This window comes from Streptomyces sp. NPDC048603 (assembly GCF_043199475.1).
Classification (GTDB): Bacteria; Actinomycetota; Actinomycetes; order Streptomycetales; family Streptomycetaceae; genus Streptomyces.
On the sequence record NZ_JBICVY010000002.1, the window covers coordinates 510,596 to 568,266 of the forward strand.

Below are 57,671 nucleotides of genomic sequence, written 5' to 3' on the forward strand. Positions count from 1 at the left end.
TCGCCGCCGGCGCCGACCCACTGCAGGGCAGTCAGCGCCCGCTGGCCGTCGCCCGCGCCTGGAAGGAACTGACCGAGGCGGTGGGCTACCCCGAACCGGCCGCGCCTGATGGCGGAAGCCCGCTGTCGGTCGCCGATCTGGCCCCCGGGCCGGCTCCCGGGCCGGAAACAGGACAATAGTTTACGGTCGGCAACTACCCGTGGTCCGATGGTGGTTCGCGGTGCCGGTCCGCGCTACAGTGATATCGGAACATGTTTTGAAATCGATGGGAGAGCGATGAGCGCGATCGATCCCGCTGAGGCGAAGGGGCGGTCCACGCCGTCGTCCGACCCCGGTTCCGGAGCGGAACCGGGCGTCATGAAACGGCTGTTACGCCCGTACGTGTGGAGTTTCGCGACCGTCGTGATCCTGCAGGTGATCGGTGCTCTCGCGGGCCTGGCGCCGCTGCTTGCCGTCGTGGAACTGGGCCGCACCCTGCTCAAGCCGGGCCCCGTCGACCGCGACCACGTGTGGTTCGTCGTCACCGCGGGCGCGATCGGCCTGTCCGTCCGGCTGGTGTTCACGGCCGCGTCGTCGGGGATCGGACACGTCCTCGACGGGAAGGTCCAGCTGGCCTTCCGCCGGCAGCTCGCCGACCGGCTCGGCCGGGTGCCGATCGGCTGGTTCTCCCGCCGCCGGACCGGCGAACTGGCCAAGGTGGTGGGGGAGGACGTGAGCGCGGTCCACCCCTTCATCGCCCACACCCCCGGTGAGCTCGTCTCCGCCTTCGTGGTCCCGCTGGCCTCCCTGATCTACCTGTTCACCATCGACTGGCTGCTCACCCTGATCACGCTGGTGCCGGTGGTGATGGCCATGGCCCTGGTGCCCCTGCTGATGACGCCGACCCGGACCCGTGAGCAGGAGGAGTTCGACGCGGCCATGGGCAAGATCGCCGGCTCCGTCATCGAGTTCGTCCAGGGCATCGCGGTGGTCAAGGCCTTCGGCGGAGGCGGCCGCGCCCACCGCAAGTTCATCACCTCCGCGGACGAGTTCGTCGCCACCTTCCGCCAGTGGGTGCACGGCCTCTCCAGGATCGCCGCGGGCATGCAGCTCGTCCTGTCGCCGCCGTTCGTCCTGCTGGTCGTCCTGATCGGCGGCACCTCCCGGATCACCGGCGGCGACCTCGCCCCGGCCGACCTGCTGCCCTTCCTGCTGCTCGGCCTCGGCCTGACCGCCCCCGTGGCGGCCCTCGGCCACGGCTTCGACGAGATGCAGGCCGCCGGCCGCGCCGTCGGCCGGATCCGCGAGGTGCTCGAGGTGCAGTCCCTCCCCGAGCCCGCGCACCCCGCCGCCCCGCGGGGCCACCGGGTCGAACTGCGGGACGTCCGCTTCGGCTACGAGGCCGACCGCGAGGTGCTGAAGGGCATCGACCTGGTGCTGGAACCCGGCACGGTCACCGCGGTCGTGGGCCCGTCCGGAAGCGGAAAGTCCACCCTGGTCCAGCTGCTGCCCCGGTTCTTCGACCCGACCCAGGGCTCGGTCACCCTCGGCGGCGTCGACCTGCGCGAGCTCGGCAGCCAGGAGCTCTACAAGTCGGTCTCCTTCGTCTTCCAGGACGTACGCCTGCTGCGCGCGTCCGTCGCCGACAACATCGCCCTGGCGGTGCCGCACGCCGACCGCGAGGACGTGGAGCGCGCCGCCCGCCTGGCCAACATCCACGAACGGATCCTCGAACTGCCCCGCGGCTACGACTCGGTGATCGGCGAGGACTCCGGACTCTCCGGCGGCGAGGCACAGCGGATCTCGCTCGCCCGCGCCCTCCTCGCCGAGACCCCCGTGCTGGTGCTCGACGAGGCGACCGCCTTCGCCGACCCGCAGACCGAACAGGCCGTGCGCCGGGCCCTGGCGGGCCTGGGAGGCGACCGGACCACCCTGGTCATCGCCCACCGCCTGGAGACGATCGCCGACGCCGACACCGTCGTGATGCTCGACGACGGCTCGATCGTCGAACGGGGCAGGCCCTCCGAACTGCTCGCGCGGGGCGGCCGGTTCGCCGCGTTCTGGCAGGCACAGCGAGCGGCGGCCACGGAAGAGGCCGACCTTCACGGCGGCGTACTGCAAGGAGACGAGCTCCGATGATCCGCATGCTGCTGAGCGTGCTGGGACGCGAATACGCCCAGCCGTTACGTCGCACCGTGGCCCTGATGACGGCGACCGCGATCGCCGAGGGCCTGTCCTACGCACTCCTCGTCCCCGTGCTGCGGGAACTCTTCGGCAGCACCCCCGACGACGCCTGGCCCTGGCTGATCGCCTTCGGCGGCGCGTTCGCCCTCTACGCGGCGCTGCGCTACCTCAGCGACCTCTCCGGGTTCCACGTCGGCGCCCGGCTGCTGACCGGCCTGTACCACCGGCTCGGCGACCACATGGCCCGCCTCCCCATCGGCTGGTACACCGCCGGCCGCCTCGGCGAGGTGTCCGTCCTCGCCAGCCGCGGCGTCCTGCAGGCCATGAGCGTGATCGCACACCTGCTGGCACCGTTCGTCTCCGCCAGCGTGACACCGCTGACGATCGTCGTCGTGATGCTCGCCTTCAACTGGCAGCTGGGCCTGGCCGCGCTGGTCGCCGTACCGGTCGTGGCCGCCATCCAGAAGTGGACCGGACGCCTCACCGCAGCCAACGACGCCGAGCGTTCCCTGCGCGACGAGGAGGCCACCGGGCGGGTCATCGAATACCTCCAGGTCCAGCCGGTCCTGCGGGCCGGCGGCCGCACCGCCGAACGCTTCGGGCTGCTCGACGACTCGCTCAAGGCCGTCGAGCGCACCTCCCGCCGGTCCACCCTCTCGGCACTGCCCGGCGCCGTGGGCCTGGGGCTCACCGTGCAGGCGATGTTCACCGGGCTGCTGGTCCTGGGAGCCTACCTCGCCCTCGAAGGGGACGTCGGCGTCGCCGAGGTCCTCACCATCCTGGTGCTGGCCGCCCGCTCGGCCGACCCGCTGCTCTCCCTCACGGACATCAGCGGCAAGCTCCGCGGCGCACGCGCCGTCCTCGCCAAGCTCGACGCGGTGCTGCGCACCGAGCCGCTGCCGGAGCCCGACCGGCCGGTCCGTCCCGAACGCCACGACCTGGAGCTCGACGGAGTCACCTTCCGGCACGGCGACCGCACGGTGTTCGAGGGCGCCTCCCTCACGGTGCCCCAGGGACAGCGGCTCGCCGTCGTCGGACCCTCCGGCGCGGGCAAGAGCACCCTGCTCCAGCTCATCGCCCGGTTCTACGACGTGGACGCCGGCGCGGTGCGGCTGGGCGGTGTGGACGTACGCGCCGTCGACACCGAGGTGCTGATGTCGCAGATCGCCATCGTCTTCCAGGACGTGTACCTCTTCGACGGCACCATCGAGGAGAACGTACGCCTGGGCCGCCCGGACGCCACCGAGGCCGAGGTCCGCGCCGCGGCCACCGCGGCCCGCCTGGACGAGGTCATCGAGCGGCTGCCCGACGGCTGGGCGGCCAACGTCGGCGAGGGCGGCACCCTCCTCTCCGGCGGTGAACGCCAGCGCGTCTCCATCGCACGGGCCCTGCTGAAGGACGCGCCCGTCGTCCTGCTCGACGAGGTCACCTCCGCCCTGGACCCGGTGAGCGAAGCAGCCGTCCACGAGGGCATCGAACGCCTCATGGCGGGCCGCACCGTGGTGATGGTCGCCCACCGCATGCGCACCGTCCAGCGCGCCGACCGGGTCGTCTTCCTCGACGGCGGACGGGTCGTGGAGGAAGGCAGCCACGACGAACTGCTCGGCCGCGGCGGCCGCTACGCCGACTTCTGGAACATCGCCATGGCACCGGCAGCGAGGGAGCGGTAGCCGAGATGTCCGTCGATCCCGTACTGCAGGACACGCGCGCCGGAGCGTTCCGGCGGCACGCCCCGCGACCGTACGCCCGGGCCCGGGTGCTGCTGTTCCCGCACGGCGGCGGCAGCGCCAGCCACTACCGGCCGTGGGCCGCGGCGGCACCCTGGGACATCGAGTTCCTCGCCGTCCAGTACCCGGGCCGGGAGGACCGGTACTCCGAAGCGGTGCCGGCCGACCTCCAGGGCCTCGCCGCCGCCCTGGCGGAAGACCTGCCGGCCGGCGGGCCGTCCCTGCCGACCGTCCTGTTCGGGCACAGCATGGGGGCCCTCGCCGCCTACGAGTTCGCCCGCCGGCTCGCGGCGGCGGGCGAACCGCCCGCGCACCTGGTCGTGTCCGGCCATCCCGCACCCGAACTGACCCGGCCCGGCCGGGTCCATCTCGGCAGCGACGAGGAACTGGTCGGGGAACTGCGCCGGACCGGAGCGACCCACGGCGACCTCCTCGACAACGCCCCGCTCATCCAGGCGTTCCTGCCGGTCATCAGGGGCGATTACCGGCTGAGCGAAACCTACCGCCCCGTGCCGGGAAACCTGCTGAACATTCCGGTCACCGTGCTGTACGGCGACCGGGATCCCGAAATCCATCCGTGGGAGGCCGAAGGCTGGCGCGACACCACCACCGGATCCTGTGAATTCCGGACCTTCAGCGGCGGACACTTCTACCTGGAGGAACACCGCGCCCCGGTCGTCGAACTCCTCACGGCAAGCGCGCGCACGGCCTCCGAAGCGTCCGCCGCCCCCTGGCCCTCCGCCCCCTGACCACCACTCCCCGGGCGGTTCACCCCGGGCGGACGACCCCCGGCCGCCCCTCCCGAACCGCCCGCCCCGACGGTCCGAACCCCCCTGACGGTCCGTCGGAGAAACCGCCGCCGCCGCGTCGACGACGCGACCGGCGGCGGTTTTTCCGCATCCACGGCCGTGCAAAACCCATATCCCCAGAGGTGAATTGCACATTGTGGCGCCAAGACGGTGATCGTTACGGTGATAAACCGGTTCGGACCGTTTCGGTTACAGGGGGTTGCCATGTGCGGAATTGCCGGCTGGGTCTCGTTCGACACCGACCTCACGCGCCGGGGCGACGTGCTCGACGCGATGACGGAGACGATGGCCTGCCGCGGCCCGGACGGCCGCGGCACGTACCTCCGCACCCACGTCGGACTGGGACACCGGCGCCTCGCCATCATCGACCTGCCCGGCGGAACCCAGCCCATGAGCGTGAGCACGCCCGCCGGCGACATCACCCTGGTGTACTCCGGCGAGGCCTACAACTTCCGCGAGCTCCGCGACCGCCTCGCCGCGCGCGGCCATTCCTTCCGGACCGACAGCGACACCGAGGTGGTGCTCCACAGCTACCTCGAGTGGGGCGAGGGCATGGTCGACCACCTCGACGGCATGTACGCGTTCGCGGTCTGGGACGAGCGCGAGCAGAAGCTGCTCCTCGTCCGCGACCGCATGGGCATCAAGCCGCTCTTCTACCACCCGACCCCGGACGGCGTGCTGTTCGGCTCCGAACCCAAGGCGATCCTGGCGAACCCCCTGGTGCGCAAGGCCGTCGACACCGCCGGGCTGCGGGAGCTGTTCGCGCAGACCAAGACCCCGGGCTGGGCCCTGTGGAAGGGCATGCACGAGATGCTGCCCGGCACGCTGATCACCGTGGACCGGAGCGGCCTGAGGCAGCGGACCTACTGGCGCCTGCGGGCCGCCGAGCACACGGACGGCCTCGACGACACCGTGGCACGGGTGCGGGAGATGCTCACCGGCATCGTCGACCGGCAGCTGATCTCGGACGTGCCGCAGTGCGTGCTGCTCTCCGGCGGGCTGGACTCCAGCGCCATCACCGGCCTCGCCGCCGAGCGGCTGGCCCTGCGCGGCGAGCGGGTCCGCACCTTCTCCGTCGACTTCGCCGGCCAGGAGGAGAACTTCGTCCCCGACGAGATGCGCGAGACCCCCGACTCGCCGTTCGTCCGCGACGTCGCCGCGCACGTCGGGTCCGCCCACCACGACGTGGTGCTCAACCCGGCCGACCTGTCGGACCCCGGGGTACGGCGCGCCACCGTCGGCGCCCGCGACATCCCCAACGGCTTCGGCGACCTCGACAGCTCGCTCTACCTCCTGTTCAAGGCGATCCGGGAACGCTCGACGGTGGCCCTGTCGGGCGAATCGGCCGACGAGGTCTTCGGCGGGTACCCCTGGTTCCACGTCGAGGCGCTGACCCGCGCCGCCACCTTCCCGTGGATGGCCGTGATCCCCCCGCTGAGCCTCGCCGCACGCACGGACCACATCGAGCCCGGACTGCGGACGCGCCTCGACGTCGCGGCGTACACCGCCGACCAGTACGCGACGGCGCTCGCCGAGGTCGACCACCTCGACGGCGAGTCCGAAACCGACCGGCGCATGCGCTCCGTGTTCCATCTCCACCTGACCCGCTTCGTCCGCAACATGCTCGACCGCAAGGACCGCCTGTCGATGGCCGTCGGCCTGGAGGTGCGCGTCCCGTTCTGCAACCACGAACTCGTCGAGTACGTGTACAACACCCCGTGGTCGATGAAGACCTACGACGGCCGGGAGAAGAGCCTGTTGCGCGGGGCGGCCGCCCACGTGCTGCCGCGCTCGGTGGTGGAGCGGGTCAAGAGCCCCTACCCGTCCCCGCAGAACCCCGAGTACGCGGCGCACCTCCAGCAGCAGGTGAAGGAGCTGCTCGCCGAGCCGGACGCGCCCGTGTTCGCCCTCGTCGACCGCGCCTGGTCGCAAGCGGTCGTGGGGCAGGACCCGGCCGGCATGACCACCGGCGTCCGCGCCGGCCTGGAACGCGTCCTGGACCTCCACACCTGGCTGGACCTGCACAACCCCGAACTCCTGCTGGACTGACCGCGGGTCGCCGGTCGGGTCCCGCTCAGCCGGGCGGGATGTTCTTGTTGTGGTGGAAGGCGTTGTCGGGGTCGTACTTGGCCTTGACCTCCGCGAGCCGCCGGTAGGTCCCGTCGCCGTAGGCCTCCCGCACACGGCCGGCGCCGTCGTCGGAGTCGAGGAAGTTGACGTAGACGCCGCCGGCCGCGTGCGGCCGGAGGGCCCGCAGGAATCGCCGCGCCCAGGCGGTCTCGGCGGCGGCGACCCTGCCGGACTCCTCGGGGAGCCACGCCGCGTCGATGACGATGTGGTGGGCGACGTCGCGGCCGGCGTAGGCGGTGGCGTCGCGGGGGACCCGGGCGACGGCGCCGCCCAGGTGGAACACGGCCGCGTAGGACCGGGGCGAGCGGGCGGCACAGGCGTGCTCGGCGATGACGGTGATGGCGTCGTCGGAGAGGCCGGCCAGGTCCGTGGCCTTCCAGTGGTAGTGCCACCCGTGGCGGACGGTGTCGTCGAGAGCACCCTGGAACGCGGCGTACGGGGTGGGGGCGAGCAGGTCCACGAGGGGCCTGCCGAACCGGCGCAGTGCCCGCACCGCACGTTCGCCGGCCTCGACGGTGCCGCTGTGGCAGCAGGCGACGGCGACCGCGGGGCGCCCGTGCAGGTGCTCCGGGACGGCCGGCAGGGGCGGGACCGTGCCGAGCCGGACGACGCTGCCCAGCTCGTCGGGAGCCCGCGCGGCGAAGTCCCGGTAGAAGCGCAGCACCTCGGTGGTCTCCTCGGCCGCCCAGAAGACGGGTCCGGCCAGCACGGCCGGGCCCACGGGGTGCAGGGCGAACCGGAACGAGGTGACCACGCCGAAGTTGCCGCCGCCGCCCCGCAGGGCCCAGAACAGGTCCGGGTGTTCGTCGGCGGACGCCCGGACGATGCCGCCCTCGGCGGTCACGACCTCCGCTTCCAGGAGGTTGTCCACGGCGAGCCCGTGTCCGCGCATGAGGAAGCCGAGGCCACCGCCGAGGGTGAGCCCGGCGACACCGGTGTGGCTCACGATGCCGCCGGTGGTGGCCAGGCCGTGGGCCTGCGTGGCGCGGTCGACATCGCCCCACAGGGCACCGCCCTGTACGCGGGCCCTGCGGCCGGCGGGGTCGACCGACACGCCCCGCATCGCCGAGAGGTCGATGACGATCCCGTCGTCGCACACCGCCGTGCCGGCCACGTTGTGACCGCCGCCCCGGACGGCGATCTCCAGGTCGTGCTCGCGGGCGAACCGCACGGCCGCCGCCGCGTCGGCGGTGTCGCCGCAGCGGGCGATCAGCCGTGGGTGACGGTCGACAGCGCCGTTCCACACGGCGCGGGCGGTGTCGTACTCGCTGTGGCCGGCGGTGATCAGCCGGCCCCGGAAGCCGTCGATCTGCATCACGGTCGCCTCCTCGCCCGGGTGGCCGGCCCGCTCGGCGGCCGGCGGTCGTTTCCCCCGAGGACTCCACCGCACCACCGAAGGCCGCCGCCGTGAAGTCAGGAATCTGGACTTCACCGTTCCTCGAGGCTGAGCGGGAGTGGGTCCTGTTGCCAGGGCTCGTGCTCAGCCGAACGCCCCGAACGGTGTTGGGCGTTCTGGTTGCCCGCGTTCGCGCCGCGTCCGGCAAGCACGGATCGTGTCCGTGGTCCGGGGATGCGGGGGCGGGTTCCCTCGCGCCCGGGGGTGGCCGGTCGGGCCTGGGCGGTCCGATGCCCGCAACGATCGCCCTGGTGGTGGCGGGGCGGTGCCGTCCGTCGCCGGATCGGGTGTCCCTGGGCGCGTCGTCCGATCGCCACGGCGGCCGCGTCGTGGCGTGTGGTGTGCCTGTTCTGGCTGGTCAGGGGCTTCTGCCAGTGCTGGGCGCCCCACCGGGAGGTGTAGGCCGGGTCGACGGCGATGATCGTGATGCCGGTCCGGTCGGCCATGGAGGTCAGACGGGCGCGCAGGCGTGCGGTGGGCATACCGGAGATCAGCTGCCGGAAGCGCTTCTTGCGGCCGTGTTTCTCGCGGGTCTTCTCCACGGTGAAGTCGAGGTCTTCGATGGCGATGGCCTTGACACCGCACGTCTTGGCCCAGGTCAGCAGGCGGGTCAGGGCGTGGCGGATCTGGGCGTCGCGATGCCCGGCGGGGCCGGCGAGGTCGAAGGGGAAGCGGCGGGGGCTGCCGATGGGGTTGCCGTGGGTGTCCAGCCGCCAGGCGGCGAGGTGGTCGGCGTTGGTGTCGACGCCGACCACACCTTCGGCGAGGGCGGCGGCCAGCGGGATGGTCTTGGCGGGCGGGATCTGCCAGAGGGCGGTGAGGTACCAGCGGTCGCGGGCCGTGTCGTGGTGGATGCGGTAGGCAACCGCACGGTTGGCCTGCACACGGTCGGCCCACTCACTGCCCCGGTGCCGGAACCGCAGGCGTCCGGTGAGGACGTACCGGCCGTGCGGGGCGTTGGCGTGTCCGGCGAGCGGGGCAGTGAGCTTGATGCTGACTTCGCCGTCGGGGCCGACGCGGATGGTCTCGTTGCCGTACCTCTTGCCGGACTCGCCGTCCGCGGCGAGGAACCACCGCTCGGCCTGCCACCGCTGCCGCCACTCGGCCTCGCTCAGCCCGGCCTGCTGGAGGTTGTGGCGGGCGCGGGCGAGCTTCCTCCCGCCGCGCGCGACGTGCACGGTTCCGCCGTCACGGTCGGCCCGCGCCTGTTCCAGCCGGCTCTCGAGTACGTGCAGGCGGCGCTTCTTGGCGTGCCACTCCTGCCGGGTGCGGTAACCGCCCAGGGCCCGTTTGGAACCCTTCGCCCCCAGCGGCAGCGACAGCCGGTGTGTGAGGGTGCGCACCCCTGCTTCGAGGCTCTGGATGTGGGCGAGCTGCCCTCGGCGGGCCAGTGCCCACTGATCGTGCGTGGCCTTGGTGATGCTGCCCGCCCAGCGCGAGGAGGACTCGCCGGTCAGGGCCTGCTTGCGGGCCGCCCACGTCCGGGGGGAGTGCTCCAGCCCTTCCCGGCAGCGCATCGCCAGGTCGCCACACCAACGAGCACCTCCCGCAAAGGTCACGCATTCGAACGAAGAACTCCCGTTCCTCTTGCCCCAGCCCTCCCCCACTCATCGATGCCAAGGCGTCCTCAAACGCTGTCAATCGCCAAGAGTTCCCCCCCTGTGCCAGGAGCGCGACACTGGTCCTGTGCGGAGTTACGGCCAGTACTGTCCCATCGCCCGTGGCGCGGAGATCTTCGCCGAGCGCTGGACCCCGCTGATCATCCGCAACCTCTACCTGGGCTGCGGAAGCTTCGGCGAGATCCTGGAAGGCGCGCCGGGGCTTTCCCGCACCCTGCTCTCGCAGCGCCTCAAACAGCTCGAACGGCTCGGGATCGTCGACGCGTCGCCGAAACCGGACGGGCACGGGCGCCACTACGAGCTCACGCCCGCGGGCCAGGACCTGTTCAAGGTGTGCGTATCGCTCGGCGAGTGGGGTGCCGCCTGGCTCGAGATCGCCCCGGAGCACCTCGATCCCTTCGTGGCCCTGTGGTCGATGTGCAACGCGCTCCGCCGGGACCGGCTCCCGGACCGGCGCGTGGTCGTCCGGTTCGACTTCACCGGCCGCCCGCACCGCGAGCGCTACTGGCTGCTGATCGAGCACGGGGACACGGAGATCTGCAAGACGTACCCCGGCGTCGACGAGGACCTCTACATCACGGCGGAGGCGGAGGCCTTCGTCAGGTGGCACGCGGGCCGGCTCACCTGGGCCGAGGCCACCGGCGACCGCCGCATCGAGCTCCACGGCCCCGCGTGGCTCGTACGCGGCTTCCCCACCTGGAACGCCCGCAGCATGTTCGCCCACGTCAAGCCGGTCTCCCTGGCCGCGGAGCCCATAGCGGAGCCCACCGCGGCCTGACCGGGGCGCCCCGCCGCCCGTACGCGACATGCCGCGTACGGAGCAAATGGGCGGGTGGGACGGGCGGCCGTGTGAGGCTGGGCCCTCAGTCGATGGCGGTTCGTGTCAGGGGGCCGGGTGCACCGCACGTGGAGGTGGTCTCCTGTGCGGCCGCGCGGTGGCCGCCCGGTGGATCCGACGGCGTTGCCGCGGACCGGTCTCCAGGGGCGGCGCTGATGGCCGAGCAGCCCGGGGACCCACGGCCGCGCCCCGACCGCGGGCCGCACCACCGGCTGGAAGCCGAGCTGGAGCGGATCGACGAGCAGCTGCGGGAGTCGGCCAGGGCCAAGGACCAGCTGCAGGGCCTGCTGGACGCGGTGCTGGCCATCACCCAGGAACTGGAACTTCCCGAGGTCCTGCACCGCATCGTCACCACCGCCATGGGCCTGGTGGGCGCGCGGTACGGAGCGCTGGGCGTGCTGCACGAGTCCGGTGAGTACCTGGAGCAGTTCATCACCGCGGGGCTGTCCGAACCCGAGCGGGCCGCGCTGGCCGGGATCGCCTTTCCCCGCGGCCGCGGCGTGCTGGGACACCTCATCCACCACCCCGAACCCATGCGGGTCGAGGACATCCCCTCCCACCCGTCCTCGGTGGGCTTCCCTCCCGGCCACCCGCACATGCGAACCCTGCTCGGGGCCGCCATCAGGGTCCGCGGCACGATCTACGGCGACCTCTACCTGTCCGAGCGGAGCGACGGGCGTGCCTTTGACCGTGCCGACGAGGAGATCGTCGTCGCCCTGGCCGGTGTGGTCGGCATCGCGATCGAGAACGCCCGCCTCTTCGGACGGGTCCGTGCCAGCGCCGAACACTTCCAGCGCCTCCTGCTGCCGACCCTGCCCGACCTGCACCCGTTCGACTCCGCCGCCGTCTACCGGCCGGCCTCCGAGCCCGACCACATCGGAGGGGACTGGTACGACGCCATCATGCTGCCCGACGGCGTCTGCGCCGCGATCATCGGCGACGTCGTCGGCCACGACCTGCGGGCGGCAGCCGCCATGGCCCAGACGCGCAGCATGCTGCGCGCCCTGCTCTACGACCGCCGCACCCAGCCCGGCGGGATCCTCGCGCAGCTCGACCGCACCCTGGAGGCGACCACAGACAACCCCGTCACCACCGCCTGCCTGGCCCGTATCCGGTACGAGGGACCGGGCTGGACGATGCAGTGGAGCACCGCGGGCCACCTCCCCCCGCTGCTGGTCACCGCCGACGGCTCCGCGGAGTACCTGCGGGCCGAGCCCGGCGTGCCGCTCGGGGTGAGCACAGAGCAGCACCGCCCCGACCACGTGTACTCCGTGCCGGCGGGGGCCACCATCGTGTTCTTCACCGACGGGCTCGTCGAGCACCGGGCCCGGCCGCTCGACGACTGCCTGGACGAACTCGCCGAACTCGCCGCCGTTCACGTGGTGTTGCCACTGAAGGACTTCGTCCTGGCACTGGCGGACCGTCACCCCAGCGACGGGCACGACGACATGGCGGTCCTGGCCCTGCGGATGCCCGAGGACAGCTGAACCCCGGCCTGGGCCCTCAGCCCCGGACGGCCGCGTCCCAGTTGCGGTTGACGGTCTCCCTCGCCTTCTCGCGCTGTGCCTCCGTGGGGAACGTCGGCGTGCCCTCGACCGTCGGGAGGTTCTCCGCGGCGGCCTTGTCGAGGGTGCCGTCCCGCTCCATGGCGTCCATGAGGACGGGGCGTGCGTAGGCGCCGAGCCGGATGTTCTGGCCCTCCGGGCTGAAGACGTACTCCTGCCACAGACGGGCCGCCGCGGGGTGCGGGGCGTCCTTGTTCACCGCGTGGGCGTAGTACTGGGCGAAGCTGCCGTCGAAGGGGATGGCGGTCCGCCAGTCGACGTCCGCACCCTTCCGGCGGAACTCGTCGGCGTATCCGAGGTTGAGGAAGTCCCAGTCGATGCTGATCGGGGTCTGGCCCTTCTCGATCGTGGCCGGGGTGGATTCGACCGGGTTGAAGTTGCCGTTCTTGCTGAGTTCGGCGAAGAAGTCGATGCCGGGCTGGATGTCGTCGAAGGAGCCTCCGTTCGCCAGGGCCGCCGCGTACACGCCGGCGAAGGCGGAGCCCGACTTGGTGGGGTCGCCGTTGAGCGCGACCTGGCCCTTGTACTCGGGCTTGCGCAGATCGGCGAAGGTCGACGGGCAGGTCTTGACGCGCTTGGCGTCACAGCCGATCGAGACGTAGCCGCCGTAGTTGTTGTACCAGCGGGCCTGCGGGTCCTTCTGTTCCCCGGGGATGTCGTCGAACGCGGCGACCTCGTACGGGGCGAGCAGGCCCTGCCGGGCGGCCGCCTGGGCGAAGGAGCCACCCACGTCGATCACGTCGGGGGCGCGGCCGTCCTTCCGGTGCTCCTTCAGGGCGTTGATCTCGTCCTGGCTGGTGCCTTCCGGGTTCTCCACCACGACCTTGATCCCGTACTTCTTCTCGAAGCCGTCGATCAGCGCGCCGTAGTTGGCCCAGTCGCCGGGGAGCGCGATCGTGTTCAGCGAGCCCTCCTTCTGCGCCGCCGCGGTCAGTGCCGCCATACCGCCGGCGTCCGCCGCGGAGGTGGCCACCGCGGGTGCCCGGGGCACGGCCGGGGGCTTGTCTCCGCAGGCGCCGACGGGCGCCGCCGCGAAGGCCAGGAAGACGGCGACGGCGGCGGTCCGGAGACGAGGTGCGGGCACAAAGGCTCCATAACGGGCGATCGCATACTGATCGACACCAGCGTACGTTCGCAGGCCCCGGCGGCGCAGTCCCAGCCGGTGGTGTCCGGGTCAGAGGGGCTCGTCGTCCCATTCGGCCAGGAGTGCTTCCTCCGTGTCCGCCGCGGGCGGCGCGGGCTCGCCCTGGAGGGCCTGCTCACTCCAAATGATCTTGCCGCGGGGGATGTAGCGGGTGCCCCAGCGCTTGGCGTACTGCGAGACGAGGAACAGGCCGCGGCCGCCCTCGTCGGTGTCCTCGGCCCGGCGCATGTGCGGGGAGGTGCTGGACCCGTCGGAGACCTCGCAGATCAGGCTGCGGTCGTGGAGCAGCCTCACCCGGATCGGCTCCGCCCCGTAGCGGATGGCGTTGGTGATCAGTTCGCTGAGGATGAGTTCCGTGGTGAAGGCGATGTCCTCCAGGCCCCACTCCGCCAGCCGGCCGGCGCAGGCGTTGCGCACCCGGGACACCTCCGCGGGGTCGGGGGACACCTCCCACTCGGCGATCCGGTCGGGGTCCAGCCGGCGGGTGCGGGCCACCAGCAGCGCGATGTCGTCGCTGGGCCTGGCGGGCAGCATCGCGTCGATCACGGCGTTGCAGGTCTCCTCCGGGGTGCGCCCGGGTCCGGCCAGGGCCGCGCGCAGCGCTGCCAGCCCCGCGTCCGGATCCCGGTCGCGGCTCTCGATCAGCCCGTCGGTGAAGAGCGCCAGCATCGAGCCCTCGGGCAGGGTCAGCTCCGCGGTCTCCATGGGCAGGCCCGCGCCCAGCCCCAGCGGCGGGGAGACCGGCACCTCGGGGAAGGACACGGTGCCGTCGGGGTGGGCCAGGGCGGGGCCCGGATGGCCGGCGGTGGCGGCCGTCGCCCGCCCCGAGACGGGATCGTAGACGGCGCACAGGCAGGTGGCTCCGGTGATCCCCTGCCACTCCTGCTCGTCGGTGTCGATATGGGCGACCAGCTCGTCCAGGTGGCTCAGGAGCTCGTCCGGAGGCAGGTCGAGGGTGGAGAAGTTGTACACGGCGGTGCGCAGCCGGCCCATGGTGGCGGCGGCGTGCAGACCGTGGCCGACGACGTCGCCGACCACCAGGGCCACCCGGGTGCCGGACAGCGGGATGACGTCGAACCAGTCGCCGCTCACACCGGCCTGCGCGGCCAGATAGCGGTGCGCGACCTCGACGGCGGACTGCTCCGGTACGTTCCGGGGCAGCAGACTGCGCTGCAGGGTGACGGCCATGGTGTGCTCGCGGGTGTAGCGGCGGGCATTGTCCACCGACAGGGCCGCCCGGGCGGTCAGCTCCTCGGCGAAGGACACGTCCTCCTCGTCGAACGGCGGCGAGCCCTGCCCCCGCCAGTAGCCGACCATCCCCAGCACCACGCCCCGGGCCCGCAGGGGCACGGCGATCAGGGAGTGGATCCCGCGGTCCAGGATCCGCCGGGCGTTGGCCGGGTCCTGGGCCCGCCAGTGGTGGGTGGCCCGCAGGTCCGCCTCCAGGACCGCGTGGCCGCCGGCCAGCCCGGCCGCCATGGGGCTGGTGGGAACGAACCGGATCAGCCGGCCGACGGGGTAGAGGGGGTGGTCGCCCCGCAGGCCGACGGAGGCGGTGCGCCGCATCTCGGTGTTCGGCCCGGACGGGTCCTCGCCGCGCAGCACCGGCTCCAGCAGGTCGACCGTGGCCACGTCGGCGAACCGGGGGACCGCCACCTCCGCCAGTTCCTCCGAGGTGCGTTCCACGTTCAGTGTCGTCCCCACCCGCACCCCCGCGTCGTAGAGCAGGTTCAGCCGCTCACGGGCCACCTCGGCCCTGCCCGAGAGGGCCCGCAGCTCGGTGGTGTCGCGCAGCGTGACGACGGTTCCGGCCTGGCCGTAGGGGGCGGTGGGCCGGATGTTCACCGCCAGCAGCCGGTCGGCGGCCATGTGCACCTCGTCGGTGGCGGAACGGCCCGACGCGATCCGCTCGGCGATCCCCTCCTCCAGCCCCAGCTCCGTGACGGGGAGCCCTTCCGCGTCCGCCGGAAGCTCCAGCAGCCGGCGCGCCTCGTCATTGGCCAGCAGCAGCCGTCCGCCGTCGCCGACGATCAGCACGCCCTCCCGGACCGCGTGCAGCACCGCGTCGTGGTGTTCGTACATCCGCGTCATCTCGGCCGGTCCCAGACCGTGGGTCCGGCGCAGCAGCCGGCGGCTCACCAGGGCGGTTCCGCCCGCGGACAGGGCGAGCACCGCGGCCGCGCTGCCCAGGACGACCGGCAGCTGCCGGTTCACCATGGTCTGCACGTTCTGGACCGTGACCGGGGAGGAGACCACGGCGACGACCCGGCCGGAGGGGTCCTTGACGGGGACCACGGAGACCACGGACTGCCCCAGGGACCCTTCGAACGTCTCGGTGAACGACCGGCCGGCCGCGGCCCTGGCGAAGGGGCCGACGACGTGCTTCCCGATCTGCCGCGGGTCGGTGTGGGTGAGGGTGACCCCGTCGAGCGTGTACACGTTGATGCCGTCGACCCCGGCGATCTTCCGGGCCGCCTGGGCGCTCGGCTGCAGCACCGCGCTCGGATGCTCGCTGCGCAGGGCGGCGACGATCCCCGGGGACTCCGCGAAGGTTCCGGCGGCGGCGAGCGTACGGTTCCGGGCGTCCAGCATGGCGGCGCTCCGGCCCTGCACCACGAGTGCCACGACCGCGGCGGCGACGAGGAGCACCACGACGGCCAGCTGAAGGAGGAACACCTCGCCGGCCACGCTGCGCGCGCTCAGGAGGGAGGACAGACGCTGTGGCCGCGGCGTCCCTCCCCGGGCGGGCGCGGAGCGCTCCCGACGCTCCTGGTGCCGCCCCGGCCGGGGACCGCGCGGGGAACGGCGCGGGGGAGCGGACGGACCCGTGGTCGAGCGGAGCAGCCAGCGCCGGAGGGTTCCCAGGTAGTTGCTCATAATCCATCTTCTAACCTCTGCGGTCGGTCGGCAGAGGAGAGCGGACGCCGGCGCTCCGGGCGGGGCCGCACCGGGAGGCCGGGCAGCGCGGCAGGCGGCCTTACGGCGGGGGTCTCACGGCGGGCGGTCTCGCGATGAGGGTCCCACGGCGAGCGGACCGGCGGCCTCAGCCGGCCCGCAGCACGACCGGTCCGCCCGCGGGGTCGGCCCGGGCAGCCCACCCCGTCGGCAGCCGCAGCGACCGGGACGGGGACACCGGGACCGCGAACCGCCGCCTCCACAGCAGCCTGCCGTCCTGCTCCGCCACCACCACCAGGCCGGCCGAGGGCTCCCCGGACCGCAGCAGCAACGGCCGCCCGGCGATGCCGGTGACGCCGGTCATGCCGGTGATCCGGTTCGGCGTCACCCACCGGAGCGGGGCCCGGACCAGCAGCGGCGGGCCGGGCTCGGGCCAGGGGGCACCCGCCAGGTGTTCCAGCACCGGGGCTGCCGCGGCGACGCCCTCGCCCGCCGCGGTGGCCGCGCGCTCGATGCCGTGGAGGGCGTTGCCGACCGCGAAGACGCCCGGCGCCGACGTACGGAAGCACGCGTCCACGCCGGGGCCCCGGGTGCCGGGGTCCAGGCCGATGCCGGCCCGGCGGGCCAGTTCGTGGTCGGGGATCCAGTCGCCGGTGAAGACCACCGTGTCGCAGGCGAGGAACCCCTCCCGGCCGTCCTCGTGGCGGACGGCCACGCCCGACAGACGGCCCCGGCCGTGCAGTCCGCTCACCGTCGTCCCCGTGAGCAGCGGCACCCCCGGCACCCCGGCGCCGCGCCTCCGCTCCGTGACCATCGCCACCACCGTCGCCCCGGCCCGGTGCAGGGTGCGCACCGCGTGGCGGGCCACCGGCTCGGCGCCCGCCACCACGGCCCGCCGGCCCACGCCCTGCCCGTACCGGTGGACCGACTGCAGCAGCTCCCCGGTGGTCAGGACGCCCGCCGGGCGGGAGCCCGGCACCAGCCGGGCACTGCGCGGGCGCTCCCGGGCCCCCGTGGCCAGGACCACGGCCCGTGCCGTGATCCGCTCCAGGCCCGCCGGGCTCGTGGTCTCCAGCGACAGCGGGCCGGCCCAGCCGGTGGCGGTGACACCGGTGCGGACCACGGCTCCGGCCGCCACCGCCGCCTCCACCGACCGCCGCGCGTACTCGGGTCCCCTGAGCCACGGAAGCGGGACCGGACCGCCGAAGCCGCCGTGGTGGCAGTGGCGTGGCATCCCGCCCGCCTCCTGCTCGCGCTCCAGGACCACGACCCGTCCGGCGCCGGCCGCCGCGAGGCGGCCGGCCAGCGCCAGCCCGGCGGGGCCGGCACCCACCACCAGTACGTCGGCGGGAACCTCGACGCGTACGCCGTCCCGTGCGCCGGCCCCGGCTCCCGTACGGCTCACCGGCGCGCCTCCTCGAAGAGCGCCCGGACCGCCGCCCCGCAGTGGAACCCCTGGCAGCGGCCGCCCCGCGCGCGCGTACGCCGCCGCAGGCCGTCCGGCGAACCGGGCGGCACGGTCCCCGCGAGCGCGTCGCGGATCTCGCCGCGGGTCACGCGCTCGCAGTGGCAGACGATCCTGCCGTACTCCGGGTCCGCCGCGATCATTTCCGCGTCGCGGTACGGCCGGGGGAACGCCTCGCCCAGGTTCGGCATCCGCACCGGCTCCAGGTCCCGTGCCCCGGTCACCGGCAGACCGCCCTCGGCGAGCAGCCCCACCACGTGGGCGGCGATCGCCATCGAGGCGGTCAGGCCCGTCGAGCGGATGCCGCCCACGGTCACGTACCGCTGAGCGGGGTGGGCCCGGATCGCGTAGTCCTCCTGCCCGGTGGCGGCCCGCAGCCCCGCGTACACGGCGGTGACCTCCTCCTCCAGGAGCGCCGGCAGGATCCGCCGGCCCTTCTCCCGCAGCAGGGCGAGCCCTTCGGCGGTCGACTCGGTGGCCGTCTTGTCCTCCAGGTCCTCGGCGGTCGGGCCGAGCAGCACCTTCCCGTACACCGTCGGCGCCACCAGCACGCCCTTGCCGCGCGCGTCCGGCACCGGCAGCAGGATGTGCCGCACCAGGCCGCGGGCGAGTTCGTCGAAGACGATCAGCTGGCCGCGCCGGGGGGTCACGGTGAAGTCCGCACGGCCCAGGAGCCGGTCGATCTCGTCGGCGTACAGGCCCGCCGCGTTGACCAGGTGGCGGGTGCGCAAGGGGCCCCGGCCGGTGGTCAGCGTGTGCGGTTCGCCCGGAGCGACCGACCGCACCGGACAGTTGAGATGCAGGTCGACGCCGGCCCGCACGGCCTGCGTGGCGTAGGCGAGGGTGGTCGTCCAGGGACAGATGACGGACTCGTCCGGCACGTGGAGCGCCCCCAGCGCCCCGGGCCCGAGCTCCGGCTCGCGGGCCCGTACCTCCCCGGCGGTGAGGATCCGGGCCGCGCGGTACCCGTTGCGCAGGGATTTCCCGGCGAGGGCGGGCAGCGCGGCCAGCTGTTCCCCGGTCCAGGCCACGAGCAGCGCCCCGACCGGCTCCACCGGGATGCCGCTCTCGGCGGCGTACGCCCCGAGCAGCCGCTGTCCCTCCCGGACCAGGCGGGACTCCAGGGAGCCGGGGACCGCGTCGAAACCGGTGTGCAGGATGGCGGTGTTGGCCTTGGAGGTGCCGTTGCCGACGTCGTCGGAGGCCTCGACCAGGGCGACGCGCAGGGGGAGCCGGCCCAGTTCGCGGGCGATCGCGGCGCCCACCACGCCGGCGCCGACGACCGTGACGTCGTACGTGTCGCCGGGCAGCGGGCCGCCGGTGGTGACGGTCATGCCGGGCCGTCGAGCAGGGCCGACACCGCCGCGTTGAACCGTGCGCGGCGCTCCGCCGCGCGGTCGGCGCCGGCCCGTGGCTCGTAGACGGCGGAAGGCTTCCACTCCGGTACGGCCTCGTCGACGGTGAGCGAGGGGTCGAGCCCGAGCCGGGCGACCGCGCCGGCCCCGAGCGCCGTGGCGTCCGGCAGCGCCGACACCTCCACGGGGATCTGCAGCAGATCGGCCTGGGCCTGCATGAGCAGCGAGGACCGGGTCAGTCCGCCGTCGACGCGCAGTGCCGTGAGCGGTGCGCCGAGGTCGGCCGAGACGGCGTCCACGAGCTCCGCCACCTGCGCGGCCACACCGTCGCACAGCGCGCGCACCAGGTGCCCGGCCGTCGTGTCGAGGCCGAGGCCGGTGACCGAGCCCCGCGCATCGCCCCGCCACCACGGGGCGGCGAGCCCGGCGAGCGCCGGGACGAAGGTGACGCCGCCCGCGTCCGGGACGGTTTCGCCCACGGAGTCGATGTCCCCCGCGCCGGAGATCACGCCGAGGTCGGTGAGCCAGCGGACGGCGGAGGCGGCCGTGAAGACCTGCCCGTCGAGGCAGTAGCTGGTCTCTCCGGCGAGCCGCCAGGCGACACAGCCGACCAGGCCGGAGGCGCTGCGGCGGGGGAGCGGGCCGGTCTGCGCGAGCAGGAACGCCCCGGTGCCGTAGGTGCACTTGGCGGTGCCGGGCTCGGTGACCCGCTGGGCGAGGAGCGCGGCCTGCTGGTCGACGAGCAGGCCCGTCAGCGGCAGCGGGGGACCGAACGCCGTGGTGGTGCCGACCTGGGTGTCCGCGTCGACGACCGCCGGCAGCCGTTCGTCGGCGAGCCCGAAGACGTCGAGTGCCGGCCGCGACCAGCCCACGGTGTCGAGATCGAGCAGCTGCGTGCGGCCCGCGGTCGCCGCGTCGGTGACGAACGCGCCGGTGAGCGCGTGGACGAGCCATACGTCGCTGGTGGTCACGACTCCCTGCCGGGTCAGCCGTCGGCGTATCCAGGCCATCTTGGGCGCGGCGAAATAGGGGTCCAGCGGCAGCCCGGTCCGTTCCCGCAACCAGGCTGCGTGCGGGGCCAGTTCCGTGCAGATCTCCTCGGCGCGCCGGTCCTGCCAGACGATCGCGTCGGTCAGCGGCCGGCCGCTGACCGGGTCCCAGGCGAGAACGGTCTCGCCCTGGTTGGCCAGGCCGACCGCCGTCACCGGCTCACCGGCCGCGGCCAGGGCGGCACGCCCGGCGTCGACCACTGATCGCAGCAGCTCACGGGGGTCGACCTCGACGCGGCCGCCCGGCAGGTACCGGGGCCGTACGGCAGCGGAGGCGGTGCCGATGACCCCGCGCTCCGGGCAGATGACGAGGGCCTTCGTTCCCGACGTGCCCTGGTCGACAGCGAGCACCGGGCCCGTCATCACCACTCCGTCCCTGGTATCGGCATGGTTGATCGTCGGTACGGAAGCCTTCACCAGCCTCACGCCGCCCGTCAAGATCGGCCCGCGCCGCCGGACGGACCGACTGACGCACATTCACATCCCGTACGTGGCTTGATGTTTACGTTCGAACAGGGTTCCGGATACGGATGCCGGTGCTCGCTCTACAGTGATCGCCGATCTACAGGGCGCGACGGCCATGCGAGGCGAGGACTGATGACCACGACCACCGCACAACAGTCACCGTCGACTCGATGAACTACGCGGTGATCGCCCTGGCGGTGGTGCTGGTCCTCGCCAGCGCGTGGTGGTACGCCGCCCGGCGCTCGTACGGAACCCCGTCCGCCTACGGGAACGCCCGGGAGCAGGCGGAGATCGCCGAGGACATCGTCTGAGCCCCCGGCGGCGGGCCGGAATCGACCCCGTGCGGTGGCCGGCCGGGCATGGACGTAGCCTGCGGTCATGAACGACGCACCGACCCCGTCTCCGTCCGAAGCCCTGGAGCTGCTGCTGGCGGGCAACCAGCGGTTCATCGCCGGTACGCCCGAGCACCCGAACCAGGACGCCGCGCGCCGCGCCGAGACCGCTCCCGCCCAGCGGCCGTTCGCGGTGCTGTTCGGCTGCTCCGACTCCCGCCTCGCCGCCGAGATCATCTTCGACCGGGGCCTGGGCGACCTGTTCGTCGTCCGCACCGCGGGCCACGTGGCGGGGGCGGAGGTGCTGGGCAGCATCGAGTACGCCGTCAGCGTCCTGGACTGCCCGCTGGTCGTCGTACTGGGCCACGACACCTGCGGCGCGGTCGCCGCGACCCGCGCCGCCCTGACCGACGGCGTGAGCACCACCGGGTACGTACGCGATGTCATCGAGCGCGTCACGCCCAGCGTCCTGGCCGCCCGCGCCGCCGGGCTCACCGAGGAGGACGACATCATCGCCGAGCACATACGGCACACCGTCGACCTGCTCCTCGACCGCTCCCGGGTGCTCGCCGACCAGGTCGGCGCCGGTCGGACGGCCGTGGTGGGCCTGTCCTACCGACTGGCCGACGGCAGCGCCCGGGTGGTCACCACCCACGGCCTGCCGGCCGGGGTCGCCCGCTGAACGGGTGCCCGCCGAACGCGTGACCCGGCGGGGCCGGGACCGGTGCCGCTGCGCGGTCCGGCCTCACAGCGGGCCGAACACTCGCGCAGGATGTCCCGGCCGGGGGTGGCGGTCGTCATCGGGACTCCTTGGGGGCCGTGCGGTGGAGGAGGGCGAGTGCGGCGCCGGCGACGGAGACGACGGTGCACAGGACCCACGAGGTGGTGTACGCGCCGAGATCGGGCAGCGTGGCGCCGGGCCGGGTGCGGGCTGCGGACACGCCCAGGACGACGGCGGCGCCGAGCGAGCCACCGACGCTGATCAGCAGTTCGTTGATGCCCGAGCCGACAGAGGTGCGGTCGTGCGGGACGGCCTCGACGGCGAGGGTCCGGGTGGAGTGCTGGAGGAAGCCGATGCCCAGGCCGGCCAGCGCGTTGACGGCGACGAAGGCCGTGGCGGACCCGTGGGTCACGGTGGACAGGCCATAGCCGGCGGCCATCAGGACGGAGCCGGTCACCAGGGTGCCGCGGTCGCTGATCCGGGCCGCCACGGCCGGCCCGAGGAGGGCACCGAGGGCGATGGCCAGCAGGTAGGGCAGCATCGCCAGGCCGATGCCGACCGGGTCCAGGCCCGGGCCGTAGCCGGCTTCGGCCCGGCTGGTGCCGTAGAAGACCGGGGTGGCGATCTGCAGTCCGAACATGCAGAAGCTGAACGTGAGGGTGACCAGGGACACCACGACCACGTTGCGCCGGGCGAACATCCGTACGTCGATTATGGGATCGGGGGTGTGCAGCTCGACCCGGACCCAGACGGCCAACGTTGCGGCGCCGCCGAGCAGGAGGGCCAGGATGCGGGCCGAGGTCCAGGCCCAGCCGGGGGTGCCTCCCAGGCCGAGGCCGAGCATGACCGCGACCAGGCCGAGGCACAGCAGCAGGCCGCCGGCCCGGTCCACCCGGCCGCCGGGCCGGGAGGCCGTCTCCGGCAGGAGCGGCCAGCTGACGGCGAAGGCGAGGGTCACGGCGGCGGCCGGCACCCACAGCGCGGCGGTCGGGCTGTCCACGCCCGCGGCGACGGCCCCGCTGGCGAACAGCCCCAGGGTCAGGCCGCCGACCAGAGCGGCCACCATGACGCCGATGCCGCGGCGGCTCTCCGCGTCCCCGCCACCGGGACGGTTGCGCAGGATTCCGACGAGCAGCGGGAAGAAGCCGGAGATGGCGCCCTGCAGGATCTGTCCGGCGAGCAGGGTGGCGAAGTCGCGGCTGACGCCGACGAGCACGGAGCCGGTGAGGACCAGGGCGAGGTTGTAGCGCAGCACCCGGCGGTGGCCGTGCAGGTCCCCGAGGCGGGAGAGGACCGGGGTGAACACGGCGGAGGCCACCAGGTTGGCGACGCTGATCCAGTTCAGGTCGGCCGCGGTCACCCGCAGCACGTCGGTGAGGCTCTTCAGCAGCGGCGACAGGAATCCCTGGATCACGCCGCTGGCCAGCTCCACCAGCAGGACGGAGGCGAGCACGGCGCCGGCGGGAGTGCTCCGGAGGGCGGCGCCGGCCCCGGGGCCGGTCTGCTCGGAGAGACGGGTCATACGTATCACCTGGGGAATGCGGCCTTCCGACCGCAGGCGGATCGAGTGCATGGAATCCGCCCCCGCTGTCATCAGCCTGCCAGGCCCGGGGGCGGATCCGCACCCGATGTCGCCGCCCGCCGAGCCCCGGACAAGATCTCCCGGCAGAATCGGGTGATAGCCGCGTCTGCCCGTCCTGGACGGCGCAATCCGGCGCTCCCGGCGCTTCCCGGACCAAGATCGGACGGCCGTTCTCGATGCTGCGTGGAGCCCCGTTGGGTGCCGCCTCGATCGCGGGGCGCGACACGCGAGACGGAACGGAGCCGGATGTGGAGGACGTGGAGAGGGGACCCGGCGGCGCGGGACCACTGCGGCTGGACGAACTCGACCACGCGGTGCTGCGGGTGCTGCACCGCAACCCGCGGGTCCGCCTCGGAGTGCCGTACAGCAGGCTGGACGGGGCCGTGCGCCTGCTGGCGGCCGAACCCGCCATCCGGTACCGGATGGTGACATCGGGTCAGATGACCCTGCTGGGCTACTCGAGCCACCGCACGCTGCGGGACTTCCGCGACTTCGCGGCCCGGGTCTTCAAGGGGCTGGACCACGTCACCGCGTCGGACACGGCGCTGCTGATGGGGAGCTACAAGCGGGCGGGGTTCACCGGCCCGGCGGGGTGAGCCCGCGCGTTCAGCAGGCCGCGAAGCGGAGGGCGAAGGAGAACGGGTCCCGTATGCGGGCGTCGGCCCGGTCCCAGTCCAGGGACCAGTCCGGGCGGACGGCCCGGGCGCACCAGTCCTGCCCGGTGGCGCGAGGTACGTCGCGGCCCGCGGCCAGGTGGTCCTGTGCGCTCCGCCAGGCGTCGTAGGCGGCGGACACCGCCTGGCGCGGGGTGCCGGCGAGGCCGGTGAAGACGTGGCAGCCCCGGCCGGTCCGGTCGCCGGACGTCATCGGCACCTCGACCGTGTAGAGGGTGGGGACGGCCATGGGGATCACCTCGTGGTCGGACGGGCGGCGGGCGTGATGGCGGGCGCTGTGGGGAACGGGGGACCGGTCCTCGCCTCCGGTGGACCGGCCGGTACTTCTGTCACCGGCCTCGGACGGCGGATTCCGTGTACCCATGAACGCGCACGGGCCGGATTCGGGCAAGAGGCGCGGTGAAGGTAGGCGGAATGCGGCAGAACGCGGCCCGCGGGGGTGGAATCGGGCCGTGCGGAGGGCGGTGCGGCGGTGATCCGGCAGAGTGCGGGGCGGTCCGGGGCACCGTAGGGACATTCCATCGGTGGGGAAGGCGACGGTGGGGAAGACGACGGCGCCTCCGCCGATGGGGAAAGGGCGGAGGCGCCGTGCCGGCCGGCTTGTCGGAGCCGGCGGTCATGGGGGTGGGCGGACCGGTCGGCCGCGCGTCACCAGGGGGTTCTCGGGAACCCCGGCTCGTTCGGGTCCGGCCGCACGGGGTCCCCGAAGGCGGAGCGGACGGCGTCGGGGTCCACCGACGGGTAGTGCCCGGGGACGGCGGGCGGCGGGTACGGGAAGTCACCGGAGTCCGGCGGCGGCTCGTACCGGGTCGGCTGCCGGGGGACGAACGCCGACCACGCCCGGCCCGGCCGGGAGCCTGCGGGAACCTGTGCTCGCGGGGCGCGGCCGTCGAGGGCCGTCGGGTCCGCGTCGGGGATGAGGTCCTCGTCCACCTCGGTGCCCCGACCGAGTTGGTTCAGCAGGAAGTTGAGCAGGACGGCCACCATGCAGCCCGCCGTGATCCCGGAGCCGAGGAGGGTGGTGAGCGGCTCGGGCAGCCGGGCGTAGAAGTCCGACTGGGCGATCGGGAACAGGCCGAAGGCGAAGGTGACCGAGACGATCAGCCCGTTGTGACCGGTGCCCAGGGCGGCCTTGGCCAGGGTGCGGATGCCGGCGACGGCGACGGAGCCGAAGAAGACCACCCCGGCCCCGCCGAGCACGGGCAGCGGGACCAGTGCGACCAGCGACCCGAGCACGGGGACCAGGCCCATCAGCACCAGGATCGCGCCGCAGCAGGTGACCACCCAGCGGCTGCGGATCCGGCTGAGCGCCACCAGGCCCACGTTCTGCGCGTACGTGGTGGTCATGAACGCGCCGAACACGGAGCCCAGTGCGGTGGCGGCCCCCTGGGCGCGGAGGCTGCCGGCGATGGTGCGGCCGTCGGCGGCACGGTCGACGACGGCGCCGAGCGCCATGAGCGAAGCCGTGGACTCGGTCATCGAGACCAGCATCACCACCAGCGCGGCGGCGATGGCCGTCGCCTCGAACTGCGGGAACCCGAAGACGAAGGGTTCGGGCAGGGCGAACAGCGGTGCCTGGGTAAGGGGTTGGAGGTCGACCTTGCCCATCGGAACGGCGATCAGGGTGCCGGCGGCGATGCCGAGCAGGATGGCGATCCGCCCGAGGAACCGGCCGCTGAGCAGCCGGTGCAGCAGCAGGGTGATGGCGAGGGTGCCGCCGGCCAGGGCGAGGTTGGAGCCCGAGCCGAAGTCGGGGGCGGCGGGGTCGCCGCCGCGGGCCCAGGTGCTGGCCACCGGCAGCAGTGAGATCCCGACGAGGGTGATCACGCTTCCGCTGACCAGCGGCGGGAAGAACCGCACCAGGCGGGTGAACACCGGTGCCAGGAACAGGCAGGCGATCCCGGCGACGAGCGAGGAGCCGAAGGCGACGGGCAGTGCGTCGGTGCCGGCGCCGGCGGCCAGGGCGAGCAGTGGCGAGACCACGGCGAAGGACACGCCGTTCGTGAGGGGCAGGCGTGAGCCCATGCCCCACAGGTCGAGGGTCTGGGCGATCGTCGCCAGCCCGGCGACCAGCAGGCCGGCCGACAGCAGGGCCGAGAGCTGGGCCGTGCTCAGGCCCAGCGCCCCGCCGATGATCAGCGGTGGAGCGGCGATTCCGGCGTACATGCTGGCCACGTGCTGGAGCGCGGCGGGCAGCAGGCGACGGGCCGGAAGCCGTTCGTCGACCGGGTGTTGGGCGTCGGTGTCCGGCGACGGGATATCGGGGTCTTCGGTGCGGCGTGGGCCGCGGCGGGCGCGGGGGCGCATGGGGATCCTTCCGGCTTCCGCCTGGCCCGGTGGGCTGGGCTGGGCGGGTCACGGGACGGGTGCGAGTGGGGACGGGGGGGCGGACGGCACGGGTGGACGGCCCGTGCCGCAGGAACGTCGGGACTCTTGCGCGGGCAGCGCGGGGTAGGGCTCGCACCGCACAGGAGATTCCGTGATGTGGAAAAAATCTTCCGCTGTGGACTCGGTCGGGACTCTAGGAAGGCAAATACCGATCCGTCAACTCCGCCAAGCGGAGACCGGTCGGCGCGCCACGCTTTGGATGATCTGCCGAAAGTGGTTGCCTGAGGTGCCGCACGAAGATGTGGAGAAGGGTGAGAAGTCGCAGGTCAGAGCACATTCCGACGGGACGTGTCAGCGTGCGTGCGATCGGTGACGGCGGCGGATGCGGCCCGTGTGGGGGCTCGGCCCTTGGCGTAGCCGGTGATGCTCCTTACGGTGTCGCCTCATGCCATCCAAGGAACCCATTCCGGCCAGCCTTCCCCCACTGGATCCGTGGCGGCTCGTCGCGGTCCGCGAGCAACTCGGGCTGACGATCGGCCAAGTGGCCTGGGCCGTCGCGGCCTTCCGGGGCCGGCCGCTGCACCCCACCCTGCTCACCGCCTGGGAGCAGGGGGCGGAGCAACCTGATCCCGACGAGATCACCGCGCTGGCCGCGGCGCTGTGGTGCGCTCCGGCCGACCTGGTCGGCGAACCGCGAAGCCTGCTGCAGTGCCGGACCCTCGCGGGGCTCACCCTGGCGGAGGCCGCGGCCGCCGCCCGCATGCCCCACCACCGGTACGCCGAGGCCGAGGCGCGCAACCGCTGGCGGGGCACCGCCGAGCAGACCGCCGGCATGGTGCGGGCACTGCGTCCCCCGCCGGCCGTGTACGTGACGGCCTGCGGCCTGACCGGACGGGTCCGGATCACCCTTCGGGAGGCGGTCACCGGATGGTGGCCCAACCACCTCGGTGCGCTCCGCCGGATCGTCCCGGTCGACGGGCGGGAACTGGAAAGCGCGCTGGGACGCCTGCACCACGCGTACCAGAAGCTCCAGACCCAGGCCGAAGGCCGCAGCGGAGCGGCGGCGGAGGCCGCCGACCGCCGGGCCGCCGCCTTCCTGGACCGGATCGACGAACACCTCTGGGAGGTGCTGCGGCAGTCCGCCGCCTGAAGCCGTCCTCCCGAGCCCGCCTCCGTGAGCCTGTCTTCGTGAGCCCGTCTTCGTGAGCCCGGCCCACCCCGCGTAACCAACCGCAGATGTCTGGTTCTTGACAGAAGCATGAAACCGTGAGGAACTGACTCGGCCCGGTGACACCGGTGCCGCCCCTCCGTTTCGTGGACTGAACGGCGAGCGGCTCCGGGCACGATGGCCCCACGCCGGGGGACACGATCCCCGCTCCGGCCGCCATCGCCCGCCGCCCGCGCTCGTACCTCTCCCGCTCACGCCGGCCCCCGGCGAACCGCGCCCCGTCGGGCCGTCCGCCCGGACGACACCCGGCTCCCGCGCTCCGCTTCACCCTGTTTTGATCCGGCGCCCCGCGTCCCCGTACGCCGTGCGTCCGCGCCCATCACATCCGACCGCGTCCGGTCCGTCGGTCCCGTGCGCCCCCGCGCCCGCCACCGCCGTATCCCCGTGCGCGCTCAGTCCAGGAGAAGCTCCACCATGTCCGAGCCCAAAGACCCCGAGCAGACTCCGGGTTCCACCACCGAGGCGCCCCCGGCCGCGGAAGCCGGAAAGCATCCGGTCGACCAGACCCTCCCGCCGGCCAAGCTGATCGGTGCAGGCCTGCAGCACGTAGCCGCCATGTACGCGGGTGTCGTCGCCCCGCCCCTGGTCGTCGGCATCGGCGTCGGACTGTCCACCGCCGAGATCGCGTTCCTCATGAGCGCCAGCCTGTTCACCTCCGGTATCGCCACCCTGCTGCAGACCCTCGGCTTCTGGAAGGTCGGCGCCAGGCTTCCCTTCATCAACGGAGTCTCCTTCGCAGGCGTCGCACCCATGCTCGCGATCGCGAAGGCGGAGGGCCCCGAGGATGCCCTTCCGGTCATCTACGGCGCCGTCATCGTGGCCGGGGTCTTCGGCTTCCTCCTCGCGCCCTGGTTCTGCAAGCTGATCCGCTTCTTCCCGCCCGTGGTCACCGGAACGGTCATCACCCTCATCGGCGTGTCCCTCCTGCCGGTCGCCTTCAACTGGTCCCAGGGAGGCAACCGGCAGGCCGACGACTACGGCAGCCTGACCAACATCGGCCTGGCCGGGGCGAGTCTGCTGATCACGGTGGTGCTCCGCCGGGTGCTGAGCGGGTTCATGAAACAGATCGCGATCCTGCTCGGCCTGGTCGCCGGCACCCTGCTCGCCCTGCCGCTCGGCCTGGCCGACTTCAGCGGAGTCACCGACGCCGACCTGGTCGGCTTCCCCACCCCGTTCCACTTCGGCGCCCCGCAGTTCGCGCTCGCCGCGATCATTTCCATGTGCATCGTCATGCTGGTGTCGATGACCGAGTCCACCGCCGACGTCCTCGCCCTCGGCGAGATCGTCGAGCGCCCGGCGGACGAGAAGACCCTGGCCGCGGCCCTCCGCGCGGACGCCCTCGGCACCGCCGTCAGCCCGTTCTTCAACGGCTTCGCCGCCAGCGCCTTCGCGCAGAACGTCGGCCTGGTCGCCATCACCAAGGTGCGCAGTCGCTTCGTCGTGGCGGCGGCCGGCGTCATCCTGATCCTGCTCGGACTCTGTCCGATGCTCGCCTCGCTGGTCGCGCTGATCCCGCAGCCCGTCCTCGGTGGTGTCGGCATCGCGCTCTTCGGCACGGTCGCCGCCAGTGGCGTGCAGACCCTGGCCGCGGCCGCGCTCGAACGCGGGGACAACGTCCTCATCGTGGCGATCTCGCTGGGCGTCGGCATCATCCCGATGGCGGCCCCGGACTTCTACCACGCCTTCCCGGAGAGCGCCCGCATCGTCCTCGACTCCGGCATCAGCACCGGCTGCCTGGTCGCCGTCCTGCTCAACCTCGCCTTCAACCACCTGGGCCGCACCGCCGAGGTGGAGCAGGAAACCGGAGCGGTCCCGCATCCGGTCCACTGACACCGGGACGCCGGAGCAGGCAGGCCCCGGCATCCCGGCGCGTTCCCTCCCCATGGGAACGCGAGGCCGCCCGGCGGTAGCGTCACCGCCGGGCGGCCCCCTCCGCGTGCTCCGGATGCTCAGCCGGCCGCCGGTGCCCCGGCCGCCGGGCGGCCGGTTCCGTACGCGCCGGCCATGGCGGACGCGCCCGTGGTGAGGAACTCCCGGATCCCCGACAGGTAGGCCGCCCGGTCCACCCGCCCGTCACGGTCGGTGTCGAGGGCGTCGAAGGCCGCGTGGACACCGTCCTCCGGATTCCCCATCGCCGCCCGCAGGCGGATGAACTCGTCCCGGTCCAGAAGGCCGTCGCCGTCCGCGTCCGCGAGGTCGAACAGCGAGCCCAGGGCAGGTCGGCAGGACTCCTCGAACGCGTCGTGCCCGGCCCAGGCGCTGTATTCCTCCAGGGTGACCCGGCCGTCGCCGTCGGAGTCCATGGTCCGCCACACGTCCTCATGGGCTGCCCGCGCCGCGAGGACGAGAGGGTCGGAGGCCTCCCGGCGCATGGCCGCGGCCACCTTGTCGACCCGTGCGAGGTATTCGGGCCGGGAGATGACGCCGTCTCCATCCGCGTCCAGCATGGCGAAGATACGAAGCTTGGCCGAGTCCGACACTGATTGCATCCTTCCGGTCACCGAATGTGATCACAGTGTGGCTCAGGCTACCCGCCACCGCGGCACGGGCCGCACGCGTCGCCCGCCAGGGTGACGCGGTGACGCCCGGCCCGACCCGACCGGGTGACAGCCCTGGGGAAATCCGCGTCCCCGCCGGTCCCGCCGCGAAGGACGCCGCTTCCGTACGGGCCCGCCGCTCCGTTCATCCGAGCACGCGGTTACGCGCCCCGGCGCCCCGCCGCCGTACCGGACCGCGCCCGGCCGACCCGGCGGGCCGCGCGAGGAGGGCGTACATCCTGATCGCCATGGCCCTCACTCCCCCCTCCACCGACCAGGCGTCCCCGGACCGGAGCGCGGCCCGGCCGCCGGCCGCCCGACCGGACCGGCTCTCCCGGCTGGCGCGCCGGGTGGTGCACCGCCCCGTCGTGGTTCTGGTCTGGGTGCTGCTGGCCGTCCTCGCCGCGGGCATCGGCGGAGCGGACGTCCGGGACCGGCTCGCGCTGGGCGGGTACACGGCGACCGACGCGGACTCCACGACCGCCGAACGGTGGCTCGCGCGGCACACGTCGAGCGCCACCCCCCAACTGCTGCTGCTGGCCCGCAGCGACGCCGGTCCGGTGGACGACCCCCGGGTGGCCGCCGCGGGCCGGGCCCTGACCGCCGAGCTGGCCGCCGTACCCGAGGTCGCCTCCGTGGGGTCGTACTGGACCACCGGACTGCCGCACCTGCGCTCCGCGGACCGGACGGCCGCGCTGATCGGGGTGCGGCTGGACGGCGACGAGAACGCCGCCACCCGTGCCGCGGCCCGCCTGGCCGCACGATTCCAGGGCAGTCACGGCCCGTTGACGGTGACGGCCACGGGCTCCGGCCCGACCGGAGCCGAACTCCTCTCGCACACCCGCCAGGACGTCGAGCGCGCCGAGCTGATCGGCACGCCGCTCACCCTGCTCATCCTCGTCATCGCCCTCGGGTCGCTGTGCGGCGCACTGCTCCCGGTCGCGGTCGGGCTGGTCGCCGTGGCCGGCACCCAACTGGTCCTGCGCGGCATGGCCGGTTTCACCGAGGTCTCGGTCCTCACCCTCGACCTCACCACCACCCTGGGGTTCGGGCTGGCCGTCGACTACAGCCTCCTGCTGGTGAACCGCTACCGCGAGGAGCTCGCGGCGGGGCTCACACGGGACGGGGCGATCGTCCGGGCAGTCCGCACCGCGGGCCGCACCATCCTCGTCTCCGCCCTGACCGTGGCCCTCTGCTCCACCGCCATGCTCCTCTTCCCGCTGTACTTCCTCACCTCCATGGCCTGGACGGCGATCACGGTGGTCCTGCTCGCGGCGCTGACCTCCGTGGTGGTGCTGCCCGCCCTGCTGGCCCTGCTGGGCCACCGGCTGGACGCGCTCGACCCGTTCGCCCGGTTCCGCCGCAGCGGCTCGGCCGCCCGGCGGCACGGGAGCCCCGGGTGGCACCGGCTGGGCACCGCCGTCATGCGCCACCCCTGGCGCTGGGGAGCCGCGGTCCTCCTCCTGCTGGCCGCGGGAGCCGCCCCGGCGGCGCAGGCGCACTTCGTGCTCAGCGACGACCGGGTGCTTCCGGCTTCCTCCGGCGTGCACCGCACCGCCGAGGAGATCCGGACCGACTTCGACTGGCGGCAGCTCAACCCCGTCCTCGTCGTCCTGCCGGATGCCCCCACCGCCGGCAACGATGCCCTCACCGACTACGCGGTGCGGCTGTCACGGCTGCCGGACGTCCGGCGGGTCGACAGCGCCGTCGGCAGCTGGACCTCCGGCCTGCCCGCCCCGGAGACCCCGGCCGGCCGCCCCGCCCTCGCCGCCGGCGCCGGAAGCCTGCTGGCCGTCACCGCCGCGGCCGACCCCGACTCCCGCGCGGCCGAACGCCTCGTCGGCGCCGTCCGCGAACTCCCCGCCCCCGCACCGGCCCTGGTGGGAGGCGCGACCGCGACGCTGGTCGACACCAAGGCCGCCCTGCGGGACCGGCTGCCCTGGGCGGTACTGATCGTCGCCGGCAGCATGACCGTCCTGCTCTTCCTCTACACCGGCAGTCTGGTGATCCCCCTCAAGGCCATGTTCCTCGCGGCACTCAGCCTGGCCACGGTCCTGGGAGTCCTGGTGGCGCTCTTCCAGGACGGCCGACTGCACGGGCTGCTCGGCGACTTCACCGTCTACCACGGGCTGGAGGTGACCACCCCGACGCTGGTGCTCTTCATCGCCTTCGGTCTGTCCATGGACTACGAGATCTTCCTCCTCTCCAGGATCCAGGAGGAGTACCGCCGCACGGGTGACAACTCCGCGTCCGTCGCCCGCGGTCTGGAGCGGACCGGACGCCTCGTCACCACCGCCGCCGTGGTCCTGGCCACGCTGATGACGGTGCTCGCGTTCTCCCCGCTCACCCCGGTCAAGCTGTTCGCGGTCGGCATCGCACTCGCCCTGCTGCTCGACGCCACCGTGGTCCGCGGCATCCTGCTGCCCGCCCTCATGCGGGTCACCGGCAGGCTCAACTGGTGGGCCCCGGCGCCGCTGGCCCGACTGCGCGGAGGCCGGGTCACGCCGGAGGCCCACCGTTCACCGGAATGAATGAATCACCGCGCCCGTGCGTGACGCCCCGGCGGCGGACCCGGGTGACCGGGGCCCTACGGCGGCCTCCCCGGCGGACGGTTCCGCCGCCGGGCGGCCATCCGGAGCCGTGAACTCCACCGCGTCGAAGATCGCTATATTCCTGCTCGGCCCCCATGAACGGGGCGTTTCCATCCATTCCCCGCAATCCCCAGCGATTGGTATTCCCATGACCTTCTTATGGGTCACCGACGTCCTGGAGAAGTACGCCGAGGACGACGGCCCAGCCCACGAGCACCTCGGGCCGGACGGCACCTGGACCCAGGTGAGCCGTCGCGAACTGCAGCGCCGGTCACGCGCCGCCGCGGCCGCCCTGACCGGGCTGGGCCTGCGTCCCGGGGACCGGGTGGCCCTGGTCGCCGGTGCTCCCGAGCCGTTCGTGCGGACCTTCCTGGGGGCGCTGTGGGCGGGCCTCGTGCCGGTGCCGGTCTCCCCGCCGCCCTTGCTGGGCAGGCACGGGCCCTGGACCGAGCTGCTGGAGGCCGTGCTCACGGCGGCGGAACCGAAGGTGCTGTGCCTGTCGGCGGCGGAACGGGAGGCCGCGCCCTCCCAGCTGCCCGTGGCGACGTACGAGGACCTCGCCACCGCGCAGCCGGGCGGCGAAGACCCGGCCCCCGGCGGGCCGGACCGGGTGGCCTACCTCCAGTTCAGCAGCGGCAGCACGGCACGCCCGCGGGCGGTGGCGGCGCGGGCCGGGGCGGTGATGGCCAACGCGACCGCGATCATGCGCGAGGGGCTGGGCGCCGATTCCGGGACGGACCGCGGCCTGTCCTGGCTGCCCCTCCATCACGACATGGGCCTGGTGGGGTTCCTCCTCGCCCCGCTCACCGCCGGTGTCCCCACCTCCTTCATGCCCACCCACACCTTCGTCCGCGACCCGGGGTCCTGGATGCGGGCGATGTCCGAGCGTTCGGCGACGATCACCTTCGCCCCGAACTTCGCGTACGCGCTGGCGGCACGGCGCGCCCGCCCGGAAGGGGTGGCCGCCCTCGACCTCACCCGCGTACGGGTCGCCGGCTGTGGCGGAGAACCCGTCAACCGAGAGGCGCTGCACCGGTTCACCACGGCCTACGCGCCCGCGGGTCTGCGGCCCTCGGCGGTCATGCCCTGCTACGGCCTGGCCGAGTCCACGCTGGCCGTGACCTTCCACCCGCACGGACGGCCGGTGAGGACGGAGCGGCTCGACGCCGCGGCCCTCGACCGGGGCGACGCCGTCCCCGTACACACGGCCGCCGGTGCCGCTGGGCACACCGCCGCTACCGCCGGGCACACCGCCGCTGCCGGCGGACCCTCCGGAGCGGGCCCGGTCACCGAGGTCGTGAGCTGCGGGCGGGCCTTCCGCGACCACGAGGTCGCCGTCCGCGACGAACACGGCCGGGACCTGCCGGACCGCACGGCGGGCGAGCTGTGGGTGCGGGGTCCGTCGGCCGCCCGCGCGTACGTGGGCGACCCCGAGGCCACCCGCCACACCTTCCACGCCGGTGGCTGGGTGCGCACGGGGGACCGCGGCTACCTCGTCGGGGGTGAGCTGTTCGTGACCGGGCGGGTCAAGGACCTGATCGTCGTGCACGGCCACAACACCGACCCGCAGCGCGTGGAGTGGCTGGTCGAGGCACTGGACGGGGTACGGCTGGGCGGGGTGGTGGCCTTCACCCGGCCGGCCGGGGAATCCGAGCAGCTCGTCCTGGTGGTCGAGTGCCACACGAGCGCCGCCGCGGACCTGCCGGCCAGGGCCCGTGCGGTCATCGGCGCCCGGCTGTCCATGGCGGTGCACGACGTGATGCTCGTCCGCCCCGGGACCCTCCCCAAGACCACGTCGGGGAAACCCCGACGGCAGGAGACCCGCCGACGCTACCTGGAAGGTGAACTGGCCCGTGTCGCCTGACACCCAGCAGCTCCCCGACACCCGCCGAGCCGACCCCGACACCCGCCGGTCCAAGGCCGACGTCGCGGTGGCCTACGACATCGACAACGAGTTCTTCCGGCTCTGGCTCGACCGGGGCATGAGCTACTCCTGCGGGATCTTCGACGACACCGACGACCTCGACGAGGCACAGCGGGCCAAACTCTCGGTGATCCACGACTTCGCCCGCATCCGCCCCACCAGCCGGGTGCTCGACGTGGGCTGCGGCTGGGGCGCCAACCTGGAGTACCTGGTGCGTGAGCGGGACGTCGCAGACGCCCACGGCATCACCCTCTCCGAGGCCCAGTACGCCGAGGTCCTCCGCCGCGAGCTGCCCGGGGTCACGGCCTCCTGCGTGGACTTCCGCGACTACGAACCGGACCACCCGTTCGACGCCCTCACCTCGATCTGCATGATCGAGCACGTCTGTTCCGTCGACGACGTCCGCAGCGGGCGCGCGGCCGCCAAGTACGACGCCTACTTCCGCCGCACCTGGCAGTGGACGAGGCCCGGAGCGCACTTCGGACTCCAGACGATCCTCCGCGACCGCGTCCCCCGCACCCGCGAGGACATCCGCGAGATCGCCTGGGCGAGCCGGCACATCTTCCCCGGCGGCATCGCGCCGCGGATCGAGGAGATCGCACAGGCCGCCGCACCGTACTGGGAGGTCATGCAGGTCCGCACCCGCCGCCTGGACTACCAGCGCACCTGCGCCGAGTGGCGGGCCCGCCTGCGCCGGCACGAGGCCGGCATCCGCAAGCGGTGGGGCGACCGGCTGTTCCTCGACTACGACCGCTATCTGACGGCCTGCGTCAACGGCTTCGCCCGGCGGCAGCTGTCACTGGCGCAATGGTCGCTGCGTCGCGTCGACGACGCCCGGTGAACCCCCGAGACACTCAAGTACCAGCTGACACAGGACATGTGATGACCGACCGAGAACTGCTGGACCTGCTCCACCAGGGCCTGCACCGGGTGACCAGCAGGACCTTCGCGCCCCTGTCGAAGGACGACAGGGTCCAGGAACTGGGACTGGACTCGCTGGAGCTGCTGGAGCTCGTCTCCTGGGCCGAGGAACAGGCCGGCCGCCGGGTGCCGGACGCGCAGCTGCTGAGCGTGGCCACCGTGGGAGACCTCTGCACGGCCCTCGGCGCAGTGCCCGGCACGGTGCCCGGCGCAGTGCCCGGCACGGCGGTCGCCCCGTGAACCGAGCCCTCCGGGAGGCGTTCCACCGCGAGTACATGACCTTCTTCGAGCAGGCCGAACGCACCCGCCGCTGGAACGTGTTCACCGACATCCCCTGGGACGACCTCCCGGCGTCCGCGACGGACGAGCAACTCTCGCAGTGCGCCGAGACGTTCTGCGGCGTGGAGATGTTCCTCCCGGACTACCTCAAAGCCCACCTCGACCTGGTCGGCGGCAACTACGGACAGGCCTGGTTCGCGGCGAACTGGGGCTACGAGGAGGCGAAGCACTCCCTCGCCCTGCGCGAGTACCTGCACCGCAGCGGCCAGCGCACCGAGACCCAGCTGTTCGACTACGCCGACCAGGTCCTGTCGCGCACCTGGCACCGCCCCTACGACGAGGGCCGCCAGATGGTGATCTACGGAGCCATCCAGGAGCTGACCACCTTCGTCATCTACCACAAGCAGCGCCGGCTCGCCGCCGGGGCCGGGGCGCACGTCCTGGCCGAGATCTACCGGCTGATCGGCCGAGACGAGATGGCGCACACGAGGTTCTACCAGCGCATGACCGGCCTGCACCTGGACGCGGACCGCGATGGCACCCTGCGGGACCTGGCCCACGTACTGCGCACCTTCCGGATGCCCGCCGAGGACGTGCTGCCCGACTACGAGGCACGGGTCGCGGTCATGCGCACCGCCGGCATCGACGCCGGGGTGTTCCTGCGCGAGGTCGTCCTCCCCTCCCTCGGCGCACTGGGCCTGACCCGCCACGACCTGCCCGGCCCGCGGGAACGCCCGGCCGTCGACACCCTCATCAGGCCGGGGAGCGCGGCGACATGACCGCCGGCGTCGCCGTCATCGGCATGGCCTGCCGCTTCCCCCGGGCGAACGGGATCAACGACTACTGGCGGCTGCTCACCTCCGGCGGGGTCGTCAACCACCCCGTGGGCACCCGCTGGGACCACACGCCCTTCCACCGCCCCGACGACCCGCGCTGGCCCGACGGCTCCTACACCGACCGGGTGGCGCACCTCGACGACGTGGCCTCCTTCCCCGCCCTGCACTTCGGGATCGCGCCCCGCCGGGTGCAGGTCATGGACCCGCAGCACCGCATCCTCGTGGAACTCACCCGTGAGGCCCTGCAGGACGCCGGACTGGAACGGCGCGGCTTCCCCGGCCACGACACCGGGGTGTACGTGGGCGCCTCGGTCTCGGAGTACCGCAACCTGATGGCCACCCGGGTACGGGCCCGCCAGCTCGCGGCCGGAGCCTACGCCCCGGTCACCCCCGGCGTACGGGACGAACTGCTCGCAGCGGCAGCCGGGGTGGTGCCCGCACAGCCCTACTCGGCCGCCGGATCCCTGCTTAACATGGCCGCCGCCAACGTCAGTTCGGTCTTCGACCTCCGAGGCCCGAGCTTCGTGGTCGACGCGGCCTGCTCCTCGGCACTGGTGGCCGTGCACGAGGCGGTCGTACACCTCCGGGCGGGACAGTGCGATCTGGCGGTCGCCGGCGGCACCTACCTCAACCTCGGGCCGGACAACCTGGTGGCCTTCTCGCGGATCGGCGCCGTGTCCCGTCAGGGAATCTGCCGGCCGTTCGACCAGGAGGCCGACGGCTTCGTCCTCGGGGAAGGCGCCGGCGTCGTCATCCTGAAGCGGCTCGCGGACGCGCTGGCCGACGGCGACCGCGTCCACGCCGTCATCCGGGGCAGCGCCTGTTCCAACGACGGCAGGGCCGCCGGACCCATGACCCCCAGCCAGGCGGGTCAGGTGGACTGCATGCGCCGCGCCTACCGTGACGCCCGCCTCGACCCGGGCGACGTGGGCTTCGTGGAGTGCCACGGCAGCGCGACCGCCGTGGGCGACGCGGTGGAGATCGCGGCCCTGGAGGAACTCCGGAAAGACGCGTGGGAGCGCCCGGCCTGGCTCTCCTCGGTCAAGGCGAACATCGGGCACACCATGTCCGCCGCGGGCATCGCGAGCCTGATCAAGGCCGCCCTGGTCGTCCGGCACGGAGTGGTTCCGCCCCAGCCCGCGGTGACCCGGCCGGGCGCGGCGATCACCGGCACACCCTTCCGGCTCGCCCGCACCTGCGAGGAGTGGACCGACAGCCCCCGCCACGCGGCGGTCAGTTCCTTCGGGTTCGGGGGGACCAACGTCCACCTCGTCCTGGCGGAACCACCGGTCCCGGCGGGTCCGCCACGGCCACGCGCGCTCCGCCCGTTCGTCCTCTCCGCGGGCACGCCCGAACTCCTCGGCCGGTACGCCGGCCAACTGGCCGACCTGGTCCGGCGAGAGCGTCCGGATCTCGCGGACCTGGCCTACACCCTGAGCACCCGGGCACCCCTCGCGCACCGGCGCGTCGTACACGCCGAGGACCACGAGACCCTGGCGGCCCTGCTGCTCGGCCACCCCGACGCCGACCGCCCGCACGCCGACCACCCCGGCACATCCGCGGACGCGGCCCGGACGCCGCTGTCCGCCCCGCTCACGGGGACCCTGCTGACCCTCCCGGTCAGCCCCGTCGCCACCACCACGCACTGGGGAGTGCTCGATGCAGCAGACAACCGAACAGCAGACAACCGAACAGCAGACAACTGAACCGCAGGCCACCGCACCACACCCGACGGACCCGGTCACCGAGGGGGTGCTCGCGGCCGTGGGCGCCGCCAGCGACTTCCCCGTCGACGTCCTGACCCCCGATCAGTCACTCGCGAACGACCTGGACTTCGACTCGCTGATGTTCACCGAACTGGCGGAACGCCTGGTCGCGACTTGGCCGCAGCTGCCCATGCTGGACAAGGACACGGTCCGCCCGGCCACCACCATCGCGGACGTGATCGGCTGGGTCCGCGAGACCCTGGCGGGCGGCACGGCATGACCAGGACCGTACTCGTCACCGGGGCGTCCGGGCTCGTCGGCCGCGCGACCGTGGAGGCACTGCGCCGGCGCCCCGGGACACGGGTCGTGGCCCTGCGGCACCGCACCGGCATCACCGCACCGGGCGTGCGCACCGTCCAGGGGGACATCACCGCACCCGGACTCGGCCTGCCCGCGGACCTCCACGGCGAACTGACCTCCACCGTCACCCATGTCGTGCACTGCGCCGCACAGGTGGGCTGGCTGAAGGCCGACGCGCGGACGGAGGCCACCAACGTCGACGGCACCCGGCAGACCTGCGCCTTCGCGGCCGCCGCCGGCGCCCGGCTGCTCCACGTCAGCACCGCGTTCGTCGCACTCGACCTCACCGCGGCCACGCCCGCGCCCATCCCGGGCAGCCGGAACCACCCCGGCGCCTACCTCGACTCCAAACGTGCCGCCGAGGACGTGGTCCGCCGGACGCGGCCCGACTCCGTCATCGTCCGGATCCCCGGCATGCTCGGCGACTCCCGCACCGGGGAGACCGGCACCCTCCAGGGCTTCCACCGCTTCGTGGCAGCCGCCGTACAGGGCCGCGTCCCGGTGGTGCCACTGCTGCCCGGCTCCGTGCTGGACCTCATGCCCACCGACCACGTCGGCGAGGCCATCGCCGCCCTGACGGACGCACCGGACGACACCACACCGCGCCTGGTCTGGCTCACGGCCGGGCCGGCCGCCCCCACCATGGCGCAGGTCGCCGCCACCATCACGGAGACCATCGGCGAGCTGGGCCTGCCGGCCACCGCCCCCGAGCTGCTCGACGTCGCCACCGTCGCCCGCCGCCTCGCGGCCGACGGAATCCGGCCCGGCACCCCCGCCTGGCGGCGCGTCGCCGACATCGGCGCGATGTGCGAGGTCTACCGGCACGAGCGCCGCTTCCCGAGCCACCTCGGCACCGTCCCCGGCACCCCGGTGCCCACGACCCGGTCGGTCCTCGACGCCCTGGCCGCCCTGACCCGCCACCTCGCCACCCGGCTCACCGCCGAAGCCGGCCCCACCGGTTCCCCCTGAACCGGTGTCAGACGACGGCCGTACCGTCCGGAGGACCTGCCCGAAGGGTCTACGCCCTCCTGACCCGGACGGCCGGACGCACCCCATGCCAGGAGTGACGGATGTCCCTGCCCCACATCGCACCCTACGAACTCCCCGATGCGCGCTGCCTCGCCCTCAACCGCGTGGACTGGACCCCCGACGGCACGAGAGCGGTACTCCTCGTGCACGACATGCAGAACTACTTCCTGCGCGCCTTCGCCGACGGCGCTCCCGCCGGGCAGGCCGTGGCCAACATCCGCCTCCTGCTCACCGCCTGCCGAGAACGCGGAATCCCCGTCGTCTACACGGCCCAGCCACCACGCCAACCTGCCTCCGCGCGGGGTCTGCTGGCCGACTTCTGGGGCCCGGGCCTGGGCGCACGGCCCGAAGACGACCGGATCACCGCGCCGCTGACCCCGGCACCGGGGGACACGGTCCTCACCAAACACCGCTACAGCGCCTTCCACTGCACCGGCCTGGCCGCCGTACTCGCGGCACGGGGACGCGACCAGCTGCTGATCACCGGGGTGTACGCCCACCTGGGGTGCCTGCTGACCGCCACCGATGCCTTCGCCCACGATGTCCAGCCCTTCCTCGTCGCCGACGCGGTGGCCGACTTCGACGGGGAACGGCACTGGCAGGCGCTGCGCTACGTGGCGGAATGCTGCGGCAGCGTGACCGTCACGGGCGAGGCACTCCGACTGACCGGACCGGACCGGACCGGCCCGAGACCGCCTCGCCGAACACCGTGACCGGCGAGAATGGAGGCGCGGGATCAGAGCTGCTGCGGGAGCGGCTCCGCGGCGGGGAGGGACACCACCATGGTCAGTCCGCCACCGGGGGTGTCCTCGGGTGACAGGGTGCCGCCCATCGCTTCGGTGAGTCCGCGGGACAGTGCGAGACCGAGGCCGAGGCCCGCGGTGTTGTCCCGGTCGCCGAGGCGCTGGAAGGGCTCGAAGACCCGCTCGCGGTCGGCGGCGTCGATCCCGGGCCCGCGGTCGGCGACCCGTACCTCGACCCGCCCGGCCAGGGCACTCGCGGACACCAGGACGGGACGGTCCCCCGGAGAGTGACGTACCGCGTTGCCCACGAGGTTGGCCAGTACCCGCTCGAGGAGGGGCGGGTCGACCAGCACGGCCGGTGCCGCCTCCAGGGGCTGTACGTCGACACGGGCGCCGGCGGTGGTATCGAGGTCGAGCGAGTCCAGTGCCGCGGGAAGCACTTCCTCCAGTGCGGCGGGCCGCAGTTCGAGGGTGAGGGCGCCGGCCTGGAGGCGGCTCAGGTCGAGCAGGTTCTCCACCAGGCGGTGCAACCGGAGCAGTGATGCCTCGGCGGAGGCGAGCAGTTCGGCCCGGTCCTCCGCGGAGAACTCGACCTCGGTGCTGCGCAGGGAGTTGACGGCGGCCAGGGCACCCGCCAGCGGGGTCCGCAGGTCGTGGCTGACGGCCCGGAGCAGGGCGGTGCGCAGCCTGTCCGCCGCCTTCATGGGCTCCACCTCGGCGGCGACCTCGGCCAGGCGGGCCTTCTCGACTGCGGCGCCGACGTGGGCGGCGAAGGCCGCCAGCACCCGCCGGTCGGAGGACGGCAGCGGACGCCCGCGCAGGACGAGCGTCGCCTCGGGACCCGCTGCCACCACCAGGGCGGCGGCCGGTCCGGACCCTGCACCGACGGGCCCGGAGGCCAGTTCCACGGACTCCATGCCGAAGGTTTCCTTCGTACGTTCCAGCAGCGCGGGGATCGTGGCGTCGCCGCGGACGATGCTGCCCGCCAGCGAGGACAGCGTTTCCGCCTCACCCGTGGCCCGGGCGGCGCGCCGGGACAGCCGCAGGGACCGGTCCACCACCGCCGCGACGATCGCGGCGACACCGGCGAAGACGACGAGGGCCAGCACGCTGTCCGGTTCGCTCATGTTGAAGGCGCCGATGGGAGGCATGAACCAGTAGTTGAGCAGCAGCGCGGCGGTCAGGGCCGCGATCAGGGCGGAGGTGACTCCGCCGATGCACGCCACGCCCACCACGACGACGAGGAACAGCAATGCCTCGCTGGTGAGGTTCAGGGAGCCGCGCATGCGGTCGAGGACCAGGCTGAACAGCACGGGGAGCAGCAGGGCCGCGATCGGCCCCGCGACCAGCCGGGAGGGCGGAAGGGTGCGTCGCCGGGACGGCAGCAGCCGACCGCGCCCCGCCCGCTCGTGCGTGACCATGTGGACGTCGATGTCCGCGGACAGCTCCACCACCGTCTCGCCGATGCCCCGGCCGGTGAGGAAACGGTCCAGCCGGCCGCGGCGGCTGGTACCGAGCACGAGCTGCGTGGCGTTCTCCGCCGTCGCGAAGTCCACCAGGGCCGTGGGCACTTCGTCGCCGACGATCTGGTGGTAGCTGCCGCCCAGGCCCTCGACCAGGGCCCGCTGGGCGGCCAGGGCCGCGTGCGACACCCCGGCGGCCAGGCCGTCGCTGCGGGTGACGTGCACGGCGAGGAGTTCCCCGCCGGCGGAGCGGCCCGCGATGCGCGCCGCCCGGCGGATGAGGGTGTCGCCCTCCGGCCCGCCCGTGAGGGCGACCACGACCCGCTCCCGGGTCTCCCACACGCCGCCGATGCCGTGGTCGCTGCGGTACCTCTGCAGGGCCTCGTCCACCCGCCCGGCCAGCCACAGCAGGGCCAGCTCGCGCAGGGCGATGAGATTGCCCTGCCGGAAGTAGTGGGCGAGGGAGGCGTCGATCCGTTCCGGGGGGTAGATGTTCCCGTGGGCCATCCTGCGGCGCAGTCCCTCGGGGGGAATGTCGACCAGTTCGATCTCGTGGGCACGGCGGACGAACTCGTCCGGCACGGTCTCCCGTTGCGGCACGCCGGTTATCTTGCCGACGACGTCGCTGAGCGATGCCAGGTGCTGGACGTTGAGCGTGGTGAGCACGTCGATCCCGGCGGCCAGGATGACCTCGACGTCCTGCCAGCGCTTGGCGTTCCGGCCCGCGCCCTCGGCGCCGGGGACGTTGGTGTGGGCCAGCTCGTCGATCAGCACCACCTGCGGCCGTCTGGCCAGCAGGGCTTCCAGGTCCGGTTCGGCGTAACGGCCGGCGCGGTACTCGACCCCGGCCGGCGGGAGGACCTCCAGTCCGCGCAGCCGCGCCTCGGTGTGCGGGCGCCGGCGGCAGTCCACGAACCCGGCCACCACGTCCGTGCCGCGGGACACCCTGCGATGGGCCTCGTCCAACATCCGGTAGGTCTTGCCCACCCCGGGCGCCGCGCCCAGGAAGACCTTGAGCCTGCCGGGCCTCGGGCCCGGCCGCCCCGCCGCCCGGTCTGCTGGGAGCGTTCCCTCAACGACGGCCATGCTCAGAACTTCTCCGGGAAGAACAGCGCCAGGACCAGATAGCCGACCAGGCTCACCGCGACGACGATGCCCACGACACTTTCCGTGCTCACTCGTACTCGACCCCTCCGTACGACCACAACTTCTCCAGCGAACACCAGTCGCCACGTGTGCGAAACGTCCCCGGCGGTCTCTTGACACCACCCGAGCGAATCGCTGATGGCGTGTTGACGGCCGTTGCGCCGAGCGGCGGGAAGCAGTGTGAGGGGCGGTCAGGCGGCGATCCGGGTGCCGCGGGTCGAGGGCCGGCCCGTGACGTGGTGGACGTATTCGCGGACCAGCCGGAAGCCGGCGGTCCAGGCGAGCAGGCGGCTCGCGCGGTTGTCGCGCGAACAGCACCAGCTGGCGGTGCGGCCGCGCGCGGCGACATCGGCGGTCAGTGCGGTCACGCAGGCAAGAGCGAGGCGTTCACGGCGCCGGTCGGGGTGGGTGAGGACGGCGAGGTCTTCGTAGGCGCTTCCCCGGAAGCGGGTGACGGCCACGGCCGCCATGCGCCCGTCCGCCTCGAAGGCGGCCCAGCCGTAGCCGGAGGCGGAGAGGGCGGCCGGGCTGCCCCAGGTGGAGTGGATCCAGGCTCCCTGCGGATCCAGGGTGGGTGCGTCGTCGGCGGTCAGCCGCCGCACGGTGACCCCGCGCGGCACCTTGGGCATGCCGACGTGCTGCTGGTGGACGTAGACCATCCGCTCCCACGGGGTCACCCGGTCGAACGCGGAGTGCAGGGCCGCTCCGAAGCGGGCGGGTGCCTCGACGTAGCTGTGGGCGAAGGGAGCGAGCGCGCCGGGGGCCAGCGCGGCCGGGTCGCCGCGCAGCAGCACCTGGTCGGCGCAGCTGACGGCCAGCACCCGCGGCCGGACCTTCCGGTCGGCCCACCAGCGGCCGTGGCCGGTGGCCAGGGCGTGTTCCACGAGGGCCCCCGGGCCGGCCGCGCCGGCCGGGAACCAGCGTGTCAGGGTGGGAAGTTGGTGCGACAGGATCTCGATCACTGCGATGCCCCCGGGATCGGAGTGCGGGGCGGCCCACCGCCTCGGGCCGCCCCGCACTCCGGGTCTGTGTGGTTGGTCGTGGTTCGGGTCAGGCCGTGTGGCCGACGAGGACGTCGGCGAGCCTGGTGAGGCGCTTGACGGTGCGTTCCTCGGTCGCTGCGGGGGCGGGCTCGACGCGCTCGGAGCGGTCGTAGTACGCGCCGTTGACGATCTCGGTCGAGGGCTCGCAGAGCCGTACGACGTGCCGGGCGCCCTTGGCCGGGGTCGCGCCCTCGTGCCCGTACAGGTGCAGCAGGCCGGTGTCGCAGATGCCGGGGTGGACGGAGACCGCCGTCACCCGGGGGTCGGCGGCGAACACGGTCAGCGCCAGCTGGGCCTGGGCGTAGGCGGCGAGCCGGGAGTAGCGGCGGGTGCGGTTGGGGTCGGCCCACTGGATGGAGCCGGTCCGGTGCAGGGTGGAGGAGACGTTGACGACCCGGCCGCCGGGTCCGGAGGTGAGGGCCGGCTCCAGCAGGTGGGTCAGCAGGTAGTGGGCCAGGAAGTTCACCTGGAAGGCGATCTCGTTGCCGTCGGAGGTGACGGTGTGCCGTTCCGGCGCGGCCATGCCGGCGTTGTTGACCAGGACGTCCAGCTGCGGATAGTGGCCCGCCACGAACCTGCCGAGCCGCTCCACTTCCTCCAGACGGCTGAAGTCCGCGGACACCGGCACCAGCCGGGAGGCGGGGAGTTCGGCTGTGGTCGCGGCGAGACCGTCCGCGGCGGCCTGGGCTTCTTCGGCGTTCCGGCCGTGCAGCAGCACGGTGGCACCGCTCGCGGCGAGCTGCCGTGCGGTTTCGTGGCCGATGCCGGAGGTGGCTCCGGTGACCAGAACGGTGCGGCCGGACAGGGTGGCAGACGACATGGTCCGTTTCCTGGATGTGGGCACGTGCGACATTGCACGTGCGGGTGAACGGTGTGGAGTTGCAGGCAAGGAGTCCCGTGCACGCCCCGGAAGGAGGGGCGTGCACGGGCGGGCACGGCCGGGTGAGGTGACGGGCAGTCCGCGGCCGTGGGAGGAGGGGCGCGGGGGGAAAGGAAGCCCTACCGCGCGGGTGGACGAGCGGCGCGGCTCACCGGCGGCACCGGATTCGGTGGCCGGTCGTCATGACGCAGACCGCTGTTCACGCCAGCCATACAACTGCGGCGCGGGACCGGACTCAAGGGACCTCACCCGTCCTTGATGACACCCATATGGGGTCATGACGGAGGTATGGGCGGGAATGCCTGAGGGGCGGCCCCCTTCTCGGAGGGCCGCCCCTCAGGCGGGAGCGACTGCGTCAGGAGACGACCGGCGTGGGCAGGTCCGCCGCCGCCGGGTGTCCCTCTCCCGCCATCGGCAGCGTGAGGACCATGGTGAGTCCGCCGCCGGGGGTGTCCTCCGCGGAGAGGGTGCCGCTGATGGCCTCGGTGAAGCCGCGGGCGACGGCGAGGCCGAGGCCGACTCCGGCACCGCGCGGGGCGTCCCCGTGGCGCTGGAAGGGTTCAAAGATGCGGTCCTTGGCCTCGTCGGGGACGCCGGGCCCCCGGTCCACCACGCGCAGCTCCACGCGGTCGTGCAGGGCGCTGGCCGTGACGAGGACGGGCTGCCCGTGAGGGCTGTACTTGACGGCGTTCTCGACGATGTTGGCCACGGCGCGCTCCAGCAGGCCCCGGTCGACGGCGACCATCGGCAGCGTTTCGGGGATGTCGAGCTCGACGCTGTCCTCCGGTACGCCGCCCAGGGCCATGGGGACGACCTCGTCGAGATCGGTCTCGCGGATGAGCGGGACGACGGTGCCGGTGTTGAGCCGGGACATGTCGAGGAGGTTCCCGATCAGGGCGGACAGGCGGTCGGCGCCCTCCTCGATGCCTCCCAGCAGCTCGGCGCGGTCCTCCTCGGACCACTCCACGTCCTCGGAGCGGAGGGAGGTGACGGAGGCCTTGATGCCGGCGAGCGGGGTGCGCAGGTCGTGGCTGACCGCGGCGAGCAGGGCGGTGCGGATCCGGTTGCCCTCGGCGAGCCGGCGGGCCGCCTCCGCCTCGCCGAGGAGCCGCTGGCGGTCGAGTGCGACGGCGGCCTGGGCGGCGAAGGCGCCGAGCACCCGCCGGTCCTCGGCGGGCAGCACCCGTCCCGTGAGGGCGAGGGACATGTTCTCGCCGACCGGGGTGTCGACGTCGGCGTCCTCCGGCCGGCCGACCGGATGCGGTCCGACGGACGCCGCCGTGGTCCACGGGTCCACGTCGCTCGCCCGCTCCAGGAGCGCCACCGAGTCCATCGCGAAGGTCTCGCGAAGGCGCTCCAGCAGGGCGGGCACGGAGTCCTCGCCGCGCAGCACGCTGCCGGCGAGGACGGAGAGGATCTCGGACTCGGCGCGCAGCCGCGCGGCCTGGTGGGTGCGGCGGGCGGCCAGATCCACCACGGAGGCCACCGACACCGCCACGCCGACGAAGATCGAGATGGCCACGATGTTGCGGGGGTCGGAGATCGTGAGCTGGTGCAGCGGCGGGGTGAAGAAGTAGTTCAGCAGGAGCGAGCCGACGGCCGCCGAGGCCAGCGCGGGCAGGAGTCCGCCCAGGAGTGCGGCCGCCACCGTGCAGGTGAGGAACAGCAGCATGTCGTTGGCGAGCCCGAGATCGGGGAGGACCCGGCTGAGCAGCAGGGAGAGCAGGGCCGGGCCACCGATTCCGATGATCCAGCCCCAGATGATGCGGGACCTGCTCAGCCGCGCTCCGCGGGGCGTGGGCAGTCCGCGGCCCTTGGCGGCCTCGTCGTGGGTGACGATGTGCACGTCGAGGTCCGGGCCGGACTCGCGGGCCACGGTCGCACTGACACCGGGCCCGAACACGTACTGCCAGGACCGCCTGCGGCTCACGCCCAGGACGATCTGGGTGGCGTTGACCCCGCGGGCGAACTCCAGCAGGGCGTCGGAGACGCCGTCGCCGATGACGTGGTGGAAGGTTCCGCCGAGGTCCTCCACCAGGGTGCGCTGGAGGGCCAGTTCCTTGGGCGAGGCCGAGCCGAGGCCGTCACTGGCGGCGATGTAGACCGCCAGGACCTCGCCGCCGGCGCCCTTCTCGGCGAGGCGGGCGGCCCGGCGGATCAGGGTCCGCCCCTCCGGGCCGCCGGTGAGGCCGACGACGATGCGTTCGCGGGCCTGCCAGGTGGTGCGGATGTCGTGCTCTCCGCGGTACTCGCGCAGGTACTCGTCCACCCGGTCGGCGGTCCACAGCAGCGCCAGCTCGCGCAGGGCGGTCAGGTTCCCGGGGCGGAAGTAGTTCGAGAGCGCCGCGTCGACCTTGTCGGGCTTGTAGACGTTGCCGTGCGCCATACGGCGGCGCAGCGCCTGCGGGGACATGTCCACGAGCTCGATCTGGTCGGCGCGGCGCACGACCTCGTCCGGGACGGTCTCCTGCTGCCGGACCCCGGTTATCGTCTCGACGACGTCGCCGAGGGACTCCAGGTGCTGGATGTTGACCGTGGACACCACGTCGATGCCGGCCTGGAGCAGTTCCTCGACGTCCTGCCACCGCTTGGTGTTGCGGGAACCGGGGATGTTGGTGTGCGCCAGCTCGTCGACGAGGGCCACGGCCGGCCGCCGCGCGAGAATCGCGTCGACGTCCATCTCGGTGAACGTGCTGCCTCGGTACTCGATCTCGTGCCGCTCGATCATCTCCAGGCCGTGCAGCATGACCTCGGTGCGGGGCCGGTTGTGGTGCTCGACGAAGCCGACGACGCAGTCGGTGCCCCGCTCGATCCGGCGGTGCGCCTCGGAGAGCATCGCGTACGTCTTGCCGACGCCCGGTGCCGCGCCGAGGTAGATCCGGAGTTTTCCGCGTCCCATGAAGCCGACTTCTCGTGTGTGCTGACAGGTCTGTGTGCCGTGGTCCGGGCCGGCCGGTGAGGGCCGGCCCGATTGTCACGGTTCGAAGCGGTAGCCCATGCCCGGCTCGGTGATCAGGTACCGGGGGTGGGAGGGGTCCGCTTCCAGCTTGCGCCGGAGCTGGGCCATGTAGACGCGCAGGTAGTTGGTGTTCTCACTGTAGGTCGGGCCCCAGACCTCCAGCAGCAGCTGTCGCTGGGTGACCAGGTGCCCCGGGTGGGTGACCAGGATCTCCAGCAGGTGCCATTCGGTCGGGGTCAGCCGTACGGCGCGGTCGCCCCGCCGCACCTTCTTCGCGAGCAGGTCGATGCTGAACTCGTCGGTCGTGATCACGGTGACGTCGTCGGCCCGCTGAGCGGGCTCCGCCTGCCTGCGGGTGGCCGCGCGCAACCGGGCCAGGAGCTCGTCCATGCTGAACGGCTTGGTGACGTAGTCGTCGGCGCCGGCGTCCAGGGCCCGGATCTTGTCCTCCGAGGTGTGCCGGGCGGACAGGACCAGGATCGGGACCTTGCTGGAGCTGCGCACGCCCTTGATGACCTCTATGCCGTCCATGTCGGGCAGCCCGAGGTCGAGGACGATGACGTCGGGTTTGCGTGCAGCGGCGAGCCGCAGGGCCGTGCTGCCGTCGGACGCCTCTTCGACGTCGAACTTGCGCGCCTGGAGATTGATCTTCAGCGCGCGGACGAGCTGGGGATCGTCCTCCACCACCAGCACCCGGGTCATCGGTGTGCAGCCTTCCTTCGTTGCGAGCACGGTGCGGGACCGGTGGGGCTTCGCGGGCGTCCCCAGCGGTGGCTGGGGAGCTCGGAGCTCCACCGGTCCCGGTGCGTGCGGTGAACCGTTCAGTTCTCGGACAGTGCCTTGAGGGCGATGTTGAGCTCCAGCACGTTGACACGGGGTTCGCCCATGAAGCCGAGCAGGCGTCCTTCGGTGTGGTCCTTCACCAGCTTCTCCACCTGGGCGACGGAGAGGTTGTTCTTCTCCGCGACGCGGTGGGTCTGCAGTTCGGCGTAGGCCGGGGAGATGTCCGGGTCGAGGCCGGAGCCGGAGGAGGTGACGGCGTCGGCCGGCACGTCCTCGGGCTTGACCTTGTAGCCGTTGGTGGAGTTGTCGGTGATGACGGCTTCCTTGGCGGCCAGGACCTGGGCGCACAGGGTGCCTTCCTCGGCGTCCTCGGTGCACGTGCCGTCGATGGCGCCGTTGTCGCCGGAGCGGTTGGTGGCGCCGGACAGGATGAGGGAGTACTGGGTGTTGACGCTGTTGGAGCCGAGGCCGTTGGAGGGGCGGGGCTGGAACCACTTCAGGTCCGGCTTGACCGCTTCATCGGGGTTGTTCGGGTCCTGCTTGGGCAGGTTGTAGGTCTGCCCGATGAGGGAGGAGCCGACGACCTGTCCGCTCTTGTCCTTGATCTCGGAGCCGTTGGCCTTGTCGTTGAACAGGGCCTGGGCGATCCCGGTGACGGCGAGCGGGTAGAGCACGCCGCAGATCACGGTCAGAACGAGCAGGGCCCGCAGACCCGCACCGATCAGACGTGCTGTGTTGGCTACGGAGTTGTTCATGGTCCTGTCTCAGCCGATTCCGGGGATGAAGGAGATGAGGAAGTCGATGATCTTGATGCCGATGAACGGGGCGATCAGGCCGCCGAGGCCGTAGAGGCCGATGTTGCGGCGGAGCATCTTGTCGGCGCTGGTCGGCTTGTACTGGACGCCCTTGAGGGCGAGCGGCACCAGCGCGATGATGATCAGCGCGTTGAAGATGACGGCGGAGAGGATCGCCGACTCCGGGGAGCTCAGGCCCATGATGTTGAGCTTGTCGAGGCCGGGGTAGACCACGGCGAACATCGCGGGGATGATCGCGAAGTACTTCGCGACGTCGTTGGCGATGGAGAAGGTGGTCAGGGCTCCGCGGGTGATGAGGAGCTGCTTGCCGATCTCGACGATCTCGATGAGCTTGGTCGGGTTGGAGTCGAGGTCGACCATGTTGCCGGCTTCCTTGGCCGCCGACGTTCCGGTGTTCATCGCGACGCCGACGTCGGCCTGCGCGAGCGCGGGCGCGTCGTTGGTGCCGTCACCGGTCATGGCGACGAGCTTGCCGCCGGCCTGTTCCCGCTTGATGAGGGCCATCTTGTCCTCGGGGGTGGCCTCGGCGAGGAAGTCGTCGACGCCTGCTTCCTCGGCGATGGCCTTGGCGGTGAGCGGGTTGTCACCGGTGATCATGATCGTCTTGATGCCCATGCGGCGCAGCTCGTCGAACCGCTCGCGCATGCCCTCCTTGACGACGTCCTTGAGGTGGATCACCCCCAGGACGCGGGCGCCGTCGGTGTCCTCCACGGCCACCAGCAGCGGGGTGCCGCCGGCCTGGGAGATGGTGTCGGTGAGCGTCAGGGCGTCCTCGGAGACCTCGCCGCCGCGCTCGTTCACCCAGGCGATGACGGACCCGGTCGCGCCCTTGCGGACCTTGCGGCCGTCCACGTCCACGCCCGACATGCGGGTCTGGGCCGTGAAGGCGATCCACTCGGCGTGGGACAGCTCGCCCTGGTGGCGTTCGCGCAGGCCGTACTTCTCCTTCGCCAGGACCACGATGGAACGGCCCTCGGGGGTCTCGTCCGCGAGGGAGGAGAGCTGTGCGGCGTCGGCGAGCTCGGCGGCGGTGGTGCCCTTGACCGGCACGAACTCGGCGGCCTGGCGGTTGCCGAGGGTGATGGTGCCGGTCTTGTCGAGGAGCAGGGTGGAGACGTCGCCGGCGGCCTCGACGGCCCGGCCGGACATGGCCAGCACGTTGCGCTGCACGAGGCGGTCCATGCCGGCGATGCCGATCGCGGAGAGCAGGGCGCCGATGGTGGTCGGGATCAGGCAGACCAGCAGTGCGGTCAGCACGATCATCGACTGCTCGGCCCCGGCGTAGATCGCGAAGGGCTGCAGCGTGACCACGGCGAGCAGGAAGACGATGGTCAGCGAGGCCAGCAGGATGTTGAGGGCGATCTCGTTGGGGGTCTTCTGCCGTGCGGCACCCTCGACGAGCGCGATCATGCGGTCGATGAAGGTCTCACCGGGCTTGGTGGTGATCCTGATGACGATCCGGTCGGAGAGGACCTTCGTGCCGCCGGTGACCGCGGACCGGTCGCCGCCGGACTCCCGGATCACCGGAGCGGACTCACCGGTGATCGCGGACTCGTCGACCGACGCGACGCCCTCGACGACGTCGCCGTCGCCGGGGATGATGTCGCCGGCCTCGCAGACGACCAGGTCGCCGATGCGCAGCTCGGTGCCCGGGACCTGCTCCTCGCTCTTGCCGTCCTTGCTCAGGCGGCGGGCGACGGAGTCGGTCTTGGCCTTGCGGAGGGTGTCGGCCTGGGCCTTGCCGCGGCCTTCGGCGACGGCTTCGGCGAGATTGGCGAAGATCGTGGTGAGCCACAGCCAGGCGGTGATGGCCCAGCCGAACCAGTCCGTCGGGTCCTTGATCGCGAGCACGGTCGTGACGACCGAGCCGATCAGGACCACGAACATGACCGGGGACTTGATCATGACGCGGGGGTCGAGCTTGCGGATGGCGTCCGGGAAGGACTTCAGCAGCTGCTTGGGGTCGAAGAGGCCGCCGCCGACACGGCCGCCGCCCGGCTTGTGGCCGGTGGGCACGTCCTGGTGCGGAGCACGGGTGGGAGTGGCTGTGGTGGACACGGTGTCCTGATTCTTGACGTCGGAGGTCATGACGCCAGCCCTTCGGCGAGCGGACCCAGCGCCAGGGCCGGGAAGTAGGTCAGACCCGTGATGATGAGGATCGTGCCGACGAGCAGGCCGGCGTAGAGGGGCTTGTCGGTGCGCAGGGTGCCCGCCGTCTCAGGTACCGGCTTCTGCTCGGCCAGCGAGCCGGCGAGGGCCAGGACGAAGACCATGGGCAGGAAGCGGCCGAGCAGCATCGCGATGCCGATCGTGCTGTTGAACCACTGCGTGTCGGCGTTCAGGCCGGCGAAGGCCGAGCCGTTGTTGTTGGCGCCCGAGGTGTAGGCGTAGAGGATCTCGGCGAAGCCATGCGCTCCGCTGTTCGTCATCGAGTTCACCGGCGTCGGCAGGGCCATCGCCGCGGCGGTGAAGCCGAGCACCAGGGCCGGGGTGATCAGGATGTAGCAGGCCGCGAGCTTGATCTCGCGGGTGCCGATCTTCTTGCCCAGGTACTCCGGGGTGCGGCCGACCATCAGGCCGGCGATGAACACCGCGATGATCGCCATGATCAGCATGCCGTACAGGCCGGAACCGACCCCGCCGGGGGCGATCTCGCCGAGCTGCATGCCGAGCAGCTGGATGCCGCCGCCGAAGCCGGTGAAGGAGGAGTGGAAGGAGTTGACCGCGCCGGTCGAGGTGAGGGTGGTGGCCACGGAGAAGATCGCGGAGGCGCCGATGCCGAACCGGGTCTCCTTGCCCTCCATCGCGCCGCCGGCGGCCTCGAAGGCCGGCCCCCTGCCCGCGAACTCGGTCCACATCATCAGAGCGGTGAAGCCGATCCAGATGATCGCCATGGTCGCGAGGATCGCGTAGCCCTGCTTCACCGAGCCGACCATCTTGCCGAAGGTCCGGGTGAGGGAGAACGGGATGACCAGGATCAGGAAGACCTCGAAGAGGTTCGTGAACGGGGTGGGGTTCTCGAAGGGGTGGGCGGAGTTGGCGTTGAAGTAACCGCCACCGTTGGTGCCCAGCTCCTTGATGACCTCCTGCGAGGCGACCGCGCCGCCGTTCCACTCCTGGGTGCCGCCCATGAACTGGCCGACCTCGTGGATCCCGGCGAAGTTCTGGATGGCGCCGCAGGCGACCAGGATGATCGCACCGATCACGGCGAGCGGCAGCAGGATGCGGACGACACCGCGGACCAGGTCGGCCCAGAAGTTGCCGAGCTCACCGCTGCGGATGGGGGTCCCCCCTGCTCGAGCGGAGCCGAGAGCTCGGGGGAGGGCGAAGCCCCGTACGAGGGCCACGGCGACGGCCATGCCGACGGCGGCGGAGACGAAGTTCTGCACCGCGAGGCCGCCGGTCTGCACGACGTGGCCCATGGCCTGCTCGCCGTAGTACGACTGCCAGTTCGTGTTCGCCACGAAGGACGCGGCCGTGTTGAACGCCTGGTCCGGGTCGATGGCCTGGAAGCCCAGAGAGCCCGGCAGGGAGCCCTGCAGACGCTGCAGGGCGTAGAGGAAGAGGACGCTCACCGCGGAGAAGGCCAGGACGCCGCGCAGGTAGGCGGGCCAGCGCATCTCGGCGGTGGGGTTGGCGCCGATGGCCTTGTAGATCCACTTCTCCGGAGCGTAGTGCTTCTCGGAGGAGTAGACCCGGGCCATGTAATCGCCGAGCGGACGGTAGGCCAGCGCGAGCGCGGCGATCAGCGCGAGCAGCTGGAGCACACCAGCGATCTGGGGACTCATATCGGCTCAGAACCTCTCCGGGTACACAAGGGCGAGGACGAGGTAACCGAGCAGGGCGACGGCCACCGTGAGGCCGACAACGTTCTCGAGAGTCACAGCTTGGTCACCCCCTTGGCGATGAGAGCCACCAGCGCGAAGACCGCGATCGTGGTGACGACGAAGGCCAGATCGGCCATCGTGAGCTCCTGATGAAGTGATGAAATGGAATTCGGCCGAGTGGCCGAGAACGAGCAAACCGTGAGTCGTCCTCCGCGTTAAGAGACCTTGACGAGGTCCATACGGAGGCACGGGAACCTTTAACGCCCTTCTGACGGCCGCCGCCGCGACCAGCCGCGAAGTGCGGCTTTCGTCCCTTCCGGGACGGGGTCCGGAACCGGTTCGGGCAGTGGGTTCAGAACTTCTCGGGCCTGATCAGCGCGACGACCAGATAGCCGAGCAGGCACAGGGCGATGATCAGGCCGACCACGTTCTCGATACTCATCGGCGGGCTTTCCTCTCTTCCGGAGCCGGGGTGCATCCACCACCCTGCCCCCGGCCGGGGCAGAGCCGAGCGTCCGGACGAGGTCTTGACGCTTCCCGTACGCCCGGCCGGTTCTGGCGTATGGAAGGCGTGAAGAGTGGGACGGCGGGCATATGGATCCCGGCAAGAACGCTGGTGGCCGACTCCTGCCGCGCCGACGCTTTCCTCACTTTGCCTCACACGGAGGATCAAGCGACATGGCCATACGTACAGGTGAACCGACGGCTGCCGGGCAGGGGGCGGGCCGGAAGGAGCCCCCTGATACCGGGGCGCAGGGCGCGAGCGGTTCGGGGGAGCGGCACAAGCTGACCGCGCTCCAGGGGCTGGCCGCGCTGTCACTGGACGCGATGGCCTCCGTGGCGTACGGCCCGGAGTCGATCGTGCTCGTGCTCGCGGCGGCCGGTGCGTACGGCCTCGGCTTCACCCTCCCCGTCACCCTCGCGATCGCCGCCCTGCTGGCCGTGCTGGTGGCCTCGTACCGGCAGGTGATCGCCGCGTTCCCGGACGGCGGCGGCTCGTACGCCGTGGCCAAGCGGCATCTGGGGAGGCGTACGAGCCTGGTCGCGGCGGCCTCGCTGATCCTGGACTACGTCCTGAACGTGGCGGTGTCGGTCACCGCGGGTGTGGCCGCCCTGACCTCGGCGTTCCCGGCGCTGTACGGGGAGCGGGTGTGGATCGGCCTGGGCGTACTGGTCCTGGTCACGGCTGTGAACCTGCGGGGTGTGGTCGACTCGGCCAAGGCGTTCCTCGTCCCCACCGCCGTGTTCGTCGGCTCGATCCTCACGATGATCACCGTCGGTCTGTTCCGGGACGGGCCCGTCAGCACCGAGTCCGCCGCCGGGCACGCCTCCTCGCTCGGCGAGGGCGCCACCACCGTCGGCGCTCTGCTGCTTCTCAAGGCGTTCGCCGCCGGCTGCTCCGCCCTGACCGGTGTCGAGGCCGTCGCCAACGCGGTCCCGTCCTTCCGGGCCCCGGCCGCCCGCCGAGCCCAGCGCACCGAGGTGGCCCTCGGCGCACTGCTCGGCGTGATGCTGATCGGTCTGTCCATCCTGATCGGCCGCTTCCACCTCCAGCCGGTCGAGGGGGTGACCGTCCTCGCGCAGCTCGCGGACGCCTCCTTCGGCCACAACGCCGCCTTCTATGTCGTCCAGTTCGCCACCATGGTGCTGCTGGCACTCGCCGCGAACACCTCCTTCGGCGGCCTCCCGGTGCTGATGAGCCTGCTCGCCCGGGACAACTACCTCCCGCACGTCTTCGCTCTCAAGGCCGACCGCCAGGTCCACCGGCACGGGGTGCTCGCCCTGGCGGCGGTGTCCGCCGCCCTGCTGCTGTTCTCGGGCGGAGACACCAACAGCCTCGTCCCGCTCTTCGCCATCGGCGTCTTCGTCGGGTTCACCATCTGCCAGGTCGGCATGGTCCGTCACTGGTCGCTCGAACGCCCCGCGGGCTGGCGGGCGAAGGCCGCACTCAACGGCTTCGGCGCGCTGCTGACCGGCGTGTCGGCGGTGGTCGTCACCGCGACCAAGTTCACCGAGGGCGCCTGGCTGATCGTCCTCGCCCTGCCGCTGCTCGTTCTCGCCTTCGAGAAGGTGCACCGCGCCTACGGGCAGATCGGTGAGCGCCTGGAGCTGGGCCGGGTCCCGCAAGCCCCGCAGCGCTCCCGCTCCCTGGTCGTCGTCCCCGTGGCCGGGCTGTCCCTGCTGACCTGCCGGGCGCTCACCGCGGCCCGCTCGCTCGGCGACGAGGTCCTGGCGGTCACGGTCACCCACCCGGCCCCGGAGGACCGCAAGGCCGCGGAGGCGCTGCGCCGCGACTGGGAGTTGTGGAACCCGGGCGTCGAGCTCATCGAGCTGTCCTCGCCGACGCGCTCGCTGGGACGCCCGGTGTCGGGCTACGTCCGCGAGCTGGCGGAGCAGCAGCCGGACGCCCAGGTGACGGTCCTGATCCCGGAGACCGAGCCCGCCCGCCTGTGGCAGCGGATCCTGCAGAACCAGCGTGGCTCGCTGGTCGCCCACGCGGTCCGCCGGGACACCGATGCGGTGATCTGCCGACTCCGGTTCCGCATCACCACCGACGGCAACTGATGCCCTCTTGACGGCCGGTTGACGCGTTCCGTGCGCCGCCCGTCAAGATGCCGCCAATTCCCGCCCGAGCGCGGGAAACCCAGTGCGAACGGGCAGTAGGTTTCTGCCTGTTGTGCTGCCGGGACCCGATTCGCGTGTCGACGGCCGAGGGGGCCCATGTGGCGGGTCTCCGGCAGCCCCCTACTCCGCGCCCCTGTCCGCCGCCGTGCGGGCAGGGGCCGCTTTCCTCTCCGAATCCGCTGAGAAGGTCTCCCGATGTCTTCCGCTGCCGCGCAGCACGTTCCTCCGGGTCCGGGTACCCCGCCGCAGTCCCCGGTCACCCGGCCGCCACACAAGCGCCCGGGGCCTGCGAGCCTCCTCGAGCCGGGGCAGCCGGCGGCTGCCACCCGGGAGGCGTTCGCCAAGCTGCACCCGCGCGAACTGGTCAAGAAGCCGGTGCTGTTCGTCGTCGCGGTCGGATCGGTACTGACCACGCTCTCCGCACTCATCCACCCGTCGGTGTTCACCTGGGTGATCAGCATCTGGCTGTGGCTGACGGTGCTCTTCGCCAACTTCGCGGAGGCGGTCGCCGAGGGCCGCGGCCGTGCGCAGGCCGCCTCGCTGCGCAAGGCCCGTACGGACACGGTGGCGGTGCGGCTCAACCACTGGACGTTCGGTACGAACCTGCGTGCCGCGGAGACCGAAGTGGTGACGCCGGCTGAGCTCCAGCCGTTCGACTTCGTGCTCGTCGAGGCGGGCGAGATGATCCCGGCCGACGGGGACGTGGTCGACGGGGCGGCCATGGTGGACGAGTCTGCCGTCACCGGCGAGTCGGCCCCCGTTCTGCGGGAGTCGGGCGGCGACCGTTCGGGTGTGACGGGAGGTACCACTGTCCTCTCGGACTCGGTCGTCATCCGGGTCACCTCGCGGCTCGGGGACAGCTTCATCGACCGGATGATCCGCCTGGTCGAGGGCGCCTCCCGGCAGAAGACCCCGAACGAGATCGCCCTGAACATCCTGCTGGCCGCGCTCACGGTGGCCTTCATCCTGGTCGTCGTCAGCCTGGAGCCGATGGCGGCCTATGCGAAGGCGGCCCAGTCGACCACGGTCCTGGTGGCCCTGCTCGTCACCCTGATCCCGACCACCATCGGCGCCCTGCTCTCCGCCATCGGCATCGCCGGCATGGACCGACTCGTGCAGCGCAACGTGCTGGCCATGTCGGGCCGCGCCGTCGAGGCGGCCGGGGACGTGAACACCCTGCTCCTCGACAAGACGGGCACCATCACCCACGGCAACCGTGAAGCCGTCGCGTTCATCCCGCTGCCCGGGGTCGACCACACCGCGCTGGCAGAAGCCGCCCAGCTGTCCTCGCTCGCCGACGAGACGCCCGAGGGCCGGTCGGTGGTCGAGCTCGCCGCCCGGTACGGCCTCGCCGCGCCGGCCGTGCACGAGCTCACCAACCCGCGCTTCACGGAGTTCAGCGCCCGTACCCGCATGAGCGGGATCAACCTGAGCTGGGAGAACGGCGCCGGCCTCGCCATCCGCAAGGGCGCGGCCGCGCAGGTCATGGACTGGGTGTCGATGCGCGGCGGAACGGTCCTGGCCGAGGCGGCCGCCTGGTCCGACCAGGTCGCCCAGTCCGGCAGCACGCCCCTGCTGGTGGCCGTCCACGACCGGTACGGGCCGCGGGTGCTCGGCATCATCCACCTCAAGGACGTGGTCAAGGACGGTATCCGGGAGCGGTTCGCGGAGTTGCGCCGCATGGGCATCCGTACGGTCATGGTGACCGGCGACAACGAG

General features: G+C 72.5%; 44 protein-coding genes and 1 pseudogene (2 of these 45 running past the window's edge). 23 read left to right on the forward strand and 22 right to left on the reverse strand.

The window, feature by feature from the left end:
* The 5 genes from ACGFQ9_RS05860 to asnB all read left to right on the forward strand — a co-directional run.
* Positions 1–179, forward strand: partial view of a Gfo/Idh/MocA family oxidoreductase gene (locus tag ACGFQ9_RS05860; protein WP_393571563.1) — the end only. The gene continues 943 nt to the left of window position 1, outside the view; the window shows 179 of its 1,122 coding nt (coding positions 944–1,122); the start codon falls outside the window, past its left edge; it ends in the stop codon at positions 177–179.
* A gap of 178 nt (positions 180–357) precedes the next feature.
* The gene (locus ACGFQ9_RS05865; RefSeq protein ID WP_393571565.1) at positions 358–2,118 is read left to right on the forward strand and encodes an ABC transporter ATP-binding protein; all 1,761 of its coding nucleotides are present in this window, start codon (positions 358–360) and stop codon (positions 2,116–2,118) included.
* Positions 2,115–3,833, forward strand: coding sequence for an ABC transporter ATP-binding protein (locus ACGFQ9_RS05870; protein WP_393571567.1), 1,719 nt, complete (start codon positions 2,115–2,117; stop codon positions 3,831–3,833). The genes ACGFQ9_RS05865 and ACGFQ9_RS05870 overlap by 4 nt, the downstream gene beginning before the upstream one ends.
* Before the next feature lie 5 nt (positions 3,834–3,838).
* Positions 3,839–4,639 carry a thioesterase II family protein gene (locus tag ACGFQ9_RS05875; RefSeq protein WP_393571568.1) on the forward strand — a complete coding sequence of 267 codons (801 nt, stop codon included), beginning with the start codon at positions 3,839–3,841 and terminating at the stop codon, positions 4,637–4,639.
* 264 nt (positions 4,640–4,903) lie between these two features.
* The gene (gene asnB / locus ACGFQ9_RS05880) at positions 4,904–6,748 is read left to right on the forward strand and encodes an asparagine synthase (glutamine-hydrolyzing) (protein ID WP_393571570.1); all 1,845 of its coding nucleotides are present in this window, start codon (positions 4,904–4,906) and stop codon (positions 6,746–6,748) included.
* Between the two features lie 25 nt (positions 6,749–6,773).
* Here the strand turns inward: asnB and ACGFQ9_RS05885 are convergent, their stop codons facing one another.
* Positions 6,774–8,144: an FAD-binding oxidoreductase gene (locus tag ACGFQ9_RS05885; RefSeq protein ID WP_393571879.1), complete on the reverse strand. Its 1,371-nt coding sequence runs from the start codon at positions 8,142–8,144 to the stop codon at positions 6,774–6,776.
* A gap of 113 nt (positions 8,145–8,257) precedes the next feature.
* The gene (locus ACGFQ9_RS05890; protein WP_393571881.1) at positions 8,258–9,742 is read right to left on the reverse strand and encodes an IS200/IS605 family accessory protein TnpB-related protein; all 1,485 of its coding nucleotides are present in this window, start codon (positions 9,740–9,742) and stop codon (positions 8,258–8,260) included.
* A gap of 169 nt (positions 9,743–9,911) precedes the next feature.
* Here ACGFQ9_RS05890 and ACGFQ9_RS05895 point away from each other — a divergent pair, with 169 nt between their 5' ends.
* Positions 9,912–10,622, forward strand: a complete 711-nt coding sequence (locus ACGFQ9_RS05895) for a winged helix-turn-helix transcriptional regulator (protein ID WP_393571572.1) — start codon at positions 9,912–9,914, stop codon at positions 10,620–10,622.
* A gap of 215 nt (positions 10,623–10,837) precedes the next feature.
* Complete coding sequence (locus tag ACGFQ9_RS05900; protein WP_393571574.1) at positions 10,838–12,169, forward strand: PP2C family protein-serine/threonine phosphatase; 1,332 nt, start codon at positions 10,838–10,840, stop codon at positions 12,167–12,169.
* A 16-nt stretch (positions 12,170–12,185) separates the two neighbouring features.
* On the opposite strand, the gene ACGFQ9_RS05905 is transcribed toward ACGFQ9_RS05900, so the two are convergent.
* The 5 genes from ACGFQ9_RS05905 to ACGFQ9_RS05925 form a co-directional block, all read right to left on the reverse strand.
* A complete protein-coding gene (locus tag ACGFQ9_RS05905) occupies positions 12,186–13,331 on the reverse strand; it encodes an ABC transporter substrate-binding protein (protein ID WP_393571575.1) in 1,146 nt (381 codons plus the stop codon).
* Positions 13,332–13,421: 90 nt separating this feature from the next.
* Positions 13,422–16,268, reverse strand: a complete 2,847-nt coding sequence (locus ACGFQ9_RS05910; RefSeq protein ID WP_393571576.1) for a SpoIIE family protein phosphatase — start codon at positions 16,266–16,268, stop codon at positions 13,422–13,424.
* 166 nt (positions 16,269–16,434) lie between these two features.
* Positions 16,435–17,691 carry an NAD(P)/FAD-dependent oxidoreductase gene (locus tag ACGFQ9_RS05915; protein WP_393571577.1) on the reverse strand — a complete coding sequence of 419 codons (1,257 nt, stop codon included), beginning with the start codon at positions 17,689–17,691 and terminating at the stop codon, positions 16,435–16,437.
* Positions 17,688–19,085, reverse strand: coding sequence for an FAD-dependent oxidoreductase (locus ACGFQ9_RS05920; RefSeq protein ID WP_393571579.1), 1,398 nt, complete (start codon positions 19,083–19,085; stop codon positions 17,688–17,690). The genes ACGFQ9_RS05915 and ACGFQ9_RS05920 overlap by 4 nt, the downstream gene beginning before the upstream one ends.
* Positions 19,082–20,518, reverse strand: a complete 1,437-nt coding sequence (locus tag ACGFQ9_RS05925; protein ID WP_393571581.1) for an FGGY family carbohydrate kinase — start codon at positions 20,516–20,518, stop codon at positions 19,082–19,084. Before ACGFQ9_RS05925 ends, ACGFQ9_RS05920 begins: the two co-directional genes overlap by 4 nt.
* Positions 20,519–20,775: 257 nt before the next feature.
* Here ACGFQ9_RS05925 and ACGFQ9_RS05930 point away from each other — a divergent pair.
* A pseudogene (locus tag ACGFQ9_RS05930) lies at positions 20,776–20,931 on the forward strand (amino acid permease); the annotation flags it as partial.
* 67 nt (positions 20,932–20,998) lie between these two features.
* Positions 20,999–21,634, forward strand: coding sequence for a carbonic anhydrase (locus ACGFQ9_RS05935; RefSeq protein WP_393571583.1), 636 nt, complete (start codon positions 20,999–21,001; stop codon positions 21,632–21,634).
* 115 nt (positions 21,635–21,749) lie between these two features.
* Here ACGFQ9_RS05935 and ACGFQ9_RS05940 read toward each other — a convergent pair whose 3' ends face one another.
* Positions 21,750–23,195 carry an MFS transporter gene (locus ACGFQ9_RS05940; protein ID WP_393571584.1) on the reverse strand — a complete coding sequence of 482 codons (1,446 nt, stop codon included), beginning with the start codon at positions 23,193–23,195 and terminating at the stop codon, positions 21,750–21,752.
* 308 nt (positions 23,196–23,503) lie between these two features.
* On the opposite strand from ACGFQ9_RS05940, the gene ACGFQ9_RS05945 reads away from it, so the two are divergent.
* Positions 23,504–23,851 (forward strand): hypothetical protein, encoded by a 348-nt coding sequence (locus ACGFQ9_RS05945; RefSeq protein WP_393571586.1) that lies wholly within the window; start codon positions 23,504–23,506, stop codon positions 23,849–23,851.
* Positions 23,852–23,861: 10 nt separating this feature from the next.
* On the opposite strand, the gene ACGFQ9_RS05950 is transcribed toward ACGFQ9_RS05945, so the two are convergent.
* The gene (locus ACGFQ9_RS05950) at positions 23,862–24,158 is read right to left on the reverse strand and encodes a hypothetical protein (RefSeq protein WP_393571588.1); all 297 of its coding nucleotides are present in this window, start codon (positions 24,156–24,158) and stop codon (positions 23,862–23,864) included.
* A 419-nt stretch (positions 24,159–24,577) separates the two neighbouring features.
* Positions 24,578–26,236 (reverse strand): solute carrier family 23 protein, encoded by a 1,659-nt coding sequence (locus tag ACGFQ9_RS05955; protein ID WP_393571590.1) that lies wholly within the window; start codon positions 26,234–26,236, stop codon positions 24,578–24,580.
* Positions 26,237–26,702: 466 nt separating this feature from the next.
* Between ACGFQ9_RS05955 and ACGFQ9_RS05960 the strand changes: the two genes are divergently transcribed.
* Complete coding sequence (locus tag ACGFQ9_RS05960; protein ID WP_393571592.1) at positions 26,703–27,407, forward strand: helix-turn-helix domain-containing protein; 705 nt, start codon at positions 26,703–26,705, stop codon at positions 27,405–27,407.
* A gap of 492 nt (positions 27,408–27,899) precedes the next feature.
* Positions 27,900–29,315, forward strand: a complete 1,416-nt coding sequence (locus ACGFQ9_RS05965) for a nucleobase:cation symporter-2 family protein (protein WP_393571593.1) — start codon at positions 27,900–27,902, stop codon at positions 29,313–29,315.
* 119 nt (positions 29,316–29,434) lie between these two features.
* Here ACGFQ9_RS05965 and ACGFQ9_RS05970 read toward each other — a convergent pair whose 3' ends face one another.
* Positions 29,435–29,974 (reverse strand): EF-hand domain-containing protein, encoded by a 540-nt coding sequence (locus ACGFQ9_RS05970; protein ID WP_393571595.1) that lies wholly within the window; start codon positions 29,972–29,974, stop codon positions 29,435–29,437.
* A gap of 296 nt (positions 29,975–30,270) precedes the next feature.
* Between ACGFQ9_RS05970 and ACGFQ9_RS05975 the strand changes: the two genes are divergently transcribed.
* The 9 genes from ACGFQ9_RS05975 to ACGFQ9_RS06015 all read left to right on the forward strand — a co-directional run bounded on the left by ACGFQ9_RS05975 (position 30,271) and on the right by ACGFQ9_RS06015 (position 40,381).
* Positions 30,271–32,553 (forward strand): MMPL family transporter, encoded by a 2,283-nt coding sequence (locus tag ACGFQ9_RS05975; RefSeq protein ID WP_393571597.1) that lies wholly within the window; start codon positions 30,271–30,273, stop codon positions 32,551–32,553.
* A gap of 208 nt (positions 32,554–32,761) precedes the next feature.
* Positions 32,762–34,477 (forward strand): AMP-binding protein, encoded by a 1,716-nt coding sequence (locus tag ACGFQ9_RS05980; RefSeq protein ID WP_393571599.1) that lies wholly within the window; start codon positions 32,762–32,764, stop codon positions 34,475–34,477.
* Positions 34,467–35,378, forward strand: coding sequence for a class I SAM-dependent methyltransferase (locus tag ACGFQ9_RS05985; protein WP_393571601.1), 912 nt, complete (start codon positions 34,467–34,469; stop codon positions 35,376–35,378). Before ACGFQ9_RS05980 ends, ACGFQ9_RS05985 begins: the two co-directional genes overlap by 11 nt.
* A gap of 41 nt (positions 35,379–35,419) precedes the next feature.
* Complete coding sequence (locus ACGFQ9_RS05990) at positions 35,420–35,698, forward strand: acyl carrier protein (protein ID WP_393571603.1); 279 nt, start codon at positions 35,420–35,422, stop codon at positions 35,696–35,698.
* Positions 35,695–36,516, forward strand: coding sequence for an acyl-ACP desaturase (locus ACGFQ9_RS05995; protein ID WP_393571605.1), 822 nt, complete (start codon positions 35,695–35,697; stop codon positions 36,514–36,516). Before ACGFQ9_RS05990 ends, ACGFQ9_RS05995 begins: the two co-directional genes overlap by 4 nt.
* On the forward strand, positions 36,513–38,279 hold the full coding sequence (locus tag ACGFQ9_RS06000; RefSeq protein WP_393571607.1) for a beta-ketoacyl synthase N-terminal-like domain-containing protein: 1,767 nt from the start codon (positions 36,513–36,515) through the stop codon (positions 38,277–38,279). Before ACGFQ9_RS05995 ends, ACGFQ9_RS06000 begins: the two co-directional genes overlap by 4 nt.
* Positions 38,233–38,559: an acyl carrier protein gene (locus tag ACGFQ9_RS06005; protein ID WP_393571609.1), complete on the forward strand. Its 327-nt coding sequence runs from the start codon at positions 38,233–38,235 to the stop codon at positions 38,557–38,559. Before ACGFQ9_RS06000 ends, ACGFQ9_RS06005 begins: the two co-directional genes overlap by 47 nt.
* On the forward strand, positions 38,556–39,608 hold the full coding sequence (locus ACGFQ9_RS06010) for an SDR family oxidoreductase (protein WP_393571610.1): 1,053 nt from the start codon (positions 38,556–38,558) through the stop codon (positions 39,606–39,608). Before ACGFQ9_RS06005 ends, ACGFQ9_RS06010 begins: the two co-directional genes overlap by 4 nt.
* Before the next feature lie 101 nt (positions 39,609–39,709).
* Complete coding sequence (locus tag ACGFQ9_RS06015; RefSeq protein WP_393571611.1) at positions 39,710–40,381, forward strand: isochorismatase family protein; 672 nt, start codon at positions 39,710–39,712, stop codon at positions 40,379–40,381.
* A gap of 23 nt (positions 40,382–40,404) precedes the next feature.
* On the opposite strand, the gene ACGFQ9_RS06020 is transcribed toward ACGFQ9_RS06015, so the two are convergent.
* The 11 genes from ACGFQ9_RS06020 to kdpF (ACGFQ9_RS06070) form a co-directional block, all read right to left on the reverse strand.
* Positions 40,405–42,960, reverse strand: coding sequence for an ATP-binding protein (locus ACGFQ9_RS06020; protein ID WP_393571613.1), 2,556 nt, complete (start codon positions 42,958–42,960; stop codon positions 40,405–40,407).
* 2 nt (positions 42,961–42,962) lie between these two features.
* Entirely contained in the window at positions 42,963–43,052 is a 90-nt protein-coding gene (gene kdpF, locus ACGFQ9_RS06025) for a K(+)-transporting ATPase subunit F (protein ID WP_393571615.1), read from the reverse strand.
* 159 nt (positions 43,053–43,211) lie between these two features.
* Positions 43,212–43,982, reverse strand: coding sequence for a GNAT family N-acetyltransferase (locus ACGFQ9_RS06030; protein ID WP_393571617.1), 771 nt, complete (start codon positions 43,980–43,982; stop codon positions 43,212–43,214).
* 88 nt (positions 43,983–44,070) lie between these two features.
* Positions 44,071–44,883 (reverse strand): SDR family NAD(P)-dependent oxidoreductase, encoded by an 813-nt coding sequence (locus ACGFQ9_RS06035; protein WP_393571619.1) that lies wholly within the window; start codon positions 44,881–44,883, stop codon positions 44,071–44,073.
* A gap of 415 nt (positions 44,884–45,298) precedes the next feature.
* Positions 45,299–47,842 carry an ATP-binding protein gene (locus ACGFQ9_RS06040; RefSeq protein WP_393571621.1) on the reverse strand — a complete coding sequence of 848 codons (2,544 nt, stop codon included), beginning with the start codon at positions 47,840–47,842 and terminating at the stop codon, positions 45,299–45,301.
* A gap of 75 nt (positions 47,843–47,917) precedes the next feature.
* On the reverse strand, positions 47,918–48,604 hold the full coding sequence (locus ACGFQ9_RS06045; protein ID WP_393571623.1) for a response regulator: 687 nt from the start codon (positions 48,602–48,604) through the stop codon (positions 47,918–47,920).
* 119 nt (positions 48,605–48,723) lie between these two features.
* Positions 48,724–49,440 carry a potassium-transporting ATPase subunit C gene (locus ACGFQ9_RS06050; protein WP_393571625.1) on the reverse strand — a complete coding sequence of 239 codons (717 nt, stop codon included), beginning with the start codon at positions 49,438–49,440 and terminating at the stop codon, positions 48,724–48,726.
* A 9-nt stretch (positions 49,441–49,449) separates the two neighbouring features.
* Positions 49,450–51,588: a potassium-transporting ATPase subunit KdpB gene (gene kdpB / locus ACGFQ9_RS06055; RefSeq protein ID WP_393571627.1), complete on the reverse strand. Its 2,139-nt coding sequence runs from the start codon at positions 51,586–51,588 to the stop codon at positions 49,450–49,452.
* The gene (gene kdpA, locus ACGFQ9_RS06060) at positions 51,585–53,288 is read right to left on the reverse strand and encodes a potassium-transporting ATPase subunit KdpA (RefSeq protein WP_393571629.1); all 1,704 of its coding nucleotides are present in this window, start codon (positions 53,286–53,288) and stop codon (positions 51,585–51,587) included. The genes kdpB (ACGFQ9_RS06055) and kdpA overlap by 4 nt, the downstream gene beginning before the upstream one ends.
* Before the next feature lie 6 nt (positions 53,289–53,294).
* Positions 53,295–53,384, reverse strand: a complete 90-nt coding sequence (gene kdpF, locus ACGFQ9_RS06065; protein WP_393571631.1) for a K(+)-transporting ATPase subunit F — start codon at positions 53,382–53,384, stop codon at positions 53,295–53,297.
* A 295-nt stretch (positions 53,385–53,679) separates the two neighbouring features.
* A complete protein-coding gene (kdpF, locus tag ACGFQ9_RS06070; protein WP_393571633.1) occupies positions 53,680–53,769 on the reverse strand; it encodes a K(+)-transporting ATPase subunit F in 90 nt (29 codons plus the stop codon).
* A 236-nt stretch (positions 53,770–54,005) separates the two neighbouring features.
* Between kdpF (ACGFQ9_RS06070) and ACGFQ9_RS06075 the strand changes: the two genes are divergently transcribed.
* Both ACGFQ9_RS06075 and kdpB (ACGFQ9_RS06080) read left to right on the forward strand, forming a co-directional pair.
* Positions 54,006–55,892, forward strand: coding sequence for an APC family permease (locus ACGFQ9_RS06075; RefSeq protein WP_393571635.1), 1,887 nt, complete (start codon positions 54,006–54,008; stop codon positions 55,890–55,892).
* 255 nt (positions 55,893–56,147) lie between these two features.
* Positions 56,148–57,671, forward strand: the 5' portion of a protein-coding gene (kdpB, locus tag ACGFQ9_RS06080; RefSeq protein WP_393571637.1) for a potassium-transporting ATPase subunit KdpB. Its footprint extends 627 nt past the window's final position; the window shows 1,524 of its 2,151 coding nt (coding positions 1–1,524); it begins with the start codon at positions 56,148–56,150; the stop codon falls past the right edge of the window.

What these genes read in the sequence shown, in the direction of transcription:
- kdpF (WP_393571633.1), bottom strand. Translation starts at nt 53,769, where the DNA reads ATGAGTATCGAGAACGTGGTCGGCCTGATCATCGCCCTGTGCCTGCTC.
- ACGFQ9_RS05980 (WP_393571599.1), top strand. Translation starts at nt 32,762, where the DNA reads ATGACCTTCTTATGGGTCACCGACGTCCTGGAGAAGTACGCCGAGGAC.
- ACGFQ9_RS06035 (WP_393571619.1), bottom strand. Translation starts at nt 44,883, where the DNA reads ATGTCGTCTGCCACCCTGTCCGGCCGCACCGTTCTGGTCACCGGAGCC.
- ACGFQ9_RS05925 (WP_393571581.1), bottom strand. Translation starts at nt 20,518, where the DNA reads ATGACGGGCCCGGTGCTCGCTGTCGACCAGGGCACGTCGGGAACGAAG.
- kdpB (WP_393571627.1), bottom strand. Translation starts at nt 51,588, where the DNA reads ATGACCTCCGACGTCAAGAATCAGGACACCGTGTCCACCACAGCCACT.
- ACGFQ9_RS05965 (WP_393571593.1), top strand. Translation starts at nt 27,900, where the DNA reads ATGTCCGAGCCCAAAGACCCCGAGCAGACTCCGGGTTCCACCACCGAG.
- ACGFQ9_RS05865 (WP_393571565.1), top strand. Translation starts at nt 358, where the DNA reads ATGAAACGGCTGTTACGCCCGTACGTGTGGAGTTTCGCGACCGTCGTG.
- ACGFQ9_RS05970 (WP_393571595.1), bottom strand. Translation starts at nt 29,974, where the DNA reads ATGCAATCAGTGTCGGACTCGGCCAAGCTTCGTATCTTCGCCATGCTG.
- ACGFQ9_RS05940 (WP_393571584.1), bottom strand. Translation starts at nt 23,195, where the DNA reads ATGACCCGTCTCTCCGAGCAGACCGGCCCCGGGGCCGGCGCCGCCCTC.
- ACGFQ9_RS06020 (WP_393571613.1), bottom strand. Translation starts at nt 42,960, where the DNA reads ATGGCCGTCGTTGAGGGAACGCTCCCAGCAGACCGGGCGGCGGGGCGG.
- asnB (WP_393571570.1), top strand. Translation starts at nt 4,904, where the DNA reads ATGTGCGGAATTGCCGGCTGGGTCTCGTTCGACACCGACCTCACGCGC.
- ACGFQ9_RS05870 (WP_393571567.1), top strand. Translation starts at nt 2,115, where the DNA reads ATGATCCGCATGCTGCTGAGCGTGCTGGGACGCGAATACGCCCAGCCG.
- ACGFQ9_RS05885 (WP_393571879.1), bottom strand. Translation starts at nt 8,144, where the DNA reads ATGCAGATCGACGGCTTCCGGGGCCGGCTGATCACCGCCGGCCACAGC.
- ACGFQ9_RS05890 (WP_393571881.1), bottom strand. Translation starts at nt 9,742, where the DNA reads ATGCGCTGCCGGGAAGGGCTGGAGCACTCCCCCCGGACGTGGGCGGCC.
- ACGFQ9_RS06015 (WP_393571611.1), top strand. Translation starts at nt 39,710, where the DNA reads ATGTCCCTGCCCCACATCGCACCCTACGAACTCCCCGATGCGCGCTGC.
- kdpA (WP_393571629.1), bottom strand. Translation starts at nt 53,288, where the DNA reads ATGAGTCCCCAGATCGCTGGTGTGCTCCAGCTGCTCGCGCTGATCGCC.
- ACGFQ9_RS06000 (WP_393571607.1), top strand. Translation starts at nt 36,513, where the DNA reads ATGACCGCCGGCGTCGCCGTCATCGGCATGGCCTGCCGCTTCCCCCGG.
- ACGFQ9_RS05975 (WP_393571597.1), top strand. Translation starts at nt 30,271, where the DNA reads ATGGCCCTCACTCCCCCCTCCACCGACCAGGCGTCCCCGGACCGGAGC.
- ACGFQ9_RS05875 (WP_393571568.1), top strand. Translation starts at nt 3,839, where the DNA reads ATGTCCGTCGATCCCGTACTGCAGGACACGCGCGCCGGAGCGTTCCGG.
- ACGFQ9_RS05910 (WP_393571576.1), bottom strand. Translation starts at nt 16,268, where the DNA reads ATGAGCAACTACCTGGGAACCCTCCGGCGCTGGCTGCTCCGCTCGACC.
- ACGFQ9_RS06005 (WP_393571609.1), top strand. Translation starts at nt 38,233, where the DNA reads ATGCAGCAGACAACCGAACAGCAGACAACCGAACAGCAGACAACTGAA.
- ACGFQ9_RS06010 (WP_393571610.1), top strand. Translation starts at nt 38,556, where the DNA reads ATGACCAGGACCGTACTCGTCACCGGGGCGTCCGGGCTCGTCGGCCGC.
- ACGFQ9_RS06075 (WP_393571635.1), top strand. Translation starts at nt 54,006, where the DNA reads ATGGCCATACGTACAGGTGAACCGACGGCTGCCGGGCAGGGGGCGGGC.
- ACGFQ9_RS05900 (WP_393571574.1), top strand. Translation starts at nt 10,838, where the DNA reads ATGGCCGAGCAGCCCGGGGACCCACGGCCGCGCCCCGACCGCGGGCCG.
- ACGFQ9_RS05960 (WP_393571592.1), top strand. Translation starts at nt 26,703, where the DNA reads ATGCCATCCAAGGAACCCATTCCGGCCAGCCTTCCCCCACTGGATCCG.
- ACGFQ9_RS06040 (WP_393571621.1), bottom strand. Translation starts at nt 47,842, where the DNA reads ATGGGACGCGGAAAACTCCGGATCTACCTCGGCGCGGCACCGGGCGTC.
- ACGFQ9_RS05950 (WP_393571588.1), bottom strand. Translation starts at nt 24,158, where the DNA reads ATGGCCGTCCCCACCCTCTACACGGTCGAGGTGCCGATGACGTCCGGC.
- ACGFQ9_RS06050 (WP_393571625.1), bottom strand. Translation starts at nt 49,440, where the DNA reads ATGAACAACTCCGTAGCCAACACAGCACGTCTGATCGGTGCGGGTCTG.
- ACGFQ9_RS05920 (WP_393571579.1), bottom strand. Translation starts at nt 19,085, where the DNA reads ATGACCGTCACCACCGGCGGCCCGCTGCCCGGCGACACGTACGACGTC.
- ACGFQ9_RS06045 (WP_393571623.1), bottom strand. Translation starts at nt 48,604, where the DNA reads ATGACCCGGGTGCTGGTGGTGGAGGACGATCCCCAGCTCGTCCGCGCG.
- ACGFQ9_RS05935 (WP_393571583.1), top strand. Translation starts at nt 20,999, where the DNA reads ATGAACGACGCACCGACCCCGTCTCCGTCCGAAGCCCTGGAGCTGCTG.
- ACGFQ9_RS05955 (WP_393571590.1), bottom strand. Translation starts at nt 26,236, where the DNA reads ATGCGCCCCCGCGCCCGCCGCGGCCCACGCCGCACCGAAGACCCCGAT.
- ACGFQ9_RS05990 (WP_393571603.1), top strand. Translation starts at nt 35,420, where the DNA reads ATGACCGACCGAGAACTGCTGGACCTGCTCCACCAGGGCCTGCACCGG.